The following is a 57,671-nucleotide window of genomic DNA, read 5'->3' on the forward strand; positions in this document are numbered from 1 at the left end:
CCTGCACGGCCAGATGCAAGCCGGCGCCGTGGGCCCCGTCCTGGCCGTCACCGACGGATCCCGGGTGGTTGGAGCCATCGGGCCCATGGAGACCATGACCGACTCCGCTGGGGCCACCCGCCTGCTCCCCCAATACTTCGGAGTCTTGCCGGAGCATCGTGGCCACGGCTACGGCCGGATGCTGTGGCGAGCCGCCATGGCTTGGGGCGCCGCCCACGGCGCCAGCTACCAACTGCTGCAGACAGAGACCGGCGGCGCGTCCGATCGCCTGTGCCAAGCCGAAGGGTTGCGGTCCCTCGGCTTCGTCAGCGTGGCCAAACTCTGACGCCACGCAGGCCGCAGCGACCGCACGTGTAACAGATTTGGCGTTGCGGCCGTTTGGGGCTGTGAAGGGGTTGGCTTTATGTCAACCCGCACGGCAGTAGACGGAGGCCCGGGTGACGACCGCAAACCCTCGAACCGACAGACACGCCAGCATTCGCGCAAGAACTGCTCTTCCTTCCCACCCCTCCCCCGGCCGCCGAAACGAAGACCGCCCCGACCCCCGCCGCAGCGCCCGAGCCAAAGCCGGAAGAGCCGGACCTCAGCCCCAGATGGGTCGTCGCCGCCGAGGCGGAGGTCGCGCCGCGCATCGCATCCGTTGCCGACTTCCGCGGCAGCTTCAAGGCAACCAAAGGCCTGCGCATCGACGCACTCGAGGTCTACTGCAAGGGCTGCCGTGGCCCGTACGACGAGGTCAAAGGCACCAACTGCGCCGAGAAGATCGACAACCGGCAGGCACCTGGGCGCTCAGGCACTTGCAGCGAGCGTCTGAGACACCGTGCTCCGTGCGGTCTGGCGGGCAGAGCCCAAGTTCAACGCCGGCGAGTGCTGGAGCTATCCGAAGGTCACCGCGCGGCTCCCCGAGATCGACGACGACGAAGGCACCATGTCGAGTTTCAGGCATGTTTCTTCAGCCCGTTCGTGAAGGCCTGTGACAGCCTCTGGGACCACGACCCGGTCCCCACGGCCTTCAACCGCCATGCGACCGTCCACGCGGCGGGACCGACGCAGTACACGGTGGCCAACGCCCTGACTGCGCTGATGTTGGCCGTGAGCCTTGTGCGGGAGATTCAGGAAGGCGCGCTCGCTTTCCAGACTCATAGCTGACGGCGGCCGAGCGGCCTTGGTGGGGCGGCCCCGCGTAACGTGCGACGGACGCGGGGCCGCCGACCCGCTGTCCTGTCTGAGCGGGCGTGCCATTGGTGACCGTACGGCCCCGGCCGCGTATGCGCTCGTTGAGCGATCAGCGGTTCAACTCGGGTTCCCGGCTCGAATTCCACAGCGTCGCCCTTGCGGTGCTTCTTGAAGCCCACCAGGAGCATGCGGTGGCCCATGCCGAACTGCTTGGGGCCGATCCCAGTCCCGCAGGCCCTTCCAGTCGGCGGCGTCGACGAGCTGCCTGCAGCGCGGGCAGGCATAGAAGCGGTCTCCCGACAGGAAGCTGCCGCCGGGCGCAGAAATGCCGAATTCGGTGACTTCGTAGTACGCGACGGGGTCGAGGCCAGCGCAGAAGTCGCACACAAGTTGACCAGGCGCCGCGGCGCTCACATCCTGCGGCTTCATCCGCGTGCCGCTGCGCGTTGCTGTGTCGCGCGCGTCGAGGCCTTCGAGGAGCTGGGCGACGATTCGTGACAGTGTCTCTCCGCCCTCAGCGTGGCCGTAGGCCAGCAGCCGGTCCGCTTCCTCCTGATCGCCGCTCTGACGGGCGGCGTAGACCCGGCTGACCAGTGTCTGGACCCAAGGTCCGTCCTCGGGATCGAAGTCGAGCCGCTCGTTCATCGTGAGCCTTCTTCGTCAGTGGATACGGGGCGCGGTGGGATCAGTGGCCGTAGGCGTGCTGAATCCGATCAGCCGGGCGGCAACGGTCGGTCAGCTGGTGATGGTCCAGCCGCGGAGCTGCGCCGCTATCTCCTGCACGCTGGCATTCTTGTGGCCGGCGCTCATCACCAGGGCGAGCGCTTCCTCCGGCTCGTAGTTCATGCGGATGCCGTTCGCCTCGAGGAACACCTCACCTGCGAGCCATGCGAAGAACGCGTTGCGGTCCTCGAGCGGATCGTGGAGGGCCAGGGTCTGCAGGAGCGCGGCGGCCTTGAGCCACGTCGAGCCGTAGACGTCCTGGTCCATGTACCGGGCGCGGGTGCGGGCGCACGCGGCGTCGAGGACGCCGAGGTCGAGACAGGCCGGATCGCCGGGGAGGGTCTGGGCGATCTGCAGGAGCTCTTGTGGGGTGAGGTGCCGGATCACGCAGCGCGGCCGTGCTGCTCGAGGTCGCGGCTGCTCATGGGCGCGGCATCGGGCCACTGGCGGCGGTCTGCGGCCGGGGCAGCAGGCTCGACGGAGCCGAAGGTGGAGGAGAGGCGGGCGACAGTGTCACCGGCGCGCTTGAGCGCCTTCAGGAACGGGTCCTCGGCAGCCTCGAGGGCGGCCTCACGCATGAAGACGTCGGGCGTCTTGCCGACCAGCTCGGCGGCCTCCACGATGCGCGCGTACTCGTCCGCGGTGAATCCGGCGGGAACGCCTTGTGCAGCCTCGTTGTGCTCCATACAGGCGACGGTACCAGCGGAGCCCGGGTCAGTCGGTAAATCCGGGATGCCCAGCGGCTTGGTGCTCGGCGACGATCGTGCGGCGCATCGTCTCCCAGCGGGTGGGGATGAGCTCCTGGCCGTGGGTGCCGTTGAGCTCCTGGCGCTCGCGTACCGACGGAGCCGGTCCAAGCCCTCGCCGTGCGTGACCAGCAGGGGCGGCGGGTGGCTGGCGTTGGTCCAGGTCATCTCGCACCGCCCGCCCTCGGCCATGGTCGTCCTGGCGTAGGTCAGGGTGGCCATGGAGGCTTCAGCGATGTGCAGGGACGCGTGGTCGAGCCACTCGACGATCTTGCTCGGCGGTTCGTGCTGCGCCCAGGCGTAGGCGCCGAGCATGTTGCGCAGCTGCGTCATGCCGGCGGCGTCCAGGTCGTGGCGGAGCCATCCCCGTGGGTGCGGGGAGCAGCCGGGCGGTCATCAGGCGCTCTGCTGCTGGTCGGGACCATCCCGGCGGGTGCGGGGAGCAGTTCCCCCCACTGCGACAGAGGTCCGCCAGTTCCTCGACGCAGCCCGCGCCGACCGGCTCCACGCGCTGTACGAACTCGCTGCCCTCCGCACTGGACTCCGCAAGGGCGAACTCCTCGACCTCAGCGCAGGCACCGCCGCCATTCGCCGCTCGCTCCAGCGCACCCGTACCGGCGGCCTCACGCACCTGCCCACCAAGACCCGGCGTCCGAACGCCGTATCGCGCTCCCGACCGAATGCCTCTACTCCCTCAAGGAGCACAAGGAACGTCAGGACAAGGAACGCAAGACGGTAGGGCCGGACTGGAAAGACAGCGGCCTCGTCTTCACCACGCCGACAGGCAGACCTCTCGACCCCGCCAACCTCGCCCGCCGCTTCCGCAGCTTCCTCCACCGGGCTGACCTCCGACGCATCCGCTTCCATGACCTCCGGCATTCGACCGCCACTCTGCTCCTGGAACAAGGGGTCGACCTCGTCGTGATCAAGGAACTTCTCGGCCACGCCCACATCGGCGTCACCGCCGGCGTCTATGCCCACGTCCGACTCCGCCTCCAACGGCAAGCCATCGACACCCTCAACAAGGCCCTGAACGGCACCGCGGAGCCCCCTGACAATCCACCTGCCGCAGCGCTCGTCCGCTGACGTTGCCGTCAGCGTTGCCGTCAAATGCCCAGGAGCCCCCGCCGAGTACCGACTCGGCAGGGGCTCCCAATGTGCGTCCAAGCGAACTCAGAAATCCCCGGCAACTCTCTCTACGACGTACTGGGGACGTCGGCGCCTACGACAGGTTGTGCCAGGCGTGGCTACAAGTTCCTCGGCACTCCGTTTCCCTTCGTCGCGTGTCAGCCACAGCGAACGTGGACAAGAGGACGCGAACGGACTTCACGTACTCACCGGGGGGCAGATTTATGATCTTCCCCATTTGTTCGAGAATCGGTTCTCGAACAATCAACACTGCCGGGGTCATGGTCGGCTTGACGCCTGATCGCAGTAGCCCCTCACGCGCGTCGTTCACTGTTGCGTGGGCCTGCATGGCGTAGCGAACAACCTCGTGCAGTACTGCCCTCTGCTCAACCTGCTCCAGCGAAGAGAACCAGGCCACAGCGTCCTCCAGGCTCCGGAGCCCTTGGGCAACCTCGTTGATGATCCGCTCTGAAGCTCGCAAGTGCTCACCTGGTCCGGGGCTCGAATACAACGTACGGCCTGTTTCTGTCCAGCTCTGCATAGTCTGGGCGGTTCGGATTGTAGTTCTGCCAGAAGTCTCTACCGCGCCCGCTTCCTTCACCGTCACCCGTTCCTCTCGGCAGTGAATTCTTGACACTGTGACGAGTTCTGGACGGACCGGACAGGATGTAATCCCAGTCCGATGTCGGGTTGGGCGTTCCGTTCGCGCGACTCCCGACCACAATGATTGGCTGCCCGGCTTTATCAGCGGCATTCTGAATTCGCTTGGCATCATTCGGGCTGATACCGGCTTCCGATGCCGCTCTAAGGCCAGGGCCACACCATCCATTGGAATTGTGAACCAGGACCGGAGTCTCACCCGCCAGCACATAGTACGTGTGGAGGTCGTCGACGGTCAGGTTGTAGGTGCGGGCATGCTTCGTGAACGGTCTGTTCACGGTGACGATGACAGTGTCGCCGTCGTCGGTGAGCAGGGTCATCCCCGGGGCAAGGTCTTCAGCCTCGACCCAGCGCTTCTCTGATGGCGACCAGAACGGGTGCTCGTGCGTCGCGGTGAGCTTTTCTATCCCGTTCTCGGTGGCTATGGAGAGCTCGTTGAAGTGCTTGTCGTCTTCGGTTCGGATGAGGCGTGTGACCTCGCGGGGGCCGGCCTCTCCCGTTTCGGGATCGGTGGCCATCACCTTGTCGCCCAGTTCTACATCCTCGATATCCTTGGTCGAGCCGTCAGCCATGAGGACATCGGTACCGGCGAGGAAGCACTGAGCACAGCCGCCCGGAGGTGCTTTGTACTTTTTCCCAAGGTAGCTTTTCACCATGTTAGGTGATGCGCCGGTTACCAGGAGATCTACACCCTCCATGTATTCCGGAGTGAAGAAAGCTTCGAAATTGAAATACCCCCACTGTTCGCTACTGCATTCCACGTGTGCATAACAGACTTCCGCTCCCGCGACGGCAAGGAGCTGTTGCGTTGGCAGGTAGTTGTAATTTCGATCGTCCTGCATCTGGGCATAAACGTGCCGGAAGTACTTGACGAAACCGTGTGGTCTGGTTCCCGGCATTCTCATGACGACCTCGTCCATCGCAGGCCGACCATTGGTTGTGGGCGGATTAGTCTTCGGGCCGTTGCTTCCCGAGTTTCCAGGGCTTCCCGGGTTTCCGCCTGAGACAGCGGTGTTTATCGGCGTGCTGGACGAGCACCCGTTGCCGTAGGCGCCGCAGGTCTCCGCAAGCCCCGTGGGGTCGCTGGTGGTGGCGGGATGCTGGTTGGCATAGCTGTATCCGTTGAGGGACTGGTGCTGGTCGAGGCTCAGCAGCGGATCGATGCTGACGAACTGGCCGATGGACGGGTCGTATTCGCGGGCGCCGATGTGGGTCAGCCCAGTGCCGGCGTCCGCCGTTTTGCCGAGGAACCCCTTGTCATCCGGCCATGTGCCGGTGGGGGTGCCTCGTTCGGCGCCGAAGGGAGTGGTGTAGCGCTTGGTGACGGCGAAGGTGACGGCATCGAGGGTGATGCTGGAGGTGCCGTGGTGGTCGGCGGCCAGGAAATTGAGTTTCGTGCCCGTCACGCCGCTGGTTGCGGTTCGCACGGCGATGGTCTGGCCGTTGGCGGTGTAGTAGCGGGTGCCGGACAGGCTCTTGGTGGTGCCCTTGACGGTCAGTCGTACTTCGGTGGCGCCGAGGTAGAGGACGGTGTCGCCGTCTCCGCTGGGGGTGCGGCGGATGAGGAGTTCGCCGTCGGCGTCGTAGAGGTATCCGGTGCCCTTCGCCGGCTTTCCGCCGGCGGCCGGTTCGGTGATGCCGGCCAGTTTGCCTTCGGTGTTCCAAACCAGTGTCTGGGTTGCCTGGGTTCCGGGGCGGCTGGTGGTGTTTCCGGTCTTGTCGTAGACGTAGGACCTGGTGGCAGGTCCGGTGGTGCTGGTCAGCGGGTGAGGCTGGCCGGTTGCGGTGCCGTAGGTGTAGTTGGTGGTGGTGTCACTGCTGCTGGTGTGCTGGGTTTCTGTCTTGCGCTGGCCGGCTGTGTTGTAGGTGTAGCTGGTCCAGTAGGGGGCCTGGCCGTCGATGTTGGCTTTGGTGCGGCCGGTGGCGGCGCAGTCGGCTGTCTTGGGGGTCCAGGCTTCGGTGAGGCGACGGTGGCCGTCGTAGGTGAAGCACTGGTAGTCGGGCTTGGCGGTGCCGCCTTGGGTGGTGGCATCGAAGATCGAGGTGACGTTGCCGGCGTCGTCCTGGGTGAACTTCAACTCCTGCGGCATGTAGCCGTGGACGTCATCGGTGACGTGGGAGCGGGTCAGGCGTCGGCTGCCCGGCTCGTAGTCGTAGGTGAGGTAGGCCTTCTTCGCCGACGTGGTGGGATCGGTGCCCAGGGTGAGCTGGCGCAGGTCGCCCTGCGGGGAGAAGGCGGCGCCTTGGAGGTAGCCGGTGGTGCCCTTGGAGGTGAGCTGTCCGCCGACGGCGTTGTAGGTGTAGGAGACGGTCTCGGCGGCCAGTCCGCCAACTGCGGGCTCGGAGGCCTGCTTGAGGGCGCCGTCGATGTTGTAGGCGGCGGTGAACGACAGGGTGCTGGGCAGGCCCGCGGTGACCAGGGGGTCGGTGGTGGGCAGGATCAGCTGGGTGCCGGTGGGCTGGTAGAGGTTGTCGTAGGCGGTGACCTTCTTGGTGTAAGTCTTGCTGCCGGTCTGGTTGACGCCGCCCTCGTAGCGCACGGCGGTGTCCTGCTGGCCCTTGCGGAGGGTGTCGAAGGTCCAGGCCGCGAGCTTGTTGGCATCCGTCTTGGTGGTCTGCCACATGCCGGTCTTGCGTCCGAGCTCGTCGTAGCCGAACAGAATCTGCCTGTTCTCGGCGACCTCAGTTGTGGACAGGATGCGGTCGAGCTCGTCGTAGGCGGTGTCTGTCTTGCCCGCGTCGGGGTCGGTCGTCGACGTCTGGCGGCCGAACAGGTCGTAGCCGTAGGACCACGTGGACCGGTCAGGTCCTTCGATGGTCTTCTGCTGGCCGGCCGGGGTGTAGGTGAAGTTGGTGGTGCTGTAGTCGCTGCCGGTGGGCTGGGTGCCCGCGTACTCGCGGCGTTCGGTCACCTGCTCGAAGGCGTTGGTGACCACAGCTGTGGCCTGGCCGCCGGCAGGGGCGGTGGTAGTGACGGTGTCGCCGAGGTAGTTGGTGTCGGTGGTCCAGCGGGTGACGCCGTGGTGCTTGGTGACCGTCCGGGTGGACCGGCCTGCGCCGTCGTAGCTGGTGTCTGTCTGGACGGGTGCCTGGCCGGCGTCGACCTGCACGGGGGTGCCGGAGGGGGCGGAGGTGTTGTCCCAGATGTCTGCCTGGGCGGTCACCGCCAGGCCGCGGTCGTCGTACAGGGTCTGGGAGATCAGCCGCCCGCCCACGGGGCTCGGAGTCTGGACCTGGCGGGATCGCAGCAGGGAGTCGAAGAACTCGTAGCTGGTGTTGTAGCCGGAAGCGTCCCCCTTGAGGGTGCTGCTGGCGACCCAGGAAAGGCCGCTGCCGGTGACGTTGTAGCTGTAGGTGTGGTTCGGCGTGGCGCCCAGGACCTTCAGGCGGTTGGGCAGCCAGACCTTGGTAAGCCGTCCGAGGCTGTCGTACTCGCTCTCGGTCACCTTGCTGTTGGCATCGGTGACCTTCAGCGGGTTCCCGGTGGCGAAGTCCAGCAGGGTGGCCGTCGTGTGGCTCTTGGCATTGGCGACGGACGTCGCTGTCGTCGGGCCGCCGGCCACGGGGGTGTATCCGGTCGTGGCCACGGTCCGGCCGTTCGTGTCCTCCACGGCTGTGGGACGGCCCAGAACGTCGTAGGTGGTGGCGGTGACCTTCTGCCAGATGGGGGCGTTGGCTGCGGTGTAGCCGGCCGCGCGTCCGCTCCAGCGTGCTTCGCCCTTGGTGGGGGTCTGGGTGGCGGACCAGGTGGTGGTGTCGTAGGCGATGGCGATGTCGGAGATCACGTCGCCCGGGCTCTTGGAGTCCGCCGGCAGGTCGAGCGCGTCATCGGTGGTGGCGCAGGGCTTCGCAGTGGCGCGGGTGCGGATGACCAGGCCGTTGATGCCGACCGTGCTGTCGGCGGCGTACCAGGTGCGTTCGCATGTCTCGTCGCCGGTGGTGGCGTTGTCCCCGCGGTCCTCGACGGTGACGGGCAGGCCGTCGTCGTCGAAGGTGGTGGCGATGGTGCGGGTGCGTTCCGTGGGGGTGCCGGCGGAGGTGATCCGGGTGCGGGTGTGAGTGGCCTGGGTGCGGACGAAGTACGCATCGGTGTCGGCGTAGGACTTGTGCTGGGTGGCGGTCTTCTTGGACCACGGGTCGTTGACGGTGCCGGAGACCTCAGACGCGCCGTTGTAGGTGACCGTTTCGCGGGTCAGGCCCGCATACGGCTCGGAGTCGGTGATCTCGCCGGCCTTGATACCGGTGACCTTGACGCTCTTGCGCGCGTCCGGGTCGGGCGTCTTGCCGTCCGGGCCCAGGACCCGGTCGCCGTTCATGCCGCGCAGATAGACGGTGGTGGTCTTCAGCGGGGCTGGGCTGGTGGAGGTTCCAGTGGTGTGGGTGACCTTCTCAAAACCCCGCCAGATCGACCAGGTGCGCTCCTTGGCCGGCGTCATGGGGTCGTCGTTGTAGTGCCAGGCACCGCCGCCGGAGTAGGCGTAGGTGTGCTGGACCGCCTCGCTTCCGCCGTGCGGGTCTGTGGTGGAAACCACGGCGACGGGATACTTGTGGAACCAGTCCAGGATCGGGTCCGGCTCGCCGTTCGGTGACCAGTAGACGGGGTAGCAGCGCCTCGTATTCTCGTCGGCCTTGGGCATCGTCTGCCCGTGGACGCAGTCGGCGTCCATGTAGGTGACGATGGTCTGCGCGCCGGTTTCCGAGGTGACGGTCTTCAGGCGGGGCCTGTTCAGCGGGAGGATGTTGTCGGAGGTTCCGTCGACGCGGTTCTGCTTGAACTCGTGGGTGAACCTCACCGGGTCCAGGGCGAGGTCGGTGCCGCGCTTGCCGGTGTGCTTGATCTCATCCAGCCACAGGGACTGGTCGGTGCTGTCGCCGGTGTCGCCCGGGTCCAAGTACAGGTGCTTGAGGCTCCAGGCGTCAACCGCAGCGAAGGCGGGGGTCGTGGCGGCGGCGTCCCAGGCATAGGTGGTGATGCCGGTCATCCGCTTGCGGGTGAAGAACGACGGCCCCGTGTTGCCGGTGCACTTGTCGCCGTCCTTGCAGACGGCGTCGAAGGGCACATCGGGCCAGTTGTCGCGGGTGTCCTCGGTGAGCGCATCGCAGCCGGTGCCGGATGCGATGCAGCGCTCGGCGTAGGTGAAGGCAACCTTGTTGGAGGCAGCGGGAGTGCCGGAGAAGAGCGCGCCGGCGCGCTGGCCGTAGCGGATTTCCTTGAGGTAGCCGCCGCGGGTGTAGGCGGTGCCGGTGGTGTCGTCGCCGAGCTTGTCGTAGTTGTTCTCCTCGGCCTCGTACCAGTAGGTCATGGCGTTGCCGTGGGTGTCGACGACGTAGTCGAGGTTCCAGCGCCACGCCTGCTTGTTGTCCCGGCCGGAGAAGGAGCTGCCACCGCTGTAGCCGGGCTCGCCCTCGTCGTCGCCGAAGACGGGGACGGTCCATACCGACTGGGTGCGGTCGTCTGCTCCCGCGTCCTCCAGCTTGTTCAGGCCGAAGACGTACTTGGTGCCGTCCCCGGTAGTGACCGTCCAGTGCTCGCCGTTGTCGTCGCCGTTGTCGGCCCCGGTGGAGCGGGTGACGGTGGAGTTGTCGTCGTTCTTCAGCCGCCACACGCCGGTGGTGTCGTCCTTGACGAGCTCGGCGGCTTTTCCGTTGAGGACCAGTGAGGCGTTGTCGTACTTCCAGCACTGGTCGAACTTGTCGTCCTGGCCGTCGTCGTCACACGAGCCGTACTTCCGCTCGATGTAGGAGGAGGTCAGATCGAAACCCTCACCGATCACCGTCCCCTGGTTGTTGGTGGTCGCAGTGCGGCCGTCGATGCTGCCGGAGTCGTAGGGGATCGACAAAACGGGTTTGGGGCCCGCTGCGGACGGTGGGACGCGCAGCGGGTAGGACCAGGTGAATGTGCCGGAGGAGCCACCTGCCTCCCAGGTGGAGGAGGCGGACAGCGGGGTGGCCTTGTAGTCGCCTGCGCCGGACTTGGTTCCGGCCGCCAAGGCAAGCACCATCATCTGCCCGCCGGCCGGAGCCGACTTCGAGATGCTGGAAGCACTGGTCCCGCCAAACGAGAGATCGGTCTGCAGCTGCTCGTCACGGCGCTTGTTGGTGAACTCCAGCGGTGCCCGTTCCCGGCACTTCGCACTGGCCGGGTTCTTCAAGGCACACTCGGGGAGGCGCAGTACCTGGAGTCGGCCGGCCCAGTCGCCTCCGTAGGCGGAGGCGAAGGCCGAGTAGTCAAGGTCGAGCCGGGCCTTGCCGCCGCCGCGGGGGCCGGTGACGGACAGGACCACGCCCCTGACGCCGAGCGCTTTGGCGGTCTTCTGGTCCAGGACATTGACCTCGACCGATGTGGCAGCTTGCGGCCGCTTCTTACCCGTCTTGCCAGGTGCGGTGAGCGTAAGTGGCAGGGAACCGGGCTGTGCTGTGGCCTTGCCGGAGCTGGGAAGTGTGAGGGTCGCCTTGCCGCGCGTAGGCCACGTGACGGTGGTGCGCTGGTCTGCGCGAGCCCGTGCTGCGGCCGCACGGTCGGCAGCAGCCGACTTGGCCACCGTGTCGGCGGCCTTCTTGTTGGTCTTCGCTGTGAAGGGTGTGACCTCCGCGGCGCGGGGTGCTGTCAGTTTCGGCTTGCCCAGCGGGTCTGTATCGGCCGCAAAGGCTACGGGCGACAGAACGCCGGGAATCATGGCCAGGCTGATCACGGCGGCGAGGTGGCGTGTCCACCGTCTGCCAGCTCTTCGTGTGGTGCTCTGCCGAGCGGGTGGTGTCCCGAACGGACTCATCATTGTTCCTCCCCGCGCGCGGCGGAAGGCAACGCGCTGTGGGCCTGGCGAAGATGCCGAAACCTGTTGGGTAAAGGGAATGGGGGGCCGGATTGACGGCCCTGTGCCGGTGGGCGGGGTTACCCCCCGCCCACCGGCAGTCAGCCAGAGCTGGGTGGCGTCAGACGGCGCCTGGGTTGACCAGCACCTGGGAGCGAATCTGATCGGCGTTCATCGCGCCGGTCCAAATTCTGAGGTCGGTCAGCCCACCGGGCAGGTGGTGGCCGACGCTGCCGCCGGAGGCACCACGGCCCATCGCTAGTTCACCGCTGCCTTGCTGGGTGGCGGTGAAACCAGGCACGGCGTCGGACGGCTGGTCGAACTCGCCGACGTACAGGTGCAGCTTGCCGTAGCGGGTCTCAGTCCTGGAGGGGTCGGACGGGTCGATCCACTCCCATCCTTCCTGTGCGTCGAAGACACCGGTCACCGTCACCCAGGTATCGGTCTCGGCAATGTCCGCGCCGGGTACTTCTGCGCTCTGGGTGACCTTGCCGTCCAAGCCGACCGCGGTACGGGTGAACTTCCACTGGTAGACACTGTCGGCGGGCTTGACCACCCACAGCGCCCACGAGGACTCACCGCCGGTGCGCTGGCCGGCTACCTGTGCCTTGTAGCCGACAGGCTTGGAATTGAGCTTCTGCGCATCGAGCCGCACGGTGGCGGACACGGTGAAAGATCCGCTTTCGTCGATCACCGGGCCCGTGGCCGCAGCGTGGCCCGCGCTGCCGTCAAGGACGAGGCCGTTGTTCTCGGCATCGAGGACGGCACCGGCGGCCGAGAGCTTCATCGCCGAGAGCGGATACGCCGTCGCTTCAGGGATCTCGGTGCCCTGGGCAGCAGCTGCGTCCCAGTGCGCCACCAGCTCGTTGGCCGCAACGCCGTCCTGCAGGACCTGTGCCTCCTGAGCCAGCTCATCGGGAGTCAGCACACGCTGCCACACTGCGGGCTCGTCGATCAGCCCGAAGTGGTACTCGCCGGCCTTGGAGCGGCCGAACTGCAGGCCTTCGCTGGCCGTCCACGGGGTGTAGCTCGGCGCGGCGGCGGCCAGGACAACCGGCTGGCCCTGCGGCCGGCCGTTGACGAAGAGCTGGATGGTGTCGTTCGCGGCGTTGGTGTCGTTCTTGGTGTCGAAGACGCCGGCCAGGTGGGTCCAGACGTTCAGCGGCGGGTTGGCCGCATCCGCGAGGGAGCGGATGTAGACCGGGCTCGCCTGGTCCTTGTCCGTGCGGTTGAAGACCCACTTCTTGTATGAGGCCGAGTAGTAGAGACTGAATGCGCTGCCGTGGGTGCCTGATTCCGAGAGCACCACACGGTTGGCCGAGGCGTTCGACAACTGCACCCAGGTGGAGACGGTGAAGGAGTCCTTGGTGTTCACCGCCGCGGAGGCGGTCGCCATGTGACCAGTCTGCAGGGCCGGGTCGGTGGTGTCGTCGTTCAGGCGCAGGGAGTAGTCGGCCTCGCCGCGCCGGGCGCGGGTCGACCATCCGGTGCCAGCAGCGCCGACCAGCGTCGCGTCGTGGCGGGTGCCCTCGGTCGCGGTGTCCTTCGCCGTCATGACACCCGACCCTGGGGCGCCGTCATCGAGATGCCAGCGTCCCACCGGCCCAGCGGCAGGTGCGACCTTGAACGTGAACTCCGCCGGTTCGCCGAAGCGGTCGCGCACATCCTTCGCCTCGACGGACAGGACCTGCGTGCCTGTCAGGGACGGCACGACGCTCGTCTCGGTGTAGACCCTGCCGGTGACGGTTTTGGCGTCCTTGGCCGAGGTGGTCAGCAGACGCCAGCGGTAGCCGGTGATGTCGCCGTCAGCGGCATTCGGCTCAAAGGTAAAGCTGCCGGGAACGCCCGGCCCTCCCGCGCCGCTGCACTGGTTGGCCGTGCACTGCGTATACGGAGTACCGGTGGTGATCCGCGGGGCCTTCGGAGCCGTGGAATCGATCTTGAAGTAGCACCAGGACGAGTAGGACGACCACAGATCCCCGCTGCTGCCGCCGTAGGACCAGTGCGACTGGGTGCGAGCCTTGTACCGGTACAGGCCGCCGTCCGCACGCTCGGTCATGCGCTTCCTCTCCACAACCCCATCCGGATCCCAGCCGGTGTCAGGAGCGTGCCCTGTCCAGACCTGATGCCAGGCGGCGTCATCGCCGCGCTCGACGACGAACTCGGCCTGTAGCGAACCTTCCTCGCTGCCCTTGTTGTGTTCGACCTTGGTCTGCACCCCCGCCTGCACCTGCGGGTCCTTGCGGGTGACGATCAGCGGATTCGAGGCAGAGGTATTGCAGTACGCCGTTTTGCCGTCGCCCGGGATGATGCCGACGCTACTCGGCACGCCTGGCTTGTAGGCGTAGTCGACCTGCAGTTCGGCATTGTCGTCGAACCGCTTCCAGGCCCGCGGGTCCGACTCGTCCTTGGCCCGCAGCATCAGCGTGAGGCGGTTGATCTTGCCGTCCGCGAAAGACCGGACCGAGCTCTTCAGATTCTCGTCCGGCTCGTCAGGGTTGTCGTTGAACTCGATCCACGCGTCCGGCTGCTCCGGGCTGCAGTTCGCACCTCGGCCGGCCGACACATAGCGGTCGCCCATCTGGTCCAGCTGCGCAGGCCCCGGCCAGCGGGTTCCTTCCGAGATGTTGTCCGTGCGCTCCAGGTCCACCCAGTGCGGATCGCAGTTGAACGACCAGGTCTCACGGGCCCGGAAGGTCGCATCGAGCACGTACTTGCCTGCCAGGGCAGTCGGCGCGAACTCGAAGTACATGCGGTCGACATAGCCGTTGCCGCAGTAGTAGCCGTCAGCGCTACCGCACTTGCCGACGCCCTTGTCGCCGTCGAACATCCAGAACTTGTCGCCGTCGGACGAGATCTTCGTCCGCTCCGAAACACCGAGCCCGACCGACGGGTCGATGAACACCGGATAGACGGTGTCCTCGCCCCGCAGCACCTCGAGGTCCGGCTCGACCGTGACACTGCTGTCGTCGACCGTGACCGGCAGTACCGCACTGGCGTCTCCGTCGCCGGGATGCGACGGATCCTCCTCCGGCTCCCCAGCGGCGGGCGCCAGTTCGTCAGCCCTGGACATCAGCTGGGTCTGCGGGCCGGTCTCTGGGTCACCGGCGGAGTCCCACATCTGCCCTGCCGGGCCGCGGAAGACGGCGTTGCCGTCCTCGTCAACAGCACGCAGGCCGCCGCCGGCCCCGGGGACGACAACCAGCCCGTCACCGGACGCGGTCAGCTCGACCTTCTCGAGGTCAGGGTTCTTCGCTGCCTCAGCGGATTTGACGACCAGGACCTCGCGGTAGCCCTCGGCGGTAGCGGTGAGCTGAAGGTCAACGCCGTCAAAAACGTTCGGATAAGTGGCTGTTGCGCCGTCGATGCTGGGTTCCGGCAAGGAACCGGGCCAGCCCAGCGTGATGGCACGGCCGTCTTCGGCAAGCCGCAGCATCTGTGATCCGGCACCACCGCCGGAGAAGGACAGGTCGACCACGGCCCCCTTGGGCGCCAGCCGGCCGTCCGCCAGCTTCTCAAGGGTGGGGTCAACTTCACCCCACGTCCCGTCGCTCTTCTTCACCCGCTGCGGAACCGCGGACTGCGTCAGCGTGAATGAACCGTCCGGATTCGCCTCAGTGACCGAGTACTCGGTCCGCTCCGAGACCACCTCCACCGGCTTTCCCGAGGCAGCAGCCTGTGCCAGCGCGGTCGACTCGGTCACCTCACCGGCCGTCGTGCCAACCGCGTTCGCCGCCACCGCAATCGGCGCGCTGCCCGGCAACACCGAAAGCGTCACCGACGCCGCCACAGCCGCCCCCAGAATCACATTGCGTGATCTTCTCGGCTCCGTGCAGGCGCGTCGGCGCCCCCATCTCATCCCCACAGGTCCACCCCAGCGATCACAAGATCTTCAAAAGTCTCGTGAGTGAACGTCGCATGCCCCCTGCGCGTCAAGGAGCTTGCGTCACGAAGGCACGAGGTAACAGAGCATCAAACTGGGCAAATAGCAGAACATGCCCGAAGTGGGAAGATCGTTTCTATCGTCGGGGGAGTCACTGACTGTCACATTCCGGACCCACCTGACGGCTGCCAATATCAACGGCGCTCCAGACAAGACTTGTTCCATCCAAACCCCAACGCACATCGCCGATTTGACCAAGGAACTGCATGTATGCACGCACCCGCGACGTCGCGGTGACACGGACGTCGCAAGCATGCGCCACCACAGACATCGTCACAATCGGTCACGTGGGATACATCACTCAGGCGGACGTCAGGTTTCTCCTAGGGCAGTGGCGAAGAGCTGCCGCGGTAGTGCCCGGCGTCGCGCTGAGGCGGCGGCGTGCCTATGATCCGCCCGTGATCTTCGCGGCCGTCTTGGCGCGCGAATCAGGGGAGGGATTTCAGATGGTCGTGTTCAGGGGTCGGTGGGCCGCCGCGCTGGTGGTCATCGCATCGGTCACCGGTGTGGTGTCCGTGCCGGGGCAGGCGTTGGCCGCGCCGATCGCCACGCCCGCGGATTTCAACGGAGACGGGTACCGGGACGTTGCGCTGCCCGCGCCCGGCGCCACGGTGGCAGGCAAGGTCGGGGCGGGCGCAGTGGTCGTGCTCTACGGTTCGGCGAGCCGGGTCTCCGCGCAGAGGCGGGTCGTGATCACGCAGGACACGGCCGGGGTCCCCGGCGCGGCCGAGACGGACGACCTCTTCGGGGCTGCGACCGCGTACGCGGACCTGAACCTGGACGGCTTCGCGGACCTCGTCGTCGGCACGCCGCTCGAGGACAACGGATCGACTGAGGATGCGGGCACGGTCACCGTGCTGTGGGGCGGACGCAACGGCCTGTCCAAGGCGACCACGCTGGCCACCCCGGCGGCCGAAGGCGCCCGGTACGGCCGGGACGTGGCCGCCGACCAGGCCCGAGGCTTCGCCCACGTCCTGGTCGGCGGCTCGGACGGCTCGGTGCGCTACATCGGCCCGTTCGGCACCTCCGCCGCCCCTGGCGGCGCCCCGTCGATCACGCAGACCCACCGCTACGGACCGTCCCTGTCGAACGTGGCGCTGGGCGACCTCAACGGTGACAAGATGCCGGAAGGAGTGCTCAGCACGATCTGGCTCAACGGCCGCAGCGGCGGCGACGTCCTGGTCAGCCCCGAACCCGAGGCATCGTATGCGCCGCAGTCTGGCGGCGACGGTTTCGCCATCGCGGTCGGGGACGTCAACGGGGACGGTTACGGCGACCTCGTCGCGGGTGATCCCGACGACGCGCATGCCAGCGCGGCAGACGGCTCGCTCGGCGGCCGTATCTCCATCTGGTACGGCTCCGCCAACGGCCTGTCGGCAACGCCCGTCCGCGTCGACCAGAACACCGCCGGCGTGCCGGGCACCGCCGAACGTGACGACGAGTTCGGAGACTCGCTTGCCGTCACCGACCTCAACCGCGACGGCATCGCCGACATCGTGGTCGGCTCCCCCGGCGAGGCCATCGGCACCAAGAGCTACGCCGGAGCCGTCACCGTCATCCCAGGCCGCCGCACCGGCACGCCGGGCACCGGCGCCTACACCATCACCCAGGACACCTCGAACATGCCCGGCAGCTCCGAAAGCGGCGACGAGTTCGGATCCTCACTCGCCGCGGGCGACGTCAACAAGGACGGCCGCCCCGAACTGATCATCGGCGGATACGGCGAGGACGGCTACCGCGGCGCCGTATGGACACTGCCCGGCGGCACCACAGGCCCGACCACCACAGGCACCGTCATGATCACCGCAACCCAACTCGGCCTCAAAGGCGACTACATCTCCCTCGGCGCAGAAACCACCCACTGACCCACCCCACACCCGCCCAACCGCCGCACGTTCTGGCGCTCACCACCCAGGGCGAGGGCGCCAGAACTTGTGCGCGGTCGGTGGAAGGTGAGGTAGCCGTTGCCGTCGCGGTCGTTTCCGCTCTTGGTGTAGGAGCTGCCGTCCGGTCTTCCCGGGAACGGGCTTCGTACCTCCTGAGCTTCTCCCGGTGAGCCTCCGCATGCCGCCCCCGAAGCGGGCGGCATGCCACTGGTGGTCCGTCTCCCCGCCGACCGCGAACAGTTGCTGCGGCGCTGGCCGAGCGCAACGGGCGCGAGGACGCCAACGCGCTGACCGTCACGCCCGAAGCTCTCGAGGACTTTTTCGCCCGCTTCGATCCTCCGGCCGACGACGAGGAAGTGATCGTCTACCCCGGGGACCTGGACATGCTCGTGACGGCACTCACCGAGGCCCGGGGGCGGTAAGGCTGGTCCGCGGTTCGGGTGCTGTCAGCTCCATGAACCGTACGGCGCCGTATCGCTGCGGACGGCGGGCAGGCGGTGGACCTTGCCGACCGCGGCGGCCTGTTCCCGCAGACGCTCGATCTCCTCGCTCTGGGCCGTGAGCCGGGAGACGGCGAGGGTCCTGAACGTGGTGAGCTCGGCCAGGGCCTCGTCCCGGGACCATCCCCGCGCGGGCGGGGAGCAGCGGACATCGCCCGGGGAGCCGGGGCCGATCAGGGGACCATCCCCGCGGGCACGGGGAGCAGGCGAGCACCGCGGCGACCGCGGCTTCGATCTTGGGACCATCCCCGCGCGGGCGGGGAGCAGCTGCGGCGATCCGTTTAGTGCCGGCCATCCCGGCTGCTCCCCGCACCCGCGGGGACGGTCCCCACGGGTGTCCACGAACAGCGGTTCACCGGTGCTGCTCCCCGCACCCGCGGGGATGGTCCCAGGGGCCCGGCTATGGGGTGCTGCTCGATGGCCTGCTTGAACTTTTCCCGTGATGCTGGACACTCGTTGCTTACGCTGCGAGGGCGTGTTCTTGCTCGTGTCGCTGTCGGATCTCCAGCGGGGTGAGGTACCCCCAGGCCGGATGCTTCCGCAGCCGTCTGCGGTCGTAGAAGGTCTCGATGAAGGCGAAGATCTCCGCGCGGGCAGTGGTCCGGTCGGGCCGGCGGCGGGTGCCGATCTCCTCTTTGAGCAGTGCGAAGAAGCTCTCGGCGGCGGCATTGTCATAGCACGAGCCGGTTCGGCCCACGCTCTGCCGCAATCCCAACCTGCGTATCTCCCGGCCCAGTTCGTCAGAGGTGTACTCCGCTCCGCGGTCCGGGTGCACGATGCAGCCGGGCTGGAGCCGGCCGCGTCCGGCGGCCATCGCCAGCGCGTCGACCACCAGGGACGCGCGGTGGTGATCGGCCATCGAGTAGCCGACGATCTCGCGGGTGGCCAGGTCCAGCCAGGTCGCCAGATATAGCCGGCCCTCGTCGGTGGGGATGAAGGTGATGTCACCGACCAGTTTCCGGCCCGGGGCGTCGGCCGTGAAGTCGCGGCCGATCAGGTCCGCGGCGGGCACCGCCCTGTTCGCCGGACGGGTCAGCGACCGGCGCTTGCGCCGGGTGACCCCGGCGATGTCGCGCTCACGCATGATCCGCTCCACCCGCTTGCGGTTGACCCGCCGGTCCAGCCTGCGCAACTCGGCATGGATACGCGGCACCCCGTAGGTGCACCGGGAGGCGATGTGCAACACGGTGATCTCGTGGGCCAGGACGTCGTCGACGGCCCGGCGGGCGGCGCGGGCCTGCCCGCCGGCCGACCAGGTGATCTGGTCCCTGGTGATGCCTGTGACCTCCAGCGACCAGAAGAACTGAGACGCTGTGACGCTGGAAATCTCAGCAAATCTGATCCCGGAGGCGCGGTTGCCCGGTGCCGTCTCAGTTGATCGGGTCCGTCGCTGCTGTTCCGGTTAGGGCCGGAGCTTCCGTGCCTGCGAGTAGAAGCAGTTGAAGACCATCGACCTGACAAGTCGGGGGCGGTTCTTCGTCTTGGCCCATGGGGGCAGAACGAGGACACGTTCGTGGCCCCTCAGTCGATACAGAACTCGTTGCCCTCGATGTCCTGCATCGGGATGCACGAATCATTGCCGTCATACAGCGTTCGCACGTGTACCGCGCCGAGCGGGACCAGTCGTGCGCATTCGGCCTCAAGTGCGGCGAGGCGCTCTTCACCCACGAGTCCAGTGCCGACCCGCACGTCAAGATGCAGCCGGTTCTTGGCGGCCTTCCCTTCGGGAACGCGCTGAAAGTACAGTCGCGGGCCCACACCTGAGGGATCTATGCAGGCGAACCATGAATCCCGCTGCTCAGGTGGCTGCGAGCGCTTGAAATCGTCCCAAGTGGCAAACCCCTCCGGTGGCGGCGGTACGACATACCCCAACACCTCGCACCAGAAACGAGCGAGGCGCTCAGGTTCTGCGCAGTCGAAGGTGACTTGGAACTTCTTGATCGATGACATCGGTCCACCGTAGTGGCGCGTGCTCGTCACCGAGATCCCGGGGTTTCATCGCCGTGCGGGTCGAGGTCTCGCGTGACATGAGTAGCGCCAACAGACCACGTCGCCTGAGCAGACGAGCGAAGAACCGCGCCTGGATCAGTCGTCCAGGGTCCGCGTGGACGACTGCGCGGAGTTCCGCTGGGCTGCTCGCAGGGCGGTCTGTTGGGGGATGTGGGGGCGGCCAGCCGTCATTACTAGGCGTACGGCGCGTAGCGCGTCCAGGCTGGCCAGGGGGTCGCCGTCGACGACGAGGATGTCCGCGCGGTATCCCTGTGCAAGACGGCCGGTCTGACCGTCCAGGCCCAGCGCAGAGGCAGCCTTGGTGGTGGCCATGTCGATGATGCGTTCCCTGGGGATTTCCAAGTGTTCGAAGAATTCCAGACTGGAGACCAAGCCGTCGAAGACAGCTCTGGGCACCCCTGCATCCGTCCCTGCCACCAGGTGCACTCCCTGCTCCGCCATCCGGCGCATGGGGGCGAACAGCGCCATGGCCCTCTCAGGGCCGACCCTGTCGGCGAAGGATCGCCAATTCGGGTGGTTGGCAGGGCACACGGCGATCCCCCTGGCAATGATTTCCGCGAGCAGGTCGTCTCGTAGGTGGCAGTCGCCGTCCTCGGTCATCCAGCTGCAGTGCTCGATTGTGTCGACGCCTGCTGTTATGGCTGCGGCGATGCCCTGCACACCGTGCGCATGGGCGGCCACCCGCAGGCCCAGCAGGTGGGCCTCCTCTACGGCCGCTGCAAGTTCCTCGGGGCTGAACTGGGGTTGGTGAATTGGGGGACCGCCAGGGGTCAGACCTCCGCCCGTCGCCATCACCTTGATGACGTCTGCGCCACTTTCGGCGTTACGGCGTACCTTCTCGCGGATCTCGGCCTCTCCTTCGACTTCGCCGCCAAGGAACCAGCAGTGCCCCTTGCGGGCGGTCAGTGGTGCGGTGGCGGCCAGGATTCGCGGTCCGGCCACGGTGCCCGCGCCGATCGCCTCGCGCAGTCGGACGGCTAGCCCACTGCGGTCGCCCAGGTCCCGGGCGGTGGTGATGCCGGCGTCGAGCAGCTGCCGCGCTCGGCCTGTCATGCCAAGGAGCAATGTTGTGTCGTCGCTCTCGATCACGGTGGTGACCGGGTCCGGTCCTGCGTCGAAGGCCAGGTGGACGTGGCAGTCGATCAGGCCGGGCAGCACGGTGGCGTCCTCGGAGAAGTGCAGTGTCCGGCAGTCCGACTCGGCAAGTGCCAGCACGTCTTGGCGTGGTCCGGCAGCGACGATGCTGTCTCCCCCGATGAGGATGGCACCATCCCGCATCGGTGCGATGCCGGTATCGAGCAGAATCCGTCCAGCCGTGATCAGTGTCTGGCTCATATCCTCTTGCTCTCTCCGCTTACATGTGTGTCCCCGGCGGATATGCGTTGCCTCACCGCGTCCGACAGCTCTGCGAGTTGCCGCACGTCGTCTTCCAGGCTGTGCGTGCGTGGCATCGCGACGACGATGGCCTGGGCCGGGGCTGCCTGGCCATGCTCGCGCCGGTGCAACGCTGCGCACAGCTGCTCGGCCAGGTCGTCGGCCGACGCCGCCAGTTCCGGGTCGCCGTCCGCTGCCGGAGCCAGGTGGGGGCTGATCCGCACCAGGCCGTCACGGCACTCGATGGCTCTCCGGTAATAGCGTCGATGTATACCGAGCGGGTGCAGCCGGTCGCGCCACCGCGTGACCCGGACTCGGTCAAGGGCATCCTCGGGGTATGCCTCGTGCAGCAGCTCCCAAAGGGGTCCCAGGCGGTGGTACATCTGGCGGTGGTGCCGGCGCAGTCGCAACGCCGCGAGCCGCATGGCGATCCCTGGGTAGCTGACGCCGATCAAGAACACTGGGACCGCGACCGCGACGATCAGGCTCGAGCCGAGGGTGACAGTCCGGGGCACGGTGCCTCCCTGCCAGCGGATCACCGTCAGCACGGTGCGAATCGCGCAGGCCACGGCCATGGAGCCGATGCCTGCCCCCGCCAGCCAAAGGCCGGTCGCTAGCGGGTGCTGTGACGCCCGCGCGTACACACACGTCCACCGCAGGGCCATTGCCAGGGCGTAGACGAGGTACAGGTCGGCGATGATGTAGAAGCCCGCGAGAGCCGGATCGCGCAAGTCAAGACTGCGGAAGTTGGCGCCCGGATCGTGCGTGCCCTCTGCCGCGGTCGCAAGGATGAGGCCGACCGCGGCGAGGGCCAGCAGCAGTGTCTCCTTCCGCACACGCCTGTCGGCAGGATCAGCTGCGGAGTACAGGTAGAAGCACATCAGCCAGTAGGCCATGCTGAGCACGAACAAGTTCTGCACCAGTCGCGGGGCTCCAGCTCCGCCTACCCATTGGATACAGGCAGCGAAGGGCGGCATGGCAAACACGAACGAGCCGGCAGCGCTAGTCAGGCATAGTGTGACCGCGCGCAGGGGCACGTCACGGGGTGCTTTGACGAGCTGGAAGACTTTCCAGCCCAGCGCCGCAGCGAAAACCAGGCCGATGATGAAGGTGAAGGTGTAGACGATCACAGCCACCCCTGCCGGTCGCCCAGCGCAGTGTGGAGTCGGCGCACCGACATGTCTTCTGGCGGTGGCGGCGCCACCCGGTTCAGCACCGAGGCCCATTGCAGGATGATGGTGGCGACAAGTTCTGCTTCCCGCTCGTGCTCCTGATCGTACGACGTGCGTCGCAGGGCACGGCGGATTGCCTGGGGCGCGATGTCCGGCATCATGAGGCCCCACAGATCCTCAACACCGTCGTGTCCGGCCAGGATGTGACCGACCTCGTGCAGGATGATGTGGTCCTGGTGGGGTTTAGTGGTCTCGCGCTGGTAGATGATGTAGTCGCTGGCACTGGTGGCGATCCAGATCCCGAATGGGCCTGGCACCGGTAATGAGTACGGCACCAGATGGATCGGCCGGCCCCGGTGCTGGGCCAGCTCACGACACAAGGCGTCCACCTGCAGCGGAGGTTGGATGTCCAGAGCTTGGAGCTCTCGTTTGCAACGTCGGCGAAGCGTGCGCTCCTTCACCGGTCTTACCCCCTAGATACAAGATCGAGCATCACTTGCTATGGCGATACGTTCGGATGTGGGGCGCCGTTTCGCCAACCTCGCACCGGATCGTTGAAGCCTGGTCAGGGCTCAGCACGACACGTTAGCGCTCGGCTGCGAGGCACTAGAGGGCGGGTTGGGGTCTCAGTGCGTTGTGGCTAACCGGATTTCGTTCGAGGCGTGCGGCGCGGGTGATCATCTGGACAGAGGTACGGGTGCGGTCGCGGGCATGAAAGAACGGGCCCCTTGGTAGTGACGCGGTTACGACACCAGCACGACCAAGGAAGCCCGTTGCCCGATCAGTTGAGCAGTACCACTGTGCCTGCGTCCACCGCGGTCACCCCTGCGTGTGACTGCTACGTGCACCGGTTCGGTTCGATCGCTCCGGGGCTGCGGGCAGGCTGCTATCCCAGTGACATGACGGATGCGGAGTGGGCCGAGGTCCGCTCGGCGATGCCGGTTCCGGCCTGGCTGCTGAAGCGGGGCGGGCGTCCGGAGGCGTACTGCCACCGCGAGATACTCGACGCGGTGCGCTACCTGGTCGACAACGGCGTGAAGTGGACGGCCATGCCGGTCGACTTCCCGTACTGGCGGGCGGTCTACGACTTCTTCCGCCGCTGGCGGTCCTACGGCTACGTGCGTGAACTGCACGAACGCCTGCGACGTTCGGCGAGGGAACGCTCGGGCCGCAACGCCGAGCCCAGTGCGGGAGTCATCGACAGTCAGTCGGTGGACGCCTCCGAGACCGTCGGCGAGGACAGCCGCGGATACGACGGCGGCAAGTCACGTGACGGCCGCAAGCGTCACATCCTGACCGACACCGAGGGCCTGCTCCTGGAGGTCACCGTGACCACGGCCGATGTGCACGACTCCAAGGCCGCCCCCGCACTGCTGGAGACGTTCATGGACCAGCCGGGCCGGCTGCTGAAACTGGTGTGGGTCGACAGTGCCTACCAGGGTCCGGCGCTGGCGAAGGCGTTCGCCCGCCACGGAGTCCGGACCGAGGTCGTGCGCCGCTCCGACGGACAACGCGGATTTGTCGTCCTGGCCCGCAGGTGGGTCGTGGAGCGCACGCTGAGCTGGCTGGCCCGCTCACGCCGCCTCAACCGCGACCACGAACGCCGCCCCGACCACCACGCCCAGATGGTGTGGTGGGCCGCCGTGATCAGGCTGTCCCGGCGCCTGGCCGCAGACGCTCCGCGCTGGCCGGAGAAACGCCCCGCCCGACTGCTGCGGGCACGGGCATGAACCGTCCGTCCTTCGCCCGCACCAGCCAGCCCCGCTTCTCCAGCACGTAGGCACGGTGCCGGATCCTCTCCACCTCGTTCTTGATCTCCGCCTCCCGGCCCACCGCCCGCGTCAGCTCCACCCCGTTCACCGGCCCCGAAGCAGCCACCACCGCGGCGAACACCTCCCGGTACAGGCCGCTGAGCACCTCCTCGCCCATGCCCGACCGCCACACCGGCGGCCGCTCGCCATGCCCCGCGCCGGGGCCGCCCGATCCCACGGCAGCAGCCATCCCACCACCGGACAGCACGGAAACCGGCGTATTCACCGCGCCCTCCCCGGCCAGCACCGACACGAGCTCCTCACGCCCCACCCGGGCCCGCTCGACCCGCTCCCGCGCGGCATCCACCTCCGCCTGAGCCTGCTCCAGGACCTCCGTCCAGGACTCCAGATCCTGCCTCGCCCGCGCCTCACGCTGTTCCATCAACCCCAGCACCGACGGCATCGCACCCTCCTCGATCCACAACAAGCCGTCCGCTGCCTGCCCCTACCCCTCCGCGATCATGCCCCGCACACGACGAAGCCCCTGCTCATCGAACAGGGACTCCCTTTGCCACAACGCACTCACCGAAGGCAGGGGGCGTTCAGGACGGTTCCTCTGGCTGCTCAAGGGTTCGCAGGCGGTCGATCACGCTATTCAGCGTGTGAAGGCTCTCCGCTGACAGTTCGGTGGCTCGCAATGCCAGGTTGCGGATGGCGCCGGTCTTGAGGGCCTGGAGAAGCTTGAGTTGCTCGTCCACACGATCGGCGACAGCGTCGCTGAGGAAGTACTCCGTTGGCACACCGAAGTACTGTGCGAGTGCTTCCAGATGCCCCAGTCGCGGATTCGTGGCCTCCCCTTTGTGCAGCTTCCAGATGTAGCTGGGTGAGATGACGCGCTTGTCGGCGGCCTTGTCGATGGCACTGGCGATCGCTCCGTACGGCGGAGGAGCCCCTCCCTCAGGCGTAGTGAGTTTGATGAGGCGGTCCAGCTTCTCGGCCAGAGATGCCCGCTTGCCCTCATCTTGGCCTGTCCCCATATGCTCAAATCTCCATCAGTTCGGCTTCAGAAGTACGGCTTCGGTCAGAGGCGCAGACCAGGCGTGCAAGTCGGCAGCCTCGCCATCCGCTGGTACCGGCGTTTTTCTGCAGAAACGCCAAACGGTTTTCGCCGACGGGCGGAACGTCCAGGCGGTGGAACGCACAGTCCTGCTTGACTGTGGTCCCGAGGGCGGCTGCCCGAGGGGCTGCCGCTCCAACCGGAAGACGCAAGCGGATGGGCGCTACGCCCTCACCGTGCTCTGTGGTCACTGTGTCCTCGTCAGCGCTCATCGCCAGGGCTCCATTAGGTTACCGCCCCACGGTGCGGCCATCCCCCACGGGTGTCGGCATCATCCGGCCCCTCTGCGCGGGTGCGACTGGCGGTGCGGTCCGGAGCCGCCTCCGTCCGTAGGCTCCGGACCCTTGCTGGCGGGGAGACGCGTGGTGGCTGGACATGATCCCTCGCGTTTCCGCCTGTAAATGATCCTGCTTAGACTCGCACCACCCCACGTGGCCAGTGGGGCGCAAGTGGCAATACGGCACGGGGGAAAGATGATTGAACCTTCACCATCACTCCGCAGCCTGGCGGCCGGCCGAACCGCGCCAGAGGTTCAGCAGCTAAAAGCCGGGATCAGCCCTGGGCGTGTGGGCCGCAGTTCGGCAGCGGCCCCCGGGCCCGCTTCCCCTGGGCCTCACCCAGGCGAGCGAACGGCGACCTGCGCGGCGCCTCGAATCGTCAGCCCTGCACCTGTAAAGCTGTGGAGGCAGGCCATTTCAGTAACACCCGTGATGTCCGTACGGCCGTTTCGTGATCGTGCGTTGCTCCGTCCACATGCCTGCTGGGTGATCTCGTTTCATTCAGTTGGCGACACCGGCACCGAAGGACCCCGACATCGATCATCTGCCCCCTTCCTGGGGGTGACACGGTGAGTTTCGGTGGAAGGATCAAACGCGGCCCCATGGCCGCCGACGTCTTCGACGCCCAGTTCACGAGGGTCTACAACGGCCTGTTCCGCGACCCTCGCCTCTCCTTTAAGGCCAAGGGCATCTTCGGCCTCATGTCTACCCATCGAGACGGCTACGGTCTGTCGCTCGAGTCCATCGCGGCCTGCGCTCCGGACGGCGTCTCCGGGGTGCGGACAGGCCTTCTCGAGCTGATCAAGTTCAACTACCTGCAGCGTGACCGCAAACGCGACAATCTCGGCAGGTTGGGTGACTCCGTCTACTTCATCACGGACATGCCGGATGGCTTGATCCTCCTGATGAACCCCGATTGGGATACCTCGAAGGGGAAAACCAGCAGGTCGGAGCCTGAGTGCGAATTTCCACAGTTGGCCGAGCCTACGGTGGACGATCGCTCCGATAAGAAGAACAAGCTCAAGAAGACCAACAACAAGAAGACCAAACCCCTCCCTCCCTCCCGTGAGCCCAAGTCAGGCGATGCGACACCACGCTCTGGCATCTGCAATGCCCTCACCACGAGGGAGGCGCCGCCCAATGGAACTGGGCCAACGGCTGGCCAGGCCACATCCGCCGTCCCGGCCCCCGCTAACCGGGATGCCCAAGGTAGCGCCACCGCCGGCCTGCGGCTGCTGAACACCATCGCCCGCAGCCATGGCCCTGAGTTCCTCCTGACCGGCAAGACGCTCTCAGACCAGGCCCATGTGGTCGACGAGATGCTGGCGGAAGGCTGGACACCACAGGAAATCCGGCACATCGTCGCCGGGAGACCCTGGCCCGGCAGGATCAGGACAAGTCGCGAGGCCATCATCGCCAGCCGCCTCGGCCAGGCCCGCACGGGGCAGCCTCCCGCCCGAGCGGATGCAGTCGACGCACTCACGACCCATCCGGACAGCCGTGCACCCACTAGGCAGGCATTCGGCGATGCCTTGCGCATCCGTCCCGTGTTCGTCGAGTGCCGTGACTGCGGCCGTCCGGCCCAGCTCGGTCACGGACATTGCGCGGCCTGTATGAACTGGCCGCTGTGCAAGGGAAGCTGCGGAATCCGGGGCGTATCGGAACGCCGGGTGGACCCCTCCCGGGGATCTGACTACTGCCCCGCGTGCGAAGGAAGTTGCGGCGAAGCGAGCGAGCCGTTCCGCTCGCTTTCCGCGACGGCCTTCGTCGACGAATTCGGTCAGCACTTGGTGATGGGGCGGGCAAAGGCGCCCTGGAGATGAGGCAAGCCATCGAGCACACGGTTCGGAACGTATTGCGCCGTGAAAGGGCGCATGCACTGCCAGGCAGTCTGCCCCTACGAACACGGGAGGAGTTCAGTGTGAAGCAGCCTCAGTAGTTGGCCTGAGTCCTCCGGACGCCCCTTCCGCTGAGCGTTGCCGCAGCGCCTCCCACCAGGAGCGGTTTTCCTGGTACCACTGCACCACGTCGGCGAGCCCGCGTTCGAACGGCACCTCGTTCCGGAAGCCGAGTTCCGCGCGAATCTTCGAATCGTCCAGCGAATAGCGCAGATCGTGCCCTTTACGGTCCTCGACATGGCGCACATGGCTCCAGTCGGCACCGCACAGGCGGAGTATGTCTGCGGTCAGGTCCCGGTTGGTCAGCTCTCGGCCTCCCCCGACGTTGTAGACCTCGCCAGCCCTTCCGCGGTCCACTACTGCCTGGATCGCGCGGCAGTGGTCGTCCACATGCAGCCATTCCCGCACGTTCGATCCGTCGCCGTACAGCGGCACGGGCCTACCGTCGAGGAGGTTCACGACGAACAGTGGGATGATCTTTTCCGGGAACTGGTAAGGCCCGTAGTTGTTCGAGCAGCGGGTGATGGAGATGTCCATCCCGTGGGTGCGCCAGTACGAACGGGCAATGAGGTCTGCCGCCGCTTTAGACGCGGAGTACGGGGAGTTGGGCTCCAGCGGGCTGTGTTCTGTCCAGGAACCGCTGGCGATGCTTCCATAGACCTCGTCAGTGGAAACCTGAACCACTCGGGGGATCCGGGCGATCCGAGAGCATTCCAGGAGGTTGTGGGTGCCTTGGACATTGGTGCGAACAAACTCCTGCGCCCCTCCAAGGGAGCGGTCCACATGGGATTCGGCGGCAAAATGGACCACGACATCGTGTCCCGGCAGTATCTCGCGGAGTGGTTCCGGGTCGCAGATGTCGGCACGGACGAAACGGAGCCGCCGGTGGAGCATCGGCAGGCTCGTCGTGGTGCCGGCATAGGTGACCTTGTCCACCACTGTGACCTGCGCACCGCGGCACGAAGGGTAGTGGCCGGCCAGGAGACTGCGGACGTAGTGGGAGCCGATGAAGCCGGCGCCACCGGTGACGAGGACTTTCACGCCGCGGCCTCAATCCTCGAGTGATCTCCCACGACCAGGCGATGGCGGTGCGAGAACCTGGGCGCCTGGCTGACCTCGGTGTTGCGTCCGATGAGCGAGCCATGGATGCCGCGCACTCCGCGGATGGCGGCCCCGTCCATGACGATCGAATCCTCAACTTCGGCGTGCTCCAGCAGACCGTTGCGGCCGATGGAGACGCAGGGACCGACAGTGCTGTCCTGCACCACGGTTCCCGCACCGATGGTCACCGGCCCCACTATCCGGGAGCGTTCGATCCTCGCGCCTGGCTCGATCACGATCGGGCCGGAGCCGATCAGCTCGCTGTGGGCGTCGACACTCCCTGCCTGTGAAGGGGTGAGTGACCCCAGCAGCACACGGTTGCAGTCGAGCATGTCCTCGATCCGGCCAGTGTCCTTCCAGTAACCATCGAAGATCTCCGCCCGGACCTGCCTGCCGTTGCGTCGGAGCCACTCGATGGCATCGGTGATCTCCAGCTCGCCCCGGGCGCTTGGCTCGATGCTGCGCACTGCGGTGTGTACTTCTTTGGTGAAGAAGTACACACCGATCAGCGCGGTGTCGCCGACTGGTTCGGAGGGCTTCTCCACCAGCCGTTCGACGCTGCCGTCGGCTCCCAGTACGGCGATGCCGTACTCGGCCGGATCAGCGACCTTGGCGACCAGCAGCTGAGCGTCCGGGCAGTCGGCGCGGAACCGCTCGGCATGAGCCGCCACCCCGCCCACGAGGACGTTGTCCCCCAGATACATGACGAAGTCTTCCCGGCCCAGAAAAGGTTCGGAGATCTGGACGCAGTGGGCGAGGCCGAGTGGGGCCTCCTGCTGGATGTAGGTGACGCGCAGGCCGTGCGCCGATCCGTCCCCGACCGCACGGCGGATGTCGTCCCCGCGGTCACCGACGACGATGCCCACGTCTGTGATGTCGGCGTCACGGAGGTTGTCAAGGCAGTGGAAGAGCACCGGTACGTTGCCGACGGGCACGAGCTGTTTGGGCATGGAGTAGCTCAACGGGCGCAGTCGAGTGCCGCTGCCCCCGGACAGTACGAGAGCCTTCATGGCTGTCTCTTTTCTTCTCCCGCTCGAAGGATTGGGTGCGGCCGGGCACGTGGCGTTGTACCCGGCCCACTGGGCTTGGCAGGCGGGCGCGTGGCTGCTCCCAGGAGGCTTTGACGGCCTCTGGGTCCTGTTCAGGCGTCCTTGACGGCAACGAGCAGACGGTCGTTGGTCACCGTGTCGAGGGGAATGACGTCCTTCACCCGGAAGCCGGCCTTCTCCGCCCACTCTCTGCAGGAGCTCTCGGAGTATTCGGAACCACCGTCGCGGATCAGGCTGCAGATCAGACTCTGGAGGTGGGCGTGGGCGTCGAAGCTGCCGTCCGCGATCATGGCGTCGTATACGAGCAGAACACCACCGGGGCGGACGGCCGGGAAGGCCCGCTCCAGCAGGGTCCTGCGGGCCTGTTCCGGCCAGTCGTGCAGTACATGCCCGAAGATGACCACGTCGGCTTCGGGGAGCGGATCGGAGAAGAAGTCACCGCCCTGGAAGGAGACCTTGTCACGGGTGCGGAGCCCGGCCATGTGCTCGTCGAAGAGGGGCTCGAGTCCGGGGACGTCGAAGACCGAACCCTGCAGGTGCGGATGGGCTTTGACCAGGAGGCCCGCCAGGTTGCCGCGTGCCCCTCCGACGTCGACGAAGGTGCGGTGCCGGCTCCAGTCCACGCTGCGTGCCAGTTCGGGCGCGACGATCGAGTTGAACGTGTCCATGTGCGCCATGAAGGCCCTCGCCGTTTCCAGGTCGGGCTGCTCGTCGGTCACCGCTCCGGCCGGTGTCTGCGGACCCGACTTCGCCCGGCCGTCACGCAGCGCCTCGGTCAGGCTGGACCACAGTCCGTAATGGACCCTTCCGTGCTGGACCACGCTGCCGTTCATCGACAGCGGTCCTCCCGGTACCAGAAGCACCTGGGCGGCATGACTGTTGCGGTACTGGCCTTCTGTGTATTCCAGGAGGCCGAGGCCGACCAGTGCGCCGAGGAAGTCCGGGGCGAGGCGGGGGTGCAGGCGAAGACGCTGGCACAGCGTGTCGACCGTGGCGGGGCCTGCGGCCAGGGTCTCGAACAGTCCAAGCTCCACGGCGCTGTGCAGCACCTTTGCCTGGGTGTATGCGGTGTTGAGCCGCCCGATGTCACGGGCTGCGGCCATCGCATCGGCGTGCTTGGACGACGTCATGACGTGCCTTTCTGGAGGACTGCAGTGTGAGGCAGGAGTGGAGGCGGTGGGCGCGGCCGAGAACCGGGCCTGGACACTCAGGCGCGTTCGGCCAGCAGGATGCGCAAGGGGACGCCAGGCAGCGAGTGGAAGCGCGGGGGAGTGAGTCCGGCCGCGGCGAACATCCGCCGGTAGGCATCCATGCTGTGTGACTCACCCTCGTGGGTCCATGCGAGCATCAGGACGGAGAACAGGTGCGGAACCGGATCCTCGGCGGGCGGCCGGTCGTCGGTCGTGATAGCCACCACGGCGACCTTTCCGTCCGGCTTCGTCGCTTGGGCGAGCTTGGTGAGCATCTCGGTCGCCCGCTCTTCGGAGAAGTGGTGGAGCACATTGGTGATCATCGTGACGTCGTAAGGGCCGCCCATCGGCACGGAGAACATGTCACCGGTGATGAGCTCCACACGGTCGCGCACGCCCATGCGTTCGGCGTGCCGAACCGACACGTCGAGCACATTGGCCCAGTCGATGTCCCACACCTTCGCCTGAGGGAATCGCTGGGCCAGTGTGTAGCCGTAGTAGCCGTGGCCGCAGGCCGTGTCGAGGACGTCGAGACAAGGGCGCTCCGTCGCCCAGTCGGCCAGGAGATCGGCGAGCTTTGCGGCCACACGGGAGGTGTTGCCGGTGGGATAAGCGGCGAAGTCCTCCCAGTAGGAATACTCCGGGGTCTCGGCGTTCTCATCGAGGACGGTGCCGCCGGAGCGCACCGCGTCGGCGAGCCGTCCAAGGGCCTGCCACTCGTAATCGCTTGAGGCCAGCCGCATGGCGGACCCGAAGTACGCAGGACTCGAGGTCACCAGCACCTCTTCAGCGCCCGGGGCGAGCCGGTATGCGTCGTCTTCCACGTCGAGCAGCCCGATGGCTGCGAGGGCAGCGAGCAGGACACGCATGCCGCGGGGATGAACGCCCAGACGCTTCGCCAGTTCATCGGCCCCCGCGGGCCCGTCGGCCAGCCCGTCGAACACGCGGAGTTCGACCCCAGCCCGCATCACCGCGGTCCGCCGGGTCGAAAGCAACATGTCAAACAAGCCCTCACGGGTGACTGCAGGGGTGCTGATGTCGGTCACGTCCTTCTCTCCCTCTGCTTAAACGGCGAGGACGACGTTGCAGGCGTCGGCTCGATCCGGACTCGAGGCCGGTCCAGGGATCTCCTTGAGCCACGTTCGAGGACGCCCTGGAAGCGTCTGGCCGCAAATCGAGCGGGTGCCGGAAAGCGCGCAAGCCCGCAAGGGGGAGCACAGACATGGAACTGGGTCTGGCCGGACGGGCAGTGCTGGTCACAGGGGGAAGCCGGGGCATCGGACGAGCCGTCGCCCGGGCCTTCGCGGCGGAGGGAGCCCTGACCGGCATCACCTACCACCGAGACGAGGAGGCCGCCCGCGACCTGGCGCAAGAGCTCGGTTCCGCAGAAGGCCGCGCGCTCGCAGTGCGCTACGTGCTCGGGGAGCCGGACTCCGCCACAGCAGCCGTACTCGCGATCGAGAAGGCCTGGGGGCGCCTCGACGTCGTGGTGGCCAACGCCGCGGAGCTCGGCGGACGCCGTCGGCCCGGTGTGCACTGCGAGGACGTTCCGGCCGACGAGTGGCAGCGGCTGATGGACGCGAACCTCGCCGGCACCCTGAGAACCGTCCAGGCAGGACTTCCGCCGATGCGCCGTGCCGGCTGGGGGCGGATCGTGCTGGTCTCGTCTCACATCACCCGCGACGGCGCCCCCGGCCAGGAGTTCTATGGCGCGGCGAAGGCCGCACTGCACGGCTTCGCCCGGAGCCTGACGTGGGATGTCAGTGCGGACGGAGTGCTGGTGAACGTCGTCTGCCCGGGGCTGACGTTGACGCAAGGGGTAGCTGCAGACCTGCCCGCGTCGGTGCGTGAAGGCGAGGCGGGGCGCACTCCGACGAGGCGTCTATCCACACCGGAGGAGGTTGCCGCCGCAGTGCTGTTCCTCGGTTCCCCCGCCAATGGACACATCAACGGCGAGGCGATCACTGTGGCTGGCGGCCGCTGACCGGCGTGCTGCCGCGCTCTTCCCGGGAGGCGTACCTCCCCCGCTAGGAAGCAGCCGGGTGAGCCCCTCGTCAGGGCCTGTCTCTCGACGACTCCTGCACATCGAACGGATCTCGAGCGCCGCTCGAGATCACGGTCAAAGGATGCGTGGCGCAGGGGCTGTCCCCCTCCGGACGCTTCGGACAGACGCAGGCGCTGCGCCCGTCGACGGGTCGGCGCGTTCACAGGAACGCCACAGGCAAGCAGCCGGGCGGCGGCAGTGGGGCCGTGCGACACCCCGCGCCTGGGTTCCTGACAGGCGGTAACACCGCTACAAACGGCTGAAACAGGGAGAGAACTCTGTATGACCGAGGGCTACGAACTGGGCGCCGGTACACCCCAGGTGCTGGTTGTAGGGGCCGGCCCGGTCGGCCTGACCGTCGCCCACGAACTGGCCCGGCGCGGCGTGCGGGTACGTCTCGTGGACGCCGCCGACGGTCCGACTCCCACCAGCCGCGCGGTGGCCACCCATGCCCGCACCCTGGAGATCTACGACCAGATGGGCGTGGCCGATGCCATGACCGAACGGGGACGCAGGATGCAGGCGTTCAGCATGCATCGCAACGGATCGCAGCTGGTGCGGCTCGGCGCCGAGTACCGGGCGACCCCCACCCGCTTCCCCTTCACTCTGCTGCTCGAACAGGCCACCACCGAAGAGGTGTTGCGCGAGGCGGTGGCCGACCTTGGGACAGACGTGGAATGGGGGACGCGGCTGGATTCCCTGCGCCAGGACGGTGATGTGGTCGAGGCGGTGCTCCGCCGCAAGGACGGGCCCGCCGAAAGTGTCTCGACGCCCTGGGTCGTGGGATGCGACGGCGGGCACAGCACGGTGCGCCGACTGCTGAAGCTCCCCCTGATCGGCGATTCCACGGAAACGTGGCTGATCGCGGATGCCGAAGTGGACATGGAAGCACCACAGGACAGCATCCACTGGATACATGTCGACGGCGGAACGGTCATGGCCGTGCCGTTCGCGACGCCCGGCAAATGGCGACTGCTCGACACCACCGTGCAGTCGGATTCCGGCAGACCCGACCAGGTGGCCAGGCGTTTCTCCCGCAAGCTGACGAAAGGTCTGGGCACTCGAGCTCAGGTGCGGATACCCAGCTGGGTCTCCGTCTTCACCATCCAGCAGCGCATGATTCAGAAGATGCGGGTGGGTCGGTGCTTCGTGGCGGGCGACGCCGCCCACGTCCACAGCCCCGCCTCCGGACAGGGGCTCAACACCGGCATCCAGGAAGCATTCAATCTCGCCTGGAAACTGGCCATGGTCATCCACGGCCATGCGCAGTACGCCCTCCTCGACAGCTACTCCGCCGAGCGTGTCCCCATAGGCCGCGATCTGCTGGAGACCACCCGCAAGGCCACCCGCCTGGTGGCACTCAAGAGCGCACTGGCGGCGGCCGCGATGCCCGTGGTCTTCGCCGTCGTACGACGGGTGCCCGCGCTGCGGCGCCGGATCGAGGGCAAAGTCATCGGACGCATGTCGGCCCTGCGTATCTGCTATCCCGACAGCCCGCTCACCCTGCCCGTGACACGGCAAGCCCGCCGAGTCGCCGGCCCCACTCCGGGCGAGCGCGTGACCGGCTTTACCGCCGAGGGCGCCACCGACGACCCCGGATGGACGGCGTTCGTTCAGGAGCTGCGGGACCCGCGCTGGACTCTGCTCGCGTTCCCTGACGCCTCGGGCACCGCAACGGAGCCGGCCACTTCCTGGCTGCGCGAGGCAGCGGAACGGTACGGCTCCTGGCTTTCGGTCCGCATCGTCTCGCGGCACGTCCAGCCTGAAGCGGCGCTGCCCGACCCCTACGCGGCGCTCACCGACCGTCTCGGCATACGGGAGCACGTGCCGGTCCACCCCGAGGCGCCGTCAAAAACCCAAACCGTCCCGCCCGGCACACAAGCCGACGGCCCCCTGCCGGACTTGTACGGGACGCTCGCCGACCGACTTGGCATACGGAAGCAGGGGTGGCTGCTGATCCGCCCCGATGCGTACCTGGCCGCCCGCGGCGACCGCCTCGCCGCCGATGAGCTGTCCGGCGCGCTGGCGGCACTGCCCATCGCCACCTCCGGTCCGCTGCCGCTCCGGGACGCGACCTGACGTTCGTCCGAGTCTCTCTGCCCAAATCACGTCATTCACCCGACGCCCGAATCGAATGAAGGGCCCCTCTGTGTCCGAAACGACAACTTCACCTGTGCTGGCCACGGTTCACCGCGGTACCGCCCCGGTGCCTCCCGAGTTCCTTTTCGACGTGGTCGCCGACGCCGAGAAGTGGCCGCAGTTCTTCGCTCCGGCCGTGCATGCCGAGTACCTCGAGCGCGGGGACGACACCGATGTCGTGCGGCGCTGGTTCCTCACCCCCGACGAGGATGTGAAGGTCCGTACCGCCCGGCGCCACCTGGACCGTGACGGGCTGAGGATCACCCTCGACGACACGGAGCCCGACGCATCGCGCGTCTCCTCCCGCGTCGAGTGGACGTTCACGAACGTCTCCGACGGGGCAGCGGAGGTCGAGCTACGCCACGAGCTGGTGCCCGCAGAGGGGCTCACGACCGCGGACCGTGAGGCCCTCGCGACGGAGCTCGAGCGCAACTCGGCCGCCCAGCTCGCCGCCGTAGTCGACCAGGGGAACCGGCGCGAGCTACTCGAGCAGCTCGTGCTCTCCTTCGAGGACCCGCTGTTCGTGGCCGGGCGGCCCGAGGACGCCTATGAGGTGCTCTACGAGGCGGACAAGTGGCCCGACCGCATCGCCCACGTGTCCCGCCTGGACATGACCGAAGACGTGCCAGGCATCCAGTTCTTCGACATGGACACCAAGACGCCCGACGGCGTACCGCACACCACGCGCTCGGTCCGGATATGCCTGGAACCCAGGCTGATCGTCTACAAGCAGACCACGCTGCCGCCCCTGCTGGATGCGCACACGGGCCACTGGCGATTCACGACGACGCCCGAGGGCCTGATCGTGTCGGCCCGCCACACCGTCACCATCAAGCCTTCCGCACTGTCGCTTCTGGGCGAGGGAACGACCATCCAGGACGCCCGGAAGTACCTCCGCAATGTCCTCAGCGCCAACAGCATGAAGAACCTGCAGCTCGCCAAGGCCTTTGCCGAGGACCCGACCCGTGCCTGAACCAGCACCTGCCCCGGATCCGGACCGCCTGGACGGTCTGCTGAGCCGGGCCGCGCTAACCACGCCGCAAAAAATCGCGCTGCGCGGCGACCGCACACAGCTGACCTATGCACAGCTCGACGAGCGCGTGTCCCGCTGCGCTTCCGTGCTGCGCGGGAAGTTCCACGCAGACGGGCAGTTAGTCGCGCTGGCCGCGGCTCTGGACCCGTCGACAGCCGTCGCGTACTACGGAACTATCCGAGCCGGCGCCACGGTGGCGATCGTCAACCCGCACCTGCGCCAGGAGAACCTCGTCCACGCGCTGCGCACCTCCTCGGCGAGCGTCGCCATCGTGACAGCCGAGATGCACACCCGGCTCAAGCAGGTGCGGGACCGGCTGCCGTCGCTCAGGCACGTGGTATTGATCAGCGGGAACGAGGACAAGAGAGAGGCGGCGGCGACGGAGGGACCGGCGTCGCTGGATGCACTCATCGACAACGCGCACGCGGTCGAGGAGCGGGCCGGTGTCGGCCACCCCGAAGACGTGGCGTGCATCCAGTTCACCAGCGGCACGACCGGGCCGCCGAAAGGCGTCCGGCTCTCCCACCGCAACCTCATCGCCAACGCCGGGCAGGTGGCACGCGCGCACCGGCTCGACGGCGACGCGGTCATGCTCAACCATCTTCCTTTGTTCCACCCGATGCACCTCAACGCGGGCGTGGCGGCCATGGCCACCCACATCCTCTGCGCGGCCGACGACGTGGCGGACTCCATTGAGGCCGCCAACGCCGCAGGGGCAACACACTTCTACAGCCTGCCGGTCCGGCTGGCCCGGCTGGCAGACGACCCCCGATTGCCGCGTCTCTGTCTCAATACCGTGCGTACGATCCTCTCGGGCGGCTCCACCCTTCCCCCGCACGCCGCCCGAACGCTGTCCGCCCACTTCGGCGTTGCGACCGTGCAGGGCTACGGTCTGGCCGAAACATCCCCACTGACGCATGCTGACCTACCCGAACGGCCCACCCCCAGGTCGGTCGGCCCGCCCGTGGAGGGGACCGAATGCCGCGTCGTCGGTGTGGAGAGCCGTGAGCCGCTGCCATCCGGGAAACCCGGGGAGGTGCAGGTCCGCGGCCCGCAGGTGATGCAGGGATACCTCGCCGGTGTCGAGGCTCCCATCGACGCGGACGGATGGCTGTCCACCGGCGACGTCGGGTACATCGGGGACAGCGGGGTGCTGTTCCTGGTGGACCGCCTCAAGGACGTCTTCAAGTGCGACAACGAGCTGGTGTCACCCAGCGAGATCGAAACAGTTCTCGCCCGCCACCCGCAGGTCGCCGACTGCGCCGTGGTGGACGTGCCGCATCCGTACAGCGGGGCCGTCGCCCATGCCTTCGTCGTACCCCGAAGCGCCGAGGCCCACCCCGAGGCGATCGTCGCCGAAACGAACGAGGAACTCGCAGATTTCGAACGTGTGCGGGGAATCGACTTCACCGATTCCATCCCGCGCTCCCCCAACGGCAAGGTCCTGCGGCGCGAACTGCGCGAGCGGGCGAAATTCAACACCACTAGGAGGGTCGCCATGGTGACCGTCATCAACCGGCTTACGGTCTCGGGAGACGCGTCGGAGTTCGAGCGTGCCATCTCCGCCATCACCGGCTACATGAAGCAGCAGCCCGGATTTATCGGCCACCAGCTGTACCGCTCGCGCACGAACCCTCAGGTCTACGTGGAGACCGCCGAATGGACTGCGGCGGAGCTGCACCGCAAGGCCATGACGGCGGACACCTTTCGGAACCTGGTGAAGGACCTGGGCAAGGTCGCCTCGGCCGAGCCGGACGTCTTCGAGGTGGTGGCGGACTGACGGCCTGACGCCAGGCCGGCCGGCCAGGCAGCCGACTGCCCCAAAAAGCACCGGGTCCCGCACGTCACCGTGCGGGACCCGTTCTTTTCCGGCCGACTCCGCGGGCGCCGCGGTCACGGCATGGACCTGCGCTACGGCCGAACGGCGCGCTACGGCATGTCGTCCCGCGTGACGGTGCGCCGGTTGATGCGCAGTTCGCCGTCCTCGCGCACCAGTACGTCCTCGCAGACACAGCTGCGGTGCGGCCGCGGCTCGCCGCCCTTGGGCGTCGCGAAGACCAGCGCGTAGCAGCGCACGTGCAGAGAGCCGTCGTCCTGCGGCGTGACGGAGAGCATGCCGTGCCAGTGTCGGTGTTGTTCCCCTGCCGCCCGCAGCCCCGCATGGGCGTCCCGCACTGCGGCGGCGAGCGCGGCCCGTCCGCGCACAGGCTGCGGAAGCGTCGGCGGATGGAACGAACCGTCCTGCGTGAAGTCGTCGGCCCACTCATCGGCGGCGCCGGAGTCCAGGCGCTGCATGTGGCTCGCGTAGAACTGCTGCACCTCGGCATAGAGGGAGGCGAAGGCAGGGGCGTCTGCACCGGCCTGGGCGTTCATACGTTCCAGTCTCCTTTGACGGTCTTCGGCGGTATCGCTGGACTCAGGCGTCCAGCAGGGCGACGGCCCGCGTCCACCCGGCTCCCGCTCCGGCGATCCGCACGGGGAAGCAGCTCAGCGTGAATCCGTACGGGGCGGGCAGGGAATCCAGGTGGGCCAGCCGTTCTATCTGGCAGAACTCACGCTCCCGGCCAGCAAAATGTGCCGGCCACAGGACGGAGCGGTCCCCGGTCTCCTGGTACTGCTCGATCATGTGACCGAAGGGCGCGTCCAGGCTGAAGGCGTCCGTGCCGATGACCCGGACTCCCATATCGAGCAGACAGTGGACGGCCGAGGCGTCTAGACCGGTGAACTCGGTGAAGTAACGAGGCGTCCCGGCCAGGCGGTCGGCGCCCGTGCGAATGATCACAATGTCGAGGGGAGCAGGCTGATAGCCGATCTGCTCGAGTTCCTTCGTCACGTGGTCCGCGCCCACGGCGCCGACCCCGAATCCACTCAAGTCCAGGACGACGCAGGGCCGGTGGAACCAGTCCAGTGGCATCTGGTCGATGGTGCGCGGCTCGCCGTAACGGGCCCGCGTGCCGTAATGGGCGGGGGCGTCGATGTGTGTGCCGGTGTGGGTCGTCAAGGTGAGCGTGTCGATGGACAGCAGCTCACCATCCGGAAGGACCGCCGGGTCGAAGTGGACGCCGAAGTGCTCCAGCATCTCCGCGCTCATGTGGCGGGCGCCCTCGGCCGGTGTGGTGATCCGGTGGGTTACCGTCTCCGGTTCCCACTGCGATGCGTCGACCGGACTCGACAGGTCGATCATGCGCATAGGCGCGACACTCCTTCTCGGATGATGGTCGGGCGGAACGAGACCGGTGGCCCCGCTACCGCGCGGCGGGCGGAAGCACCGGCGGATTGAACAGATCCGTACGCAACCGCACCGGACTGCTTCCGTATGCGACGCGTCGGGTGAGTTTGGCGCCAATGGGCGTACGGCTGATCGCGCGGGCCACCATGGGACGGAGCCGTGCCGCGACGCCGCCACGCGCGAGCATCATCCGGCCCTGCATCACCTGGAACTTCATCACCGCGTCGATGGCGGGGCGGCGCGCAACCTCGTAGCGGCCCAGAGCCTGTGACGTCACGTCCCGCGTCCGCAGCGCCTCCACCAGGACCGGGTGGAGCAGCGCGGCGTCCTGGACGGCGAGGTTGATTCCCTGGGCCCCCAATGGACTGTGTGTGTGCGCCGCGTCACCGATGAGGACGAGGCCGTCCTGTACCCAGGTGCGAGCGGACCCGGCGAAGACGTCCAGCAGCGTCAGGTCCTTCATCGTCCGGAGCTCCGCGTGCACAGCGTCGGCGTAGTCCGGAACCGCGCGGGCGATGGCGTCCCGTACCGCCGCGAACCCCTCGTCCATCGCGGCGGTGTACGAGCGGTGGGGGAGGGTCCAGCCGATCTGAACGCTGTCCGGCCAGGACGGGTAGACGAGGACGGGGTTTCCCCCGGACCGGGTGACTCCCACTTCCCGCAGTCGCGCGGCAGCGGGGGTCCGGCGGCCGCCAGGCGCGGGAACCTTCAGCCACAGGACGTCGAAGTCGAACGCCTCGATCCGTCCGGCCTCGATGCCAGCGAGTCTGCGCACCTTTGAGTAGCGCCCGTCCGCGCCGACCACGCACAGGGCGTGCACGGTGCTGCTGCCGGCGTCCGACCGGGCCACCGCGCCGATGACGGTTCCTCCGCTGCGCAGTAGTGCGGTCGCGCGGTGCCCCTCGAGATGGACGAACCCCGGATAGGCACGGCAGCTGGTGAGCAGTTCCTCCAGCAGATGACGCTGGGGGATGCTCAGCATGTGGTTGTGGGGCCCGGGCAGTCGGCGGTAGTCGATGTCGAGCAGGGTCCGGCCGTCCTCCTGCAGGCGGAACCGGTCGAGGGGATAGCCACCACGAGCCACCGCCCCTTCCAGGACGCCGAGTTCGTCGAGGAGCGCAAGGCCGCCGGGTTGCAGTATCTCCCCCCGGAATTCGCGGTCCAGGGAGGCGGAACGTTCGATCAGCGCCACCTCAGCCCCGGATCTCAGAAGCAGAAGCGCCAGGGTCAAGCCGGCGGGCCCGCCACCCACGATGCACACGTCGGCACGCAGCTCCGAGGGCTTGCCGTCCCCGTTCGTGGTCCTGTCCATCGGGGCGTCACCCCACCAGTCCGAGGCCGCCGTCAACGGTGATGACCTGACCGTGCAGCCACGACGCCTCATCGGTGCACAGCAGTGCGACGGTGTCGGCGACATCATCTGGCTGGGTCAGACGCCCTGCCGGGGTACGGGCGGCGAGTGATGCCGCGACGGGGTCGTCCTCGGCGGTCCGGCCGCGGTCCATCCGGGCCGTCGAGACAGCGTTCACCGTCGTGCCGGACGGAGCGAGTTCGGCTCCCAGGTACCGCACCAGGGTCTCCAGGGCACCCTTGGCCATCCCGAGACTCACATAGGCGGGGACGACCCGGCCAGCGCCGCTGCTCGACACCGCGACGACCCTCCCCCGTCCGTGGGGCATCACCGTGGGCAGCACGGATGCGCTGTACAGCAGCGGGGCGACGGCCACGTCGAAGTCCTGGCGCATCTCCTCGGGCTGGGGGGCGGTCGCCTGCATGCGGTGCAGTGAAACCGCGCAGTGGACAAGGATGTCCACATGGCCGTGCCGCCGGGCCACGTCACGAAGGATCCCGGGGAGGACCTCGGGACGGGACACGTCGCCGGGGACAGCGGTCACCCTGCCACCGGTCGCTCTTTCCTGGTCGGCGGCCGCGCGTTCCGCCGCCTCGCGGTCGCGGGCATTGAGGTAGACCTCGCAGCCCGACGCGGCCAGCTTGTGCACGACTGCAAGCCCAAGGCCGCGGCTCGCACCAGTCACCACAGCTGTCCGCCCGTCCAGTCGCAGGGAGGCGGACCGACCCTGCGCCGCGGCTGCGTCCGACGCGGCGGGACGATCCCCTGACCCGTTGGCGGCCGTCATGCGGCCAGGGCGGAGTTCACCAACTGCAGCAGCAGCCGGGGGGTCTTCGCCAGGTTGACGTCTTCGTCGGACAGAGTTACGTCGAATTTGAGCTCGATACGGGTGGCGGTCTCCAGCATGGCCAGGGAGTCGTAGCCGATCTCGTCGAACGAGGTGTCCAGGAGACTGGCCCTGGGCTGTGAGTGCTCGGCCGCGCCGGCACCTTCCTCGAACACCTGGAAGAGATCGTCCAGTGTTATCTCACGCATTGTTGCCCCCGATTGATCCGTGGCTCGTGTGTGTTTGGTTCTGGTGGGCCGGCACGGTGGCACTGCCGGGTGATCCTGCGGGTGCCCGCACGACGAGAGCCGAGTTGAAGCCCCCCTCCCCGCGGGCGATGACCAGGACAGTGCGCAGCGCGATGCGTCGCGGCTCACCGACGACGAGGTCGATCTCGAGGTCCGGCGAAGGCCGGGACACATGGGCCGTGGCTGGCAGAATCCCGTCCTGCAGAGCAAGCAGCGCCGCCGCGACGTCGAGTGAGGCACCGCCGGAGTAGAGACGTCCCGTCATCGACTTCGGAACGGTCACCGGCACGCCGTAGGGACCGAAGACGGCACTCAGCGCCTGCGCCTCGTCCTTGTCCGGGCCAGGCAGTCCCGCACCGTCGGCGAAGACCGCATCCACCTCCGAGGGGTCTGCCTCCGCGTCGTCGAGTGCCGCCTGGATGGCGCGCCGCAGCGCGGAGCTGCGCCCCGAGCCCGGTGCCGGGTCGAACGACGCGGCGTAGCCGGCGATTTCCCCGTACATGTTCGGTGCTTTGCGGGCGCGGGCTGCGTCCTTGTCCTCCAGGACGAGGATGGCTCCTCCCTCACCGGGAACGAATCCGCAGGCACGGGTTTCGAAGGGCAGATATGCCCGCGCGGGATCCTCGCTCCGGGAGAGCCGGCCACCGGCCAGCTGTGCCACCCAGCCCCAGGGGCACAAAGATGCATCCACCCCGCCGGCGAGCATGAAGGGAGTTCCGGCACGGATCTGCCGACGCGCCTGGGCCAGGGCATCAAGGCCTCCGGCCTGCTCGGTGACGAGCGCGCTGCTCGGTCCGCGCATGCCGTGCCGGATCGATATCTGCCCGGTGTTCACGGCGTAGAACCAGGCGAACGACTGGTAGGCACTGACGTAGCGCCGGCCCTTGCTCCACAGGTTCTCGAGCTCTCTCTGGCCGAACTCGAAGCCGCCCGAGGCACTGGCGGTAACGACACCCATGTCGTACTCGGACAGCCGCTTCGGATCGGCCGCCGCGTCGGCCAGTGCCCAGTCGGTGACTGCCAAGGAGATCTGCGTCACGCGGTCCGTCTGCGGAAGCAGACGGTCCGACAGATACCGGGCCGGGTCGAAGCCGGGGAGCTCACCGGCCAGGACAGCCGGGTAGTCCTTCGGATCGAAGCGGGTGATCCGACCGATACCGCTGCGCCCTTCCAGCGTCGAGGCCCAGTATGCGTCCGTACCCAATCCGTTGGGCGCGGCGATGCCTATTCCGGTGACCACCGCCACGGGCTTGACGCTCATGCTGCGCTCCGGGCATCAGGCCGGGTGAGGACCATGGCGCTCTGGAAACCGCCAAAGCCGCTTCCCACGGTCAGCACTGTGTCGAGCCGGCTCTCGCGAGCCGTCAGGGGGACGTAGTCCAGGTCGCATTCGGGGTCCGGCTCGTGCAGGTTGGCGGTCGGCGGGATCACTCCGTACTCGAGGGCCAGGGCGCATGCGGCGATCTCGATAGAACCGATGGCGCCCAGCGAGTGTCCGACCATCGACTTGATCGAGCTGATCGGAACCCGGTACGCGTGATCACCCAGACTCCGTTTGAACGCCGCGGTCTCATGGCGGTCGTTCTGCCGGGTGCCGGAACCATGCGCATTGACGTAGTCGACGTCCTTCGGATTGCTCTTCGCCATATCGAGGGCAGCCGAGATCGCCTCACCGAGCTCTCGGCCGTCCGGACGCAGTCCGGTCATGTGAAAGGCGTTGCAGCGAGTGGCAGTACCTGAGATCACCGCGTAGATGTGAGCACCGCGCGCTTCGGCCCGACTGCGCTCCTCCAGGACGAAAACGGCCGAACCCTCGCCGAGGACGAACCCGTTGCGGCTCGCGTCGAATGGGCGAGAGGCATGGGCCGGATCGTCGTTCCGCGGAGTGGTGGCCCGGATCGCATCGAAGCAGGCGACCGTAATCGGGGAGATAGGGGCATCGGTGGCGCCAGCGATCATCACGTCCGCTGAACCCTCGTTGATCAGCTCAACCGCGCGGGAGACCGCGTCGATACCCGACGTGCAGCCGGTGGAGACCACGGACACCGGGCCCTCGGCACCAACCGTCCAGGCGACTTCGGCAGCAAGGGAACTGGGAACTAAATAACCGTAGAGGTGCGGCACGGCATAAGCGTGGTCGACCAGGTGGCGCTGTCCCCCATTGCTGACGACGACGTATTCCTGTTCTAGTCCCATCGTGCATCCGACTGCACTGCCGATGACGACTCCAGTGCGGCTGAAGGCCGACTCATCGATGGCGATACCGCTGTCGGCAACAGCCTCTTTTGCTGCCACAACCGCGAACTGCGCGGCCCGGTCCATGCGCCGAGCTTCCTGAGGTGTCAGCCCTTCACGGATAGGGTCGAAGTCACATTCAGCGGCGATCTGGGAGCGAAAAGGTGTGGGATCGAAGAACGAGATGGTGCGCGTCGCGGTCCGGCCTTCAGTAATGTTCTTCCAAAACTCCGGTGCGCCACGACCTCCTGGGGTGACGACACCGATTCCGGTGATTACGGTGCTCCGCCCCACCATGCCTCCTTTAAATTACCGCCGCGCCCACCTGCCAGCATGTCGCTCCGCGAAGCGATTGCGGCTCCGGCTCCGGCTCAGCATCGAGCACTGACCTGCGCAGAATCGACTGGGTCAGCCTCTTTGCCGGCACTCGAGCAGTACTTGAGGATCGAGCACTATGAGGATCGTCAAACCTGAGGCCAGCAACTCCTCCCGCCCCGACGGAAAGGGCGTCACAACTACTAAATTCGGACACATTGGCCGAAGTGGTTCTGCGGTTGCTCTGCGGAAGGGATCCCGTCCGGTGTTCCATACGGAATAGAGATCCTTCTCATGGGGCCAGCCATGGCCCCATCTCTTGACGTGGGGTATTCTCTCACTCGAGAGATGGAAGATGGCTGTGCAAAATGTCCGACTCTGGTGTTTCGCTGAAGCGCCGGAGTGCCACGCCGCCAAAATCGGCATGGCAAGCAAGCAGTCGAAGAAGCGTCAGTGCCTAATTAGCTGTCGGCCTGCTGCTTCATCACGGGGAAGGCGGAAGACGAAGTGGACGCACGGGTACTTGGGCCAATTTCTCTCACCGTCAGAGGCCGGAACGTAATGCCCAGCGCACCCAAGACCAAGCAGGTCCTGGCATTACTGCTACTCAACCGGAACAACCTGGTGTCCATTCCGGCGATCATCGAGGAGTTGTGGGACGACAAACCGCCCGCCAGCGCGATGACCACCCTTCAGACCTACGTCTTCCAGCTGCGGCGCCTACTCGCCGAAGCCATGCCCGACACGTCCCCCAAGGAGATTCTGGGCACTACTCCGAACGGATATGTGCTCCGGATCCCGCCGGACGCTCTCGATCTGCACCGTTACGAGCGCGCACGGGCTGCCGGCCAGCGGCATTTCACCGTCGGCAATCACCCGGCGGCGGCCGACTGTCTGCGAACCGCGCTCGGCGCCTGGCACGGGTCCGCCCTGGCCGACGTGCGGACCGGTCGCCGCTTGGACAGCGAGGTGGCCCGGCTGGACGAGTCACGGCTCACCGCTTACGGAATGTGCCTTGAGGCGGAGCTGGCGAGCGGAGGCCACGCCGCGGTTCTCAGTGAACTGACAGGACTGGTCTCGCAGTATCCCCTGCACGAGCCGTTCCACCGGCAGCTCATGCTCGCTCTGTACCGGTCCGGCCGGCGTCCGGACGCCCTTTCCGTCTTCCATAGGTTGCGCAGCACCCTGGTGGATGAACTCGCACTGGAACCTTCCCGCGACGTGCAGCACCTCCACCAGGCAATTCTTTCGGCCGATCCCCGGCTGGACTGCCCGGGGGGACTCGCCGTGCACTGAGCCCGCCGACGCCTCCGCGTGGCCGCCGCCCGGCGCCCCGGGTCGTCGGTCAGCAGACACACCCAGCCGTCCACCCGCGCAGCACCGACCCCGTCAGATAGGCGGCCTCCGGCGCCGTCATGGTGACGATCCACCAGGCGACGACCCTGACGCCTCGGTGAGGGAGTCCGCCAAGGCGCGGACCGAGGCGAGGTCGGCAAGGTACAGCCGGAGGGACTCGACCCGGGCCGCCGGAACCTGCTGGCGGATGCGGTCCCCGGCCGCCTCGGCCTTCTGCTCGTCACGGCAGGCCAGCAGGACACGGGCGCCGCGTCGAGCCAGTTCGCGCGCGGTCGGCAGGCCGATGCCGCTGTTGGCACCGGTGACGAGTGCGGTGGCCCCGGTGAGGTCGGGTATGGCGGGGGCGCCCACGACTGCTGCCCGCCGGTCGGGGCGCGGCGGCAACGCGATCCGGTCCCGGGACGCCGCCGCGGCCTACGTCCCCGTCGAGAGCGCCGTCGGGGGAGACGTCACGACGGCGCTCGGCGAACCGGCCTGCGGCGAACCGCTGATGACTTCCCGTGGAGTACTGATGCGCCTGGCCCCGCTTCCTGGTGACAGGCCTGCAGACCCGGCCCGAGGTCCGTACGGGCCTCGGGCCGACGGACGTTCCACCGAACCGACAAGATGGGATCACCCGATCATGACACATCGCCTTCCCCCGTCGACCAGGCCCGCCGGACGCAGCGAGAGGGGTGAGCGGCGTGCAGACGCGTGAGCTGGCGATCGCCGGCGCCTTCGAGTTCACCCCCGACGTCTACACCGACCAGCGCGGCCTGTTCGTCGCGCCCTACCAGGAACCGGCGTTCCGCGCGGCAGTGGGGCGGTCCTTCTCCGCCGCCCAGCTCAACTACAGCCGGTCGGCGCGGGGGGTGATCCGCGGCCTGCACTTCACCCGGACGCCTCCCGGGCAGAGCAAGTACGTGTACTGTGCCGGCGGACGCGCGCTGGACATCCTGCTCGACACCCGGGTCGGCTCCCCGACGTTCGGCAAGTGGGACTTCGTCGAGCTGGGGGGCGGGTCCTTCCGGGCCATGTACTTCCCCCTAGGCGTCGCCCACGGCTTCGTGGCGCTGGAGGACGACACCGTGATGGCCTACATGGTCAGCAGCAGCTACGTCGCCGAGCAGGAACTGGCGATTCACCCGCTGGACCCGGAGCTGGCCCTGCCCTGGCCCCAGAACATCACCCCGGTCCTCTCCCCGCGCGACCAGGCGGCGCCGAGCCTCGCTGAGGCCCTCGCGGCGGGCGTGCTGCCGCACTACGAGGACTGCATCGAGGCGGAATAGGACCACCGGTCCCTTGCCACACTCCTGCGGCAGCCAAGGTCGTCGAAGAGGTGCACCGGAGGACGCCGACACACTGTCGGCGTCCTCCGGTTGCGGGCACCGACCGCCCCCTGAGGCGTTCTGCTCACCACTCTCGGCGAGCCTGCGCAGTTCCTCCAACAGGCCTGTCTCGCGCAGCGGGGACAGCGGGATCGTGGCCAGCATCTCGCGGACCGATGCCTCCTCCTGCTTGGCCTCGGACAGCATCTCCGTCTCCGGAGCCAGCTCGGACAGCAGGTACTGGGCGAGCACCTACGGATCCGGGTAATGGGCGGGCCGGATCGATCGCCCCGGTGCCCGCATGCCCGATGACCGCCGCCGCGTGCTACCGCGCCAGCAGCGCGGCATGCCGCTCGGCGGGCATGGCCGCCACCCGGGACGCCAGCGACCGGCCCGGCTCCGCCGCCTCAACCACACGGCCCGAGGCCGGTACCAGCCCCCGGTACATCGGGGGCAGATCCCCGTCGGCGGCGGGCAATCTGAGGTCCATCGACATCGGGATCAGCGCGGTCTGTCGAACCGTCCGGCTGCGTCGAAGAGGTCGAGACCCTGGTCGCGGGTCAGGGCCGGGAGGCCGAGCTGCCGCGCCATACGCCGCAGCTCGGCCTCGCCCAGCGTGCTGGGCGAGGCCATCGCCCGCCCACTGGCCCCAGGCGAGCGACTGGCCCGGGGCAGAACAGCTAGCCTGTAGCAGCCCGCCACTCTCCTCCTTCCCCACGGCAGGCCACCCGAGGTAAGCCCACCGACTGCCCCGGGCACCCCGATGAATGGCGTGCCCCGGCCCGGTCCCTGACAGGAAGACGCGGACAGTGCGGTCCTTCGATATTGGCGAGACAGTCGTGCGGCGCGACGTTCACCGCAGCGGCCGGGTGTGGAGCGAGCAGGCCCTGCGCGTCATTGCTGACACCAGCGAGGCCCTGGTGACCGCCTGCGCGCCCGGAGCCGAAGCACGCTGGCCGGCTCTATACGCCAAGTCCCGTACCGACGGCGACCGTTCCATGCGCACCGAGGCGCTTGAGGCGCTGATCACCGGCGAATGGGAGCTCGCGTCTGGGGCATGGCAGGACACCGAACTGCTGCTGTGGAAGCCGCCTACGGGGTGGTTCAGCATCAACGCCTTCTTCGCCCCCGGCCCCGGCGGGGCGTGGCGGCTGCGGAACTGGTATGTGAACTTCGAGCACCCCACGACGCGAACCGACAGTGGGCTCGACACCTTCGACCTGATAGTGGATCTGGTCATCGACCCCGACCTGAGCACCCTCACTTGGAAGGACGAAGACGAGTACGCCCACGTACGGCGCCTGGGCATCATCACAGACACCGAGCACCAGGCCGTGGACGAAGCCCGTGCGCAGTCCCTCGCGATGCTCGAGGAACGTCGCGGCCCCTTCAAGGACGCTGCCGCGTGGGCCGACTGGCGGTGGGACCCGGCCTGGCCTGCGCCGCGCCTGTGGCAGCCCGTCCAGGGCGCGGAGAGACCGTTGAGTGGTTGAGTGACCGCGGGACGGCTGCATCCAGCAGGATTGGCGGGGCGGGCCGCCGGATACCAGCGGACCGCCCCTTCATCATGCCGAGCAGCCGGACAGCCTGTCGGCCGACGAGTGGAACGCACATGTCTGCGTGGCAGGTGCGTCGTCCCGCCCCCGCGCCCCTCCCGGCAGCGCGGTCTTACAAGGCGGCAGCAGTTGTGGCAGTGGGCCTCAGCTGTTGTACCTGCCGAAGATGCGGGTACTGCATCCCAGGGACGCCACGGCAAACGCGATGACAACTGCCACGCCCAGCAGGACCGGCTGCGATGTGTAGTGCCCGTCGAACAGATCCCGCATCGCGTCGACCGCGTACCGCAGCGGGTTGGCGTTGGTGAGGGCGTGCAGCCAGCCCGGTGCGAAGGTCAGCGGAAGGAGGATGCCGGACAACAGCATCAGCGGCAGCGCGACCCCGTTGAGTACGGGTGCGAAGAGGTACTCGGTGGGGAGCTTGATCGCGAGTGTGTAGGACAGGGAAGCCAGGCTGATGCCGAGGATCAGCATCAGCGCGAGGGCGGCCAGCACGCCGGGCAGTGGCGCACGCAGTCCGAACAGTAGGCCGATCAGCACGATGGCGACGAGCTGAACGAGCAGGATGAGCAGGTCGCGCAGGACGCGGCCGAGCAGGAGGGCGAGTCGGCTGGCCGGGGTGACGCGCAGGCGTTCCAGGTAGCCGGAGCGCATGTCGGGGATGAGGTTGAAGCCGGCGTAACCAGTGGCGAAGAGTCCCAGCTGTACGAGCAGGCCTGGGATGTAGAACTGCCAGGCGTTGGATTCTCCGTCGGGCAGGGCTTTCACGAGCAGGGGGCCGAACAGGAGGAGGTAGACGCAGGGTTGGATCAGCCCGATGGCGATGCCGATCCTGTTGCGCAGGGCGGCGGATGCCTCGTCACGGAAGACGATCATCGCGTCCCGGAAGGTGTGCACGGTGTCTCCTTCAGACGTGGTCGGGAACGGCGCCGCGGTGCCGGCCTTTGTCGGTGATGGTCATGAAGACGTCGTCGAGGGTTGGCTTGAGGACGCGCACGGTCTCGACGCGTACCCTCGCTGTGTCGAGTTCGCGCAGGAGCGTGGTGAGCATCTGGTCGGCCTGTCGGCACATGACCGAGAGAGTGAGGGCGTCGGCCGTCACCTCGTGTACGCCCGGGCAGGTGGAGAGGACCTGTACGGCGCGGTCCGGTGTGCCGGTCACGTCGATCTGGATCGTGTCGTGCGCGATGGATGCCTTGAGCTGTTCGGGGCTGTCCTCGGCAATGATGCGGCCGCGGTCGATGATGAGCACGCGGTCGCACAGACTGTCGGCTTCGTCCAGGTAATGGGTGCTGATGAACACCGTGGTGCCGTGCTCGTCGCGCAGCCGGCGGATGTGGTTCCAGACTACGCCCCGACTGTGGGGGTCGAGGTTGGCGGTGGGTTCGTCCAGGAACAGCACCTGCGGCTGGTGCACCAGGCCCAGCGCCATGTCGATCCTGCGGCGCTGTCCTCCGGAGAGGGTGACCGCCTTCCGGTCGGCGAGATCGGCTATGTCCAGCTGTTCCAGAACGGCGTCCGTCCGGGCCCTGGCTTCGGACTTGCCCATGCCGTACAGGCGGCCCTGCAGAGTGATGTCGTCCCGTACCGCGGAGGTGGGCTTGGCGCCGCCGGCCTGGGACACGTAGCCGATATGGGTGCGGACTTTCCGGGCCTCGCGCAGCAGGTCGCATCCGGCGATGACGGCGGTGCCGTCGCTGGGCTTCAGCAGCGTGGTCAGCATCCGCATCGTGGTTGTCTTCCCGGCTCCGTTGGGTCCCAGGAAGCCGACGATCTCCCCTGCGGCCACGTCGAAGTCGACGTCGACCACCGCGTGTACGGGTCCTTGCTTGGTGGCGAATGTCTTGGCCAGTCCCCTGGCCTGGATCATGGTCATAAACCGTCCTTGGTGAACGTCGGATGCAAGTGGGCGTGGGGCGGCGGCGTCATGAGGGCCAGGACAGAGTGCCGTCGTGCATCTCCTCGACGATGCGGCGGCACCAGTCACGTTCCGCTTCGGCCATCGCAGCTGCGTAGTCCGCTTCGAGGACGAACAGGCGGGGCACTTGCTTGTCCAACACCTCGGCCTGCGCCTGGCGGATCTGGTCGATCTGCTCGTCGAGCACGATGATCCGCTGCTCGAGTGCCTGCGCGGCGCGCTCGGGTCCCAGTGCGCCGAGATAGCTGACGGCAGCCAGGAAGCTCGGATACTCCTTTACCGGGACACACACAAGTTCCTCGAGCCACAGCACGAACTCCTGCCGCCCCAGTTCGGTCTGCGTGTACACCGTGCGTTCCGGCCGTCGGCCCGCACGTTCGGTGGTTTGAGCAGCAATCCAGCCCGCCCGGTGCAGTGCCTCGACGACGTCGTACAGCGAGCCTGTCCTGATCTTGAAGCTCGCATCCTTGTTGCGCTCCCGCAGCGTCACGGCCATCTCGTACGGATGCATGGGCTGTTCGATCAACAGACCGAGCACCGCCAGCCCCAGCAGATTGGAAACCGGCCTCCTGCGCTTCGCCATCACACACCCTGTCCAGATAGTCGGTACCGACTAATCATAGCCGACCATTGTCCTGTGCTCGTCATCAGCGGAGGTAATACGGCGCAAATAAGCGGCAGTCGGCCCGGAGCTCGATGCCTGCACCTCATGCGGCGGCCCTGCGTACATGACCCGCCCACCCTGCTCACCAGCTCCGGGGCCCAGATCCACGATCCAGTCGGCGGCCGCTGCCACATGGAGATCGTGGTCAGCCAGGACCACGGTGCTGCCCCCGGCGACCAGGCCGTCGAACGCATCGACGAGCACTTGCACGTCAGCCGGGTGCAACCCGGTGAACGGCTCATCGAGCACGGCCAGGCCGGGGCGCCGACCGCTCCTGCCGAGCGCCGCCGCGAGCTTCAGACGCTGCGCCTCGCCGCCCGAAAGCACCGTCGCGCTCTGCCCCAGCCGCAGATATCCCAGACCGACCCGCCGAAGAGCCCCGAGCACCGACCGCAGTCCGGCCGTGTCGAAGAACTCCGTGGCTTCGTCAACGGTGAGCTCGAGAACCTCGTCGACGGCAAGCCCGCGGAAGGTGACGCCGAGCACTTCAGGCAGGAAGCGCCGCCCTTCACACGCCTCGCACGTCACCCACACGTCGGGCAGGAAGTGCATGTCCACCTGCCGCACCCCGTAGCCGGTGCAGGCTTCACAACGGCCTCCGGCCGAGTTGAACGAGAAGGCGGAAGCCGAAAGCCCGCGGCGGCGCGCATCATCGGTGGCTGCGAACAGACTCCGGATCATGTTGAACGCCTTGGTGTAGGTAGCGGGGTTGGAGCGTGGGGTACGGCCGATGGGTTCCTGATCCACCACGGTCACCCAGTGCAGGTCGCCGTCCCAGGACACCCCACCGATGCCGGGCGCAGCCTCGCCTTCGAGCCGTGCCTGAACGGCGCGGGCAAGCCCGTCGATGAGCAGACTGCTCTTCCCGCTGCCGCTCACGCCCGTGAAGCAGGTCATCGAGGCCAGAGGAACCCTGACGCGATCCGCGCGGACCGTCTTCACCGACACATCCGTCAGTGTGAGATTCCGGTCCGGCCGAACGGGGCGGGAGACCCGCCGGACACGGTCGCCCCGTCCGGCGAGATAGCTCCCGGTCAAGGACTCGGGAACTTCGGCCACCGCGTGCGGCGGGCCCTCGGCCACCAGGATGCCGCCGGCCCGGCCGGCTCGTGGACCGATGTCCACCACCCAGTCCGCGCGCCGGATCAGATCCGGATCGTGCTCGATCATCAGGATCGTGTTCCCTGCGGCACGCAGCTCGTCGAGGAGCTGCGCTAACTGCTCCTTGTCCGCCGGGTGCAGTCCTGCCGAGGGCTCATCGAGAACGAATGCGACGCCGGAAAGTTCGGTGCACAGCTGTGCGGCCACTCTGGCACGCTGCAGTTCCCCGCCGGAGAGCGTGGGAGCGCTGCGGGAAAGCCCGATGTGGCCGAGCCCCAGCTGCCGCAGCAGCCGAAGCCGCGCGAGAAGCCCTGGGAGGACGGCCTGGGCGGCCTCACGCTGGGCCGCGCCGAGTGTGGACTCGAGCCGCTCGGCCCACGCGAGGGCTTCCGTGACGGGGTGGGCGAGCACTTCGCTGAGGCGTCGTCCCGCCAGCGTGATGGTACGGGCTATCCGGCCGAGTCCGGTTCCCTGGCACTCCAAGCACGGCTCGTTCCGGATGAAGGGGGCGTACCGCTGCTTCGCGGCTGGTGTGGCAGCGCCCGCGTACAGCCGTTCCACCTCGGCGATGGCTCCCGGCCAGGGCCGGCGGTTGCGAACACTGATCGCAGTACCGCTCTTCTTCATGGTGGCTTCGTAGGCGCTGTCCACGGGCTCGTCGCCGGTGCCGTGCAGGACCACGTGCCGGAAGGCGTCGGGGAGTTCTACCCAGGGCCGGTCGAGGGCCGCATCGAACCGGCTCGCCAGTACGGACAGCACTGCCCGGTCCGGCTCGCGAGCCTCGATGAACCATGCGGAGGCGCCCTCGAGCAGCGGCAGTGCGGGGTGAGTGATCAGGAGGTCCGCTTCCGCCTTGGCCCCGCCACCGCTGCCACCGCACGAGGAACAACAGCCTTCCGGAGTCCTGGGGTTGAACTGGGCTGGTTTGAGGACGCTGCCGAGCAAGGGGTCCCAGTTCTGGCCGAGCGGTGGGAGCCGCGCGAAGAGCAGCCCCAAGTAGTCGTCGAGCGCGGTGATGGTGGCCACGGTGGATTGCGGGCTGCGGTTGGGAGACCTCTGGTCGACGGCCAGTGTGGGGGGCAGTTCGTCGACACGGTCCACCTGGGGGCGGTCGCGCGGGGTCATGAACTGGCGGACGAACGGACTCATTCCCTCCAGGTAGCGCAGCTGAGCCTCGGCGTGAATCGTGTCGATCAGCAGCGACGTCTTGCCGCTGCCGCTCACGCCGGTGAAGGCGACAACTAAGCCTTTGGGCACGGCCACTGACACGTTCTGCAGATTGTGCGTACGTGCCCCTACCACTCGGATCGCGTGGCTCTCGGAAGTCATAGTTACTCCTCGCCGTATAGTCGCTTTCGACTATACGGCGGCGGCTAATCATCCCTCAAGGCAGGTTCGGCGGGCCGAACCAGCGGGCCAGGGCGGCGTGCATCTCGTCAGGGGTGGTTTCCGGCATCGCCGCCCATGCGATGTAGCCGTCAGGCCGGACGACCAGGGCGTCCGCGGCCGGTTCTCCAAGAGCCCGACCGGTGACGGTGTCGATCCGGCCGGCCCACGGCGCGGCGGCGCGCACCAAGTCGGCACGCTCCGTGCGCACCAGGGCGAGCAGCCGGGCTCCGTGTAGGAAGCTGGCCATCGGGACACCGGGTCCGGCGCTCCCCGTGATCGTCAACTGGCCCGCGAAAGCCCCTGCCTGGGGATGCTGGAGGTCCGCCGGTCCGGTCGGAAGTCCGGGACAGCGCACGGACACTCCGCTGATCATCCCTGCGAAGAAACTGTTGACGTCGTCGAATGAGAGTAGTTCAGTCATGAGGGTGCGCAGCGGAGTGGTGTGCTGCTCGTCCGGGCGCATCAGCGCGAGCTGAGCACGGGTGTTGAGCAGCACTCGCTGGCCGACTGGATGCCGCTCAGCGTGGTAGGTATCGAGCAGTTCCTCGGAGCCCCAGCCGCCGATCCGCGCCGCGAGCTTCCAACCCAGGTTGACCGCGTCCTGAAGCCCGGTGTTGAGTCCCTGGCCCCCGATGGGAAAGTGCACATGCGCGGCGTCACCGGCCAGGAGGATGCGCCCGCTGCGGTACCGCTCGGCCTGTCGGCTGGCGTCACCGAACCGGGACAGCCATTGCACCGGCTCCGTCAGGGTCAGCGGTTCGCCCCGCACACGTTCCGCGGCGGCCCTGAGTTCGTCGAGCTCCACCGGCGGGTTACCGGGCGGCGGCGTACGCCCGTATTCGATGGCGACGACACGGCCCATCCCTCCTTCCGGCGGGAAGGCCAGTACCAGGATCCCGTTAGCGGTCCGTTCCCACCGCCGGGGCACATCCCGCTCGGGGGTGGTCACATATCCGATGACCGCGCTAAGCGTGGCCTCGGTGCCCGGGAACCCGATCCCTGCGAGCCGCCGTACGGTACTGCGTCCGCCGTCGCACCCGACTGCGTACCGGGCCCGTACCCGGTATGTGCCCGCCGGGCTGGAGACGGTGACCTGCACTCCGTCCTCGTCCTGGTGCAGGCCGACGACCTCGTGGCAACGACGGATCTCCGCGCCCAACTCCTGTGCGTGCTCGGCCAGCAGCGCCTCTGTGCGTGACTGGGGAACCAGTGCGCTGTAGGGGTGCCGTGTGTCCAGCAGTGCGAAGTCCAGCCCGCGGTCGAACATTCCGGCGAACGGCAGGCCCTTCGCCAGCTGAGTACCGTCCAGGAACCGCTCGAGGAGTCCCCGGATGTCTAGCATTTCCAACGTGCGTATGTGCAGCGCGCCCGCCCGGTCGTGGCCGGCGGGCTCGGCGAGCCGTTCCAGGACCAGGGTCCGGGCTCCGCCCGCGCGCAGTTCGGCGGCCAGCATCAGACCGACAGGGCCGCCGCCCACCACCACAACGTCTGTTTCCATGTATTCCTCCCGGGCGTTGGTCACTTCTTTGCTGCTCCCCGTCCCGTGGCCCGGTGTCGGATCAGCTCCTCGAAGCCGGCGCCGACTTGCGCGGGCGTCGGCCGGTCCAGCATCCGGACGCACAGCGCTGCCGCCGCTTCCGCCCATCGCTGCTCATCGAGCAGGAGCCGCACCGCCTGCTCGACGGTCGCGGCATCTGCCTGCCGGGCGCTCAGGTGCATGCCGGCGCCTGTGCTGGCCAGCCGCTCGCCGTTGAAGGCCCTTTCGAAGGTGTCGCTGACCGCCAGTTGCGGGATGCCCCTCGCGACGGCGTCGAGCATCGTGTTGGCTCCGCCGTGGTGCAGCACGGCCGCGCAGGCGGGCAGCACCGCATGGAGCGGTGCACCGATGACGGGGCGCACCGTATCGGGAAGTCGAGGCAGCCGCTCGAGGTCCTTGGGCGGTACGACGAGCAGCACCTCCCTGCCAAGGCCGGAGAGCCGGTGCAGCATCTGGACGAAAGGATGGGCGGTTGGCATGGCGTCCGCGGACGTGCCCCACGTGACGCAGATCCGGTCCTGGGGCGAGGCATCCGTTAGCCAGATGGGCACGACGCCCGGGCGGTCCACAGGCACGTACCGGATGGGCATGGGGGTACCGGGTCCGAGGCGCTGCATCTCGGGGGGGCAGGGATCGATGACGAAGTTACCCGGCACCTCCGTGCCGGTGGCGCCGTGCCGGGTGAACTCGTCGGCCAGCAGCTCGTGGACATTGCGGCGCAGCCACTGGCCTGGTGAAGTGGCGAACAGATCGGGTCCCCACAGGTGACGCAGCGTGGGCACGGGCCGGGTCGCGGCAACCACCTCGGCGGCGAAGGCAACCGGCTCGTACACCATGGCATGCGGCTGCCATCCGTCCACGACGGCCATCAGGCCGTCGAGCATGTCCAAGCTGTTCCGCGCGAACATCCCGGCCACGGTGTCCCTCCCATGACCTTGGCCGCCGGGTGTTTCCATCTGGCTGCGGCGATGGCGCTGCGCGAACTCACCGTCGCCGCCCACCACAGTGACGGCGAGTCCCGTCGCGAGCGCGCCCGGCGCCGAGTCGGCGTCGCATGCCACGCGCACCTCGTGTCCGGCCGTGCGCAGAGCCCAGGCGAGCGGAACCATCGGGATCAGGTGAGAACTCGAGACGGAACAGACGAACAGGACGCGCATGAAGTCCTCTGGGCTGGTGCGTCGGATGTGGTCACTGGACTGCTGTGCCGGCCGTCGGCCGGCGCGGCGACGAGGCGGCACAGAACGCGCCGACCGTAGATGCGCTTTCTCGAGGGCGGGGCGAGGCACGCTCGTTGCTCGTGTCGAGTGGTCTTCGAGTCCGGCCCGACCGGCGGTGACCAGCCTCGGGCACAGTCGTCCGGCGTCGCATCCGACGCATCAGCCCAGAGGACTTCATGCGCGTCCTGTTCTGCACCACCCCCATGCTCGGGCACTTCAACCCCATGGTTCCGCTCGCCTGGGCCATGCGCGCGGCTGGCCATGAGGTCATGGTTTCGACCGCCGACGGTTTCACCGCACAGGTCTGCGAGCGCGGGCTGCCCGTGATGCCGCTTCCCGCGGTGGACCCCCGAGAGGTGATGGCACGCGATCGGCAGGGCAGGCCCGTGCCCTATCCCAGTGGCTCGGCGGGGCGAGTGCTGCGCAGCGGTCGGGGCTGGGCCCGGCTGGGAGCCCGCCTCCTGGCGGACACGCTCACTGTCATGTCCCGGTGGCGGCCGGACCTCGTCGTGGTGGATCCGGTCGAGTACGCGGGACGGCTCGCGGCTGCGCGCCTGGGACTTCCCTGGGTCGAGCATGGTTGGGGTATCTGGCCCAACCCTCGTTTCGCCGTGGGCGCCGAGAAGGAACTCGCGCCTGAGCTGGAGCAGTTGGGACTGGCTGGGCTCCCGGACCCAGCCTGCAGGCTGGACCCTTGCTCGCCGAGTCTCCAGCGACGGGGTGTCGCGGCCGCTCCCATGCGGTACGTGCCGGTCACCGGACCTGCAACACTGCCGGGATGGCTGGACGACCCGCGACGCAGGCCCCTGGTGTGCGTCACGTTCGGGAGTGTTCTGCCGAAACTCAACGCCGACGGCGTTCTCGGCCTGACGTCCCGGCTCATGCGAACGCTTGTCGGTCTGGGCGTCGACGTGGCGGTCGCAACGGACCCAGCAGCAGCGGAACCGTTGCACCCACTCCCTGCGGGAGTGCTGGCGGCCGGCTGGCTGCCACTGGACCACGTGCTGCCGCAGTGCGCGGTACTGGTTCACTACGGAGCGTCCGGCACCACCATGACGGCGATGGCGGCCGGGGTGCCCCAGGTGGTAGTGACCATGCCGGTGGCCGATGCTCCGGACAATGCGGAACGGATCGCCGCGGCGGGGCTGGGCATCTGCCTGCCCTCGTCGGCACTGGACGCCGACGCCGTCGCGGACGCCTGCCACACCCTGCTGCGGGACGGCTCCTGGCGCAGCCGGGCCGCAGAGGTGGCAGCCGAGCAGTTGGACCGGCCGTACCCGTACGAGGTCGCCGAACAACTGGCCGCCGCCCTGGGCTGACCCGGCACTCCGGCTCTGCCCCTGCCGTGCAGCGGTTCGACGGACTGACCGGCCGGAGGGCTGACTGCGCCCGCGTCGGCTGATCGGGCCTCACAAGCTTCGGGCACCTGTACGGGCCGACGGCTGTTGCCCGCTGCCGCAAGGGCTGGGAACGAGCCGAACTTGGGCGTGCAGTCTCCTCACACCGGCCGTGCCGCGGATGGCGCCAGCTCCACCAGCTCTGCGGCCACCCGTGCGGGCGTCGGCTGCGCGAGCATCTCGGCCCGCAGTCGGTCTGCTGCCTCGGTCATGTCCCGGTCGTCGAGCAGCCGCATGACGGAGGCCCGGATGGCGTCCTCGTCCGCCGCGTCGCCGGGCATGTGGATACCTGCGC

General features: G+C 67.7%; 45 protein-coding genes and 3 pseudogenes (2 of these 48 cut by a window edge). 13 read left to right on the forward strand and 35 right to left on the reverse strand.

Features of this window, described 5'->3' with window-relative positions:
* Positions 1–325 carry the 3' end of a GNAT family N-acetyltransferase gene (locus OHS70_RS38525; RefSeq protein ID WP_328406483.1) on the forward strand. It extends 542 nt beyond the left edge of the window, so only the last 325 of its 867 coding nucleotides appear in the window; the start codon falls outside the window, past its left edge; the stop codon is at positions 323–325.
* A 968-nt stretch (positions 326–1,293) separates the two neighbouring features.
* Here the strand turns inward: OHS70_RS38525 and OHS70_RS38530 are convergent.
* The 3 genes and pseudogenes from OHS70_RS38530 to OHS70_RS39285 form a co-directional block, all read right to left on the reverse strand.
* Positions 1,294–1,821 carry a hypothetical protein gene (locus tag OHS70_RS38530; protein WP_328406485.1) on the reverse strand — a complete coding sequence of 176 codons (528 nt, stop codon included), beginning with the start codon at positions 1,819–1,821 and terminating at the stop codon, positions 1,294–1,296.
* A gap of 90 nt (positions 1,822–1,911) precedes the next feature.
* Positions 1,912–2,286, reverse strand: a complete 375-nt coding sequence (locus tag OHS70_RS38535) for a fic family toxin-antitoxin system, toxin component (protein ID WP_328406487.1) — start codon at positions 2,284–2,286, stop codon at positions 1,912–1,914.
* A 479-nt stretch (positions 2,287–2,765) separates the two neighbouring features.
* A pseudogene (locus tag OHS70_RS39285) lies at positions 2,766–2,999 on the reverse strand (SpoIIE family protein phosphatase); the annotation flags it as partial.
* Between the two features lie 76 nt (positions 3,000–3,075).
* Between OHS70_RS39285 and OHS70_RS38545 the strand changes: the two are divergent.
* Positions 3,076–3,731, forward strand: a pseudogene (locus OHS70_RS38545) (site-specific integrase); the annotation flags it as partial.
* 136 nt (positions 3,732–3,867) lie between these two features.
* On the opposite strand, the gene OHS70_RS39290 reads toward OHS70_RS38545, so the two are convergent.
* The 3 genes from OHS70_RS39290 to OHS70_RS38555 form a co-directional block, all read right to left on the reverse strand.
* Complete coding sequence (locus OHS70_RS39290; RefSeq protein ID WP_443062786.1) at positions 3,868–4,314, reverse strand: DUF5958 family protein; 447 nt, start codon at positions 4,312–4,314, stop codon at positions 3,868–3,870.
* Positions 4,259–11,206, reverse strand: coding sequence for a polymorphic toxin-type HINT domain-containing protein (locus tag OHS70_RS38550; RefSeq protein ID WP_443062789.1), 6,948 nt, complete (start codon positions 11,204–11,206; stop codon positions 4,259–4,261). The genes OHS70_RS39290 and OHS70_RS38550 overlap by 56 nt, the downstream gene beginning before the upstream one ends.
* 160 nt (positions 11,207–11,366) lie before the next feature.
* Positions 11,367–15,104 (reverse strand): LamG domain-containing protein, encoded by a 3,738-nt coding sequence (locus tag OHS70_RS38555; protein WP_443062787.1) that lies wholly within the window; start codon positions 15,102–15,104, stop codon positions 11,367–11,369.
* Between the two features lie 530 nt (positions 15,105–15,634).
* Between OHS70_RS38555 and OHS70_RS38560 the strand changes: the two genes are divergently transcribed.
* Positions 15,635–17,053 carry a VCBS repeat-containing protein gene (locus tag OHS70_RS38560; RefSeq protein ID WP_328406493.1) on the forward strand — a complete coding sequence of 473 codons (1,419 nt, stop codon included), beginning with the start codon at positions 15,635–15,637 and terminating at the stop codon, positions 17,051–17,053.
* A 467-nt stretch (positions 17,054–17,520) separates the two neighbouring features.
* Here OHS70_RS38560 and OHS70_RS38565 read toward each other — a convergent pair whose 3' ends face one another.
* The 6 genes from OHS70_RS38565 to OHS70_RS38590 all read right to left on the reverse strand — a co-directional run bounded on the left by OHS70_RS38565 (position 17,521) and on the right by OHS70_RS38590 (position 22,591).
* Positions 17,521–17,820 carry a hypothetical protein gene (locus tag OHS70_RS38565; RefSeq protein ID WP_328406496.1) on the reverse strand — a complete coding sequence of 100 codons (300 nt, stop codon included), beginning with the start codon at positions 17,818–17,820 and terminating at the stop codon, positions 17,521–17,523.
* A 214-nt stretch (positions 17,821–18,034) separates the two neighbouring features.
* Positions 18,035–18,916 carry an IS3 family transposase gene (locus OHS70_RS38570; RefSeq protein WP_328406510.1) on the reverse strand — a complete coding sequence of 294 codons (882 nt, stop codon included), beginning with the start codon at positions 18,914–18,916 and terminating at the stop codon, positions 18,035–18,037.
* 179 nt (positions 18,917–19,095) lie between these two features.
* Positions 19,096–19,524: a VOC family protein gene (locus tag OHS70_RS38575; protein ID WP_328406498.1), complete on the reverse strand. Its 429-nt coding sequence runs from the start codon at positions 19,522–19,524 to the stop codon at positions 19,096–19,098.
* A gap of 135 nt (positions 19,525–19,659) precedes the next feature.
* The gene (locus tag OHS70_RS38580) at positions 19,660–20,919 is read right to left on the reverse strand and encodes an amidohydrolase family protein (protein ID WP_328406500.1); all 1,260 of its coding nucleotides are present in this window, start codon (positions 20,917–20,919) and stop codon (positions 19,660–19,662) included.
* The gene (locus OHS70_RS38585; RefSeq protein ID WP_328406256.1) at positions 20,916–22,088 is read right to left on the reverse strand and encodes an MAB_1171c family putative transporter; all 1,173 of its coding nucleotides are present in this window, start codon (positions 22,086–22,088) and stop codon (positions 20,916–20,918) included. Before OHS70_RS38585 ends, OHS70_RS38580 begins: the two co-directional genes overlap by 4 nt.
* Entirely contained in the window at positions 22,085–22,591 is a 507-nt protein-coding gene (locus OHS70_RS38590) for a hypothetical protein (RefSeq protein WP_328406258.1), read from the reverse strand. The genes OHS70_RS38585 and OHS70_RS38590 overlap by 4 nt, the downstream gene beginning before the upstream one ends.
* 438 nt (positions 22,592–23,029) lie before the next feature.
* Here OHS70_RS38590 and OHS70_RS38595 point away from each other — a divergent pair, with 438 nt between their 5' ends.
* Positions 23,030–23,860 carry an IS5 family transposase gene (locus tag OHS70_RS38595; protein WP_328392310.1) on the forward strand — a complete coding sequence of 277 codons (831 nt, stop codon included), beginning with the start codon at positions 23,030–23,032 and terminating at the stop codon, positions 23,858–23,860.
* On the opposite strand, the gene OHS70_RS38600 is transcribed toward OHS70_RS38595, so the two are convergent.
* Positions 23,778–24,344, reverse strand: coding sequence for a hypothetical protein (locus tag OHS70_RS38600; RefSeq protein WP_328392304.1), 567 nt, complete (start codon positions 24,342–24,344; stop codon positions 23,778–23,780). The two genes, OHS70_RS38595 and OHS70_RS38600, sit on opposite strands and share 83 nt — an antisense overlap.
* Before the next feature lie 139 nt (positions 24,345–24,483).
* A complete protein-coding gene (locus OHS70_RS38605; RefSeq protein WP_328406260.1) occupies positions 24,484–24,918 on the reverse strand; it encodes a helix-turn-helix domain-containing protein in 435 nt (144 codons plus the stop codon).
* Between the two features lie 960 nt (positions 24,919–25,878).
* On the opposite strand from OHS70_RS38605, the gene OHS70_RS38610 reads away from it, so the two are divergent.
* Positions 25,879–27,099 carry a hypothetical protein gene (locus OHS70_RS38610; RefSeq protein WP_328406262.1) on the forward strand — a complete coding sequence of 407 codons (1,221 nt, stop codon included), beginning with the start codon at positions 25,879–25,881 and terminating at the stop codon, positions 27,097–27,099.
* Between the two features lie 93 nt (positions 27,100–27,192).
* Here OHS70_RS38610 and rfbB read toward each other — a convergent pair whose 3' ends face one another.
* The 4 genes from rfbB to OHS70_RS38630 form a co-directional block, all read right to left on the reverse strand.
* Positions 27,193–28,215 (reverse strand): dTDP-glucose 4,6-dehydratase, encoded by a 1,023-nt coding sequence (gene rfbB / locus OHS70_RS38615; RefSeq protein WP_328406264.1) that lies wholly within the window; start codon positions 28,213–28,215, stop codon positions 27,193–27,195.
* Positions 28,212–29,285: a glucose-1-phosphate thymidylyltransferase gene (locus OHS70_RS38620; protein ID WP_328406266.1), complete on the reverse strand. Its 1,074-nt coding sequence runs from the start codon at positions 29,283–29,285 to the stop codon at positions 28,212–28,214. The genes rfbB and OHS70_RS38620 overlap by 4 nt, the downstream gene beginning before the upstream one ends.
* Positions 29,286–29,416: 131 nt before the next feature.
* Complete coding sequence (locus OHS70_RS38625) at positions 29,417–30,454, reverse strand: methyltransferase (protein ID WP_328406268.1); 1,038 nt, start codon at positions 30,452–30,454, stop codon at positions 29,417–29,419.
* A gap of 77 nt (positions 30,455–30,531) precedes the next feature.
* Complete coding sequence (locus OHS70_RS38630) at positions 30,532–31,512, reverse strand: class I SAM-dependent methyltransferase (protein WP_328406270.1); 981 nt, start codon at positions 31,510–31,512, stop codon at positions 30,532–30,534.
* A 224-nt stretch (positions 31,513–31,736) separates the two neighbouring features.
* On the opposite strand from OHS70_RS38630, the gene OHS70_RS38635 reads away from it, so the two are divergent.
* The 4 genes from OHS70_RS38635 (at position 31,737) to OHS70_RS38650 (ending at position 37,510) form a co-directional block, all read left to right on the forward strand.
* Entirely contained in the window at positions 31,737–32,498 is a 762-nt protein-coding gene (locus OHS70_RS38635; protein ID WP_328406272.1) for an SDR family NAD(P)-dependent oxidoreductase, read from the forward strand.
* Positions 32,499–32,840: 342 nt separating this feature from the next.
* Complete coding sequence (locus tag OHS70_RS38640) at positions 32,841–34,637, forward strand: FAD-dependent oxidoreductase (RefSeq protein WP_328406274.1); 1,797 nt, start codon at positions 32,841–32,843, stop codon at positions 34,635–34,637.
* 70 nt (positions 34,638–34,707) lie between these two features.
* Positions 34,708–35,670: an aromatase/cyclase gene (locus OHS70_RS38645; RefSeq protein WP_328406276.1), complete on the forward strand. Its 963-nt coding sequence runs from the start codon at positions 34,708–34,710 to the stop codon at positions 35,668–35,670.
* Positions 35,663–37,510: an AMP-binding protein gene (locus OHS70_RS38650; RefSeq protein WP_328406278.1), complete on the forward strand. Its 1,848-nt coding sequence runs from the start codon at positions 35,663–35,665 to the stop codon at positions 37,508–37,510. Before OHS70_RS38645 ends, OHS70_RS38650 begins: the two co-directional genes overlap by 8 nt.
* A 149-nt stretch (positions 37,511–37,659) precedes the next feature.
* On the opposite strand, the gene OHS70_RS38655 is transcribed toward OHS70_RS38650, so the two are convergent.
* The 7 genes from OHS70_RS38655 to OHS70_RS38685 all read right to left on the reverse strand — a co-directional run bounded on the left by OHS70_RS38655 (position 37,660) and on the right by OHS70_RS38685 (position 43,916).
* Positions 37,660–38,103, reverse strand: coding sequence for a nuclear transport factor 2 family protein (locus OHS70_RS38655; RefSeq protein ID WP_328406280.1), 444 nt, complete (start codon positions 38,101–38,103; stop codon positions 37,660–37,662).
* A gap of 43 nt (positions 38,104–38,146) precedes the next feature.
* A complete protein-coding gene (locus tag OHS70_RS38660) occupies positions 38,147–38,920 on the reverse strand; it encodes a cyclase family protein (protein WP_328406282.1) in 774 nt (257 codons plus the stop codon).
* A gap of 55 nt (positions 38,921–38,975) precedes the next feature.
* Positions 38,976–40,271: an FAD-dependent monooxygenase gene (locus OHS70_RS38665; protein ID WP_328406284.1), complete on the reverse strand. Its 1,296-nt coding sequence runs from the start codon at positions 40,269–40,271 to the stop codon at positions 38,976–38,978.
* Between the two features lie 7 nt (positions 40,272–40,278).
* Positions 40,279–40,959, reverse strand: a complete 681-nt coding sequence (locus tag OHS70_RS38670; protein WP_328406286.1) for an SDR family NAD(P)-dependent oxidoreductase — start codon at positions 40,957–40,959, stop codon at positions 40,279–40,281.
* Positions 40,960–41,093: 134 nt separating this feature from the next.
* Positions 41,094–41,345 carry an acyl carrier protein gene (locus OHS70_RS38675; protein WP_328406288.1) on the reverse strand — a complete coding sequence of 84 codons (252 nt, stop codon included), beginning with the start codon at positions 41,343–41,345 and terminating at the stop codon, positions 41,094–41,096.
* A complete protein-coding gene (locus OHS70_RS38680; RefSeq protein ID WP_328406290.1) occupies positions 41,338–42,645 on the reverse strand; it encodes a ketosynthase chain-length factor in 1,308 nt (435 codons plus the stop codon). Before OHS70_RS38680 ends, OHS70_RS38675 begins: the two co-directional genes overlap by 8 nt.
* A complete protein-coding gene (locus OHS70_RS38685; RefSeq protein ID WP_328406292.1) occupies positions 42,642–43,916 on the reverse strand; it encodes a beta-ketoacyl-[acyl-carrier-protein] synthase family protein in 1,275 nt (424 codons plus the stop codon). Before OHS70_RS38685 ends, OHS70_RS38680 begins: the two co-directional genes overlap by 4 nt.
* A gap of 579 nt (positions 43,917–44,495) precedes the next feature.
* Between OHS70_RS38685 and OHS70_RS38690 the strand changes: the two genes are divergently transcribed.
* Positions 44,496–45,230: an AfsR/SARP family transcriptional regulator gene (locus OHS70_RS38690; RefSeq protein ID WP_328406294.1), complete on the forward strand. Its 735-nt coding sequence runs from the start codon at positions 44,496–44,498 to the stop codon at positions 45,228–45,230.
* Positions 45,231–45,386: 156 nt separating this feature from the next.
* Here OHS70_RS38690 and OHS70_RS38695 read toward each other — a convergent pair.
* Positions 45,387–45,641: pseudogene (locus OHS70_RS38695) on the reverse strand (SDR family NAD(P)-dependent oxidoreductase); the annotation flags it as partial.
* Positions 45,642–45,973: 332 nt separating this feature from the next.
* Between OHS70_RS38695 and OHS70_RS38700 the strand changes: the two are divergent.
* A complete protein-coding gene (locus OHS70_RS38700) occupies positions 45,974–46,558 on the forward strand; it encodes a dTDP-4-dehydrorhamnose 3,5-epimerase family protein (protein WP_328406296.1) in 585 nt (194 codons plus the stop codon).
* Positions 46,559–46,922: 364 nt separating this feature from the next.
* Here OHS70_RS38700 and OHS70_RS38705 read toward each other — a convergent pair whose 3' ends face one another.
* Together OHS70_RS38705 and OHS70_RS38710 are read right to left on the reverse strand one after the other, a co-directional pair.
* Positions 46,923–47,087 (reverse strand): hypothetical protein, encoded by a 165-nt coding sequence (locus tag OHS70_RS38705; protein ID WP_328406298.1) that lies wholly within the window; start codon positions 47,085–47,087, stop codon positions 46,923–46,925.
* A gap of 11 nt (positions 47,088–47,098) precedes the next feature.
* Positions 47,099–47,230 (reverse strand): hypothetical protein, encoded by a 132-nt coding sequence (locus OHS70_RS38710; RefSeq protein WP_328406300.1) that lies wholly within the window; start codon positions 47,228–47,230, stop codon positions 47,099–47,101.
* Positions 47,231–47,436: 206 nt separating this feature from the next.
* Between OHS70_RS38710 and OHS70_RS38715 the strand changes: the two genes are divergently transcribed.
* Positions 47,437–48,090: a DUF402 domain-containing protein gene (locus OHS70_RS38715; RefSeq protein ID WP_328406302.1), complete on the forward strand. Its 654-nt coding sequence runs from the start codon at positions 47,437–47,439 to the stop codon at positions 48,088–48,090.
* A 207-nt stretch (positions 48,091–48,297) separates the two neighbouring features.
* Here OHS70_RS38715 and OHS70_RS38720 read toward each other — a convergent pair whose 3' ends face one another.
* From OHS70_RS38720 to OHS70_RS38745, 6 genes are read right to left on the reverse strand one after another with little or no spacing between them, the layout of a single operon-like run.
* Positions 48,298–49,050, reverse strand: a complete 753-nt coding sequence (locus OHS70_RS38720) for an ABC transporter permease (protein WP_328406304.1) — start codon at positions 49,048–49,050, stop codon at positions 48,298–48,300.
* A 10-nt stretch (positions 49,051–49,060) separates the two neighbouring features.
* Positions 49,061–50,029 carry an ATP-binding cassette domain-containing protein gene (locus tag OHS70_RS38725; protein ID WP_328406306.1) on the reverse strand — a complete coding sequence of 323 codons (969 nt, stop codon included), beginning with the start codon at positions 50,027–50,029 and terminating at the stop codon, positions 49,061–49,063.
* Between the two features lie 49 nt (positions 50,030–50,078).
* Positions 50,079–50,654 carry a PadR family transcriptional regulator gene (locus OHS70_RS38730; protein WP_328406308.1) on the reverse strand — a complete coding sequence of 192 codons (576 nt, stop codon included), beginning with the start codon at positions 50,652–50,654 and terminating at the stop codon, positions 50,079–50,081.
* Between the two features lie 30 nt (positions 50,655–50,684).
* The gene (locus OHS70_RS38735; protein WP_328406310.1) at positions 50,685–53,165 is read right to left on the reverse strand and encodes an excinuclease ABC subunit UvrA; all 2,481 of its coding nucleotides are present in this window, start codon (positions 53,163–53,165) and stop codon (positions 50,685–50,687) included.
* A 55-nt stretch (positions 53,166–53,220) separates the two neighbouring features.
* Positions 53,221–54,723, reverse strand: a complete 1,503-nt coding sequence (locus OHS70_RS38740; RefSeq protein WP_328406311.1) for an FAD-dependent monooxygenase — start codon at positions 54,721–54,723, stop codon at positions 53,221–53,223.
* A gap of 20 nt (positions 54,724–54,743) precedes the next feature.
* Positions 54,744–55,919 (reverse strand): nucleotide disphospho-sugar-binding domain-containing protein, encoded by a 1,176-nt coding sequence (locus tag OHS70_RS38745; protein ID WP_328406313.1) that lies wholly within the window; start codon positions 55,917–55,919, stop codon positions 54,744–54,746.
* Between the two features lie 236 nt (positions 55,920–56,155).
* Between OHS70_RS38745 and OHS70_RS38750 the strand changes: the two genes are divergently transcribed.
* Positions 56,156–57,298 (forward strand): glycosyltransferase, encoded by a 1,143-nt coding sequence (locus tag OHS70_RS38750; RefSeq protein ID WP_328406315.1) that lies wholly within the window; start codon positions 56,156–56,158, stop codon positions 57,296–57,298.
* A 179-nt stretch (positions 57,299–57,477) separates the two neighbouring features.
* Here OHS70_RS38750 and OHS70_RS38755 read toward each other — a convergent pair whose 3' ends face one another.
* Positions 57,478–57,671, reverse strand: the final stretch of a protein-coding gene (locus OHS70_RS38755) for a nucleotide disphospho-sugar-binding domain-containing protein (protein WP_328406317.1). The gene runs 997 nt beyond the window's last position; the window shows 194 of its 1,191 coding nt (coding positions 998–1,191); its start codon lies beyond the right edge, outside the window; the stop codon is at positions 57,478–57,480.

Source organism: Streptomyces sp. NBC_00390, assembly GCF_036057275.1.
In the GTDB taxonomy this organism is placed as follows: domain Bacteria; phylum Actinomycetota; class Actinomycetes; order Streptomycetales; family Streptomycetaceae; genus Streptomyces.

Coding starts and splice junctions, on each gene's coding strand:
- OHS70_RS38530 (WP_328406485.1), bottom strand. CDS start 1,821: ATGAACGAGCGGCTCGACTTCGATCCCGAGGACGGACCTTGGGTCCAG.
- OHS70_RS39290 (WP_443062786.1), bottom strand. CDS start 4,314: ATGCAGAGCTGGACAGAAACAGGCCGTACGTTGTATTCGAGCCCCGGA.
- OHS70_RS38550 (WP_443062789.1), bottom strand. CDS start 11,206: ATGAGTCCGTTCGGGACACCACCCGCTCGGCAGAGCACCACACGAAGA.
- OHS70_RS38555 (WP_443062787.1), bottom strand. CDS start 15,104: ATGAGATGGGGGCGCCGACGCGCCTGCACGGAGCCGAGAAGATCACGC.
- OHS70_RS38560 (WP_328406493.1), top strand. CDS start 15,635: ATGGTCGTGTTCAGGGGTCGGTGGGCCGCCGCGCTGGTGGTCATCGCA.
- OHS70_RS38565 (WP_328406496.1), bottom strand. CDS start 17,820: ATGGTCCCAAGATCGAAGCCGCGGTCGCCGCGGTGCTCGCCTGCTCCC.
- OHS70_RS38575 (WP_328406498.1), bottom strand. CDS start 19,524: ATGTCATCGATCAAGAAGTTCCAAGTCACCTTCGACTGCGCAGAACCT.
- OHS70_RS38580 (WP_328406500.1), bottom strand. CDS start 20,919: ATGAGCCAGACACTGATCACGGCTGGACGGATTCTGCTCGATACCGGC.
- OHS70_RS38595 (WP_328392310.1), top strand. CDS start 23,030: ATGACGGATGCGGAGTGGGCCGAGGTCCGCTCGGCGATGCCGGTTCCG.
- OHS70_RS38600 (WP_328392304.1), bottom strand. CDS start 24,344: ATGCCGTCGGTGCTGGGGTTGATGGAACAGCGTGAGGCGCGGGCGAGG.
- OHS70_RS38605 (WP_328406260.1), bottom strand. CDS start 24,918: ATGGGGACAGGCCAAGATGAGGGCAAGCGGGCATCTCTGGCCGAGAAG.
- OHS70_RS38610 (WP_328406262.1), top strand. CDS start 25,879: ATGGCCGCCGACGTCTTCGACGCCCAGTTCACGAGGGTCTACAACGGC.
- OHS70_RS38620 (WP_328406266.1), bottom strand. CDS start 29,285: ATGAAGGCTCTCGTACTGTCCGGGGGCAGCGGCACTCGACTGCGCCCG.
- OHS70_RS38625 (WP_328406268.1), bottom strand. CDS start 30,454: ATGACGTCGTCCAAGCACGCCGATGCGATGGCCGCAGCCCGTGACATC.
- OHS70_RS38630 (WP_328406270.1), bottom strand. CDS start 31,512: ATGTTGCTTTCGACCCGGCGGACCGCGGTGATGCGGGCTGGGGTCGAA.
- OHS70_RS38635 (WP_328406272.1), top strand. CDS start 31,737: ATGGAACTGGGTCTGGCCGGACGGGCAGTGCTGGTCACAGGGGGAAGC.
- OHS70_RS38640 (WP_328406274.1), top strand. CDS start 32,841: ATGACCGAGGGCTACGAACTGGGCGCCGGTACACCCCAGGTGCTGGTT.
- OHS70_RS38655 (WP_328406280.1), bottom strand. CDS start 38,103: ATGAACGCCCAGGCCGGTGCAGACGCCCCTGCCTTCGCCTCCCTCTAT.
- OHS70_RS38660 (WP_328406282.1), bottom strand. CDS start 38,920: ATGCGCATGATCGACCTGTCGAGTCCGGTCGACGCATCGCAGTGGGAA.
- OHS70_RS38665 (WP_328406284.1), bottom strand. CDS start 40,271: ATGGACAGGACCACGAACGGGGACGGCAAGCCCTCGGAGCTGCGTGCC.
- OHS70_RS38675 (WP_328406288.1), bottom strand. CDS start 41,345: ATGCGTGAGATAACACTGGACGATCTCTTCCAGGTGTTCGAGGAAGGT.
- OHS70_RS38680 (WP_328406290.1), bottom strand. CDS start 42,645: ATGAGCGTCAAGCCCGTGGCGGTGGTCACCGGAATAGGCATCGCCGCG.
- OHS70_RS38685 (WP_328406292.1), bottom strand. CDS start 43,916: ATGGTGGGGCGGAGCACCGTAATCACCGGAATCGGTGTCGTCACCCCA.
- OHS70_RS38690 (WP_328406294.1), top strand. CDS start 44,496: ATGCCCAGCGCACCCAAGACCAAGCAGGTCCTGGCATTACTGCTACTC.
- OHS70_RS38705 (WP_328406298.1), bottom strand. CDS start 47,087: ATGGACCTCAGATTGCCCGCCGCCGACGGGGATCTGCCCCCGATGTAC.
- OHS70_RS38710 (WP_328406300.1), bottom strand. CDS start 47,230: ATGGCCTCGCCCAGCACGCTGGGCGAGGCCGAGCTGCGGCGTATGGCG.
- OHS70_RS38725 (WP_328406306.1), bottom strand. CDS start 50,029: ATGACCATGATCCAGGCCAGGGGACTGGCCAAGACATTCGCCACCAAG.
- OHS70_RS38730 (WP_328406308.1), bottom strand. CDS start 50,654: ATGGCGAAGCGCAGGAGGCCGGTTTCCAATCTGCTGGGGCTGGCGGTG.
- OHS70_RS38735 (WP_328406310.1), bottom strand. CDS start 53,165: ATGACTTCCGAGAGCCACGCGATCCGAGTGGTAGGGGCACGTACGCAC.
- OHS70_RS38740 (WP_328406311.1), bottom strand. CDS start 54,723: ATGGAAACAGACGTTGTGGTGGTGGGCGGCGGCCCTGTCGGTCTGATG.
- OHS70_RS38745 (WP_328406313.1), bottom strand. CDS start 55,919: ATGCGCGTCCTGTTCGTCTGTTCCGTCTCGAGTTCTCACCTGATCCCG.
- OHS70_RS38750 (WP_328406315.1), top strand. CDS start 56,156: ATGCGCGTCCTGTTCTGCACCACCCCCATGCTCGGGCACTTCAACCCC.